General features: G+C 62.1%; 56 protein-coding genes and 1 tRNA gene (2 of these 57 running past the window's edge). 37 read left to right on the top strand and 20 right to left on the bottom strand.

All coding sequences use genetic code 11. The features are described 5' to 3' along the window. The 13 genes from hisC to tatC form a co-directional block, all read left to right on the top strand. Positions 1 to 190, top strand: partial view of a histidinol-phosphate transaminase gene (gene hisC / locus ACNQQL_RS12230; RefSeq protein ID WP_072443886.1) — the 3' end only. The gene continues 884 nt to the left of window position 1, outside the view; the window shows 190 of its 1074 coding nt (coding positions 885-1074); its start codon lies beyond the left edge, outside the window; the stop codon is at positions 188 to 190. 65 nt (positions 191 to 255) lie between these two features. Beyond that, positions 256 to 843, top strand: coding sequence for an imidazoleglycerol-phosphate dehydratase HisB (gene hisB, locus ACNQQL_RS12225; protein ID WP_011546606.1), 588 nt, complete (start codon positions 256 to 258; stop codon positions 841 to 843). Positions 844 to 905: 62 nt separating this feature from the next. After that, complete coding sequence (locus ACNQQL_RS12220; protein WP_072443888.1) at positions 906 to 1526, top strand: MarC family protein; 621 nt, start codon at positions 906 to 908, stop codon at positions 1524 to 1526. Next, positions 1523 to 2164 carry an imidazole glycerol phosphate synthase subunit HisH gene (gene hisH / locus ACNQQL_RS12215; RefSeq protein WP_347064275.1) on the top strand — a complete coding sequence of 214 codons (642 nt, stop codon included), beginning with the start codon at positions 1523 to 1525 and terminating at the stop codon, positions 2162 to 2164. The genes ACNQQL_RS12220 and hisH overlap by 4 nt, the downstream gene beginning before the upstream one ends. A gap of 163 nt (positions 2165 to 2327) precedes the next feature. After that, on the top strand, positions 2328 to 3083 hold the full coding sequence (hisA, locus tag ACNQQL_RS12210; RefSeq protein WP_034183653.1) for a 1-(5-phosphoribosyl)-5-[(5-phosphoribosylamino)methylideneamino]imidazole-4-carboxamide isomerase: 756 nt from the start codon (positions 2328 to 2330) through the stop codon (positions 3081 to 3083). 107 nt (positions 3084 to 3190) lie between these two features. Then, positions 3191 to 3964, top strand: coding sequence for an imidazole glycerol phosphate synthase subunit HisF (gene hisF / locus ACNQQL_RS12205; protein WP_034183654.1), 774 nt, complete (start codon positions 3191 to 3193; stop codon positions 3962 to 3964). Further along, a complete protein-coding gene (gene hisI, locus ACNQQL_RS12200; RefSeq protein WP_047899626.1) occupies positions 3964 to 4380 on the top strand; it encodes a phosphoribosyl-AMP cyclohydrolase in 417 nt (138 codons plus the stop codon). The genes hisF and hisI overlap by 1 nt, the downstream gene beginning before the upstream one ends. Beyond that, entirely contained in the window at positions 4377 to 4742 is a 366-nt protein-coding gene (locus ACNQQL_RS12195; protein WP_006485344.1) for a phosphoribosyl-ATP diphosphatase, read from the top strand. The genes hisI and ACNQQL_RS12195 overlap by 4 nt, the downstream gene beginning before the upstream one ends. A 71-nt stretch (positions 4743 to 4813) precedes the next feature. Then, complete coding sequence (locus ACNQQL_RS12190) at positions 4814 to 5206, top strand: DUF4870 family protein (protein WP_034183656.1); 393 nt, start codon at positions 4814 to 4816, stop codon at positions 5204 to 5206. Positions 5207 to 5237: 31 nt separating this feature from the next. Next, positions 5238 to 5603 carry a histidine triad nucleotide-binding protein gene (locus ACNQQL_RS12185; RefSeq protein WP_072443899.1) on the top strand — a complete coding sequence of 122 codons (366 nt, stop codon included), beginning with the start codon at positions 5238 to 5240 and terminating at the stop codon, positions 5601 to 5603. Positions 5604 to 5697: 94 nt separating this feature from the next. Then, positions 5698 to 5928 (top strand): Sec-independent protein translocase subunit TatA, encoded by a 231-nt coding sequence (gene tatA, locus ACNQQL_RS12180; RefSeq protein ID WP_034183658.1) that lies wholly within the window; start codon positions 5698 to 5700, stop codon positions 5926 to 5928. A 26-nt stretch (positions 5929 to 5954) separates the two neighbouring features. Further along, positions 5955 to 6485, top strand: coding sequence for a Sec-independent protein translocase protein TatB (tatB, locus tag ACNQQL_RS12175; RefSeq protein WP_072443901.1), 531 nt, complete (start codon positions 5955 to 5957; stop codon positions 6483 to 6485). A gap of 41 nt (positions 6486 to 6526) precedes the next feature. After that, positions 6527 to 7315, top strand: a complete 789-nt coding sequence (tatC, locus tag ACNQQL_RS12170; RefSeq protein WP_072443903.1) for a twin-arginine translocase subunit TatC — start codon at positions 6527 to 6529, stop codon at positions 7313 to 7315. A 204-nt stretch (positions 7316 to 7519) separates the two neighbouring features. On the opposite strand, the gene ACNQQL_RS12165 is transcribed toward tatC, so the two are convergent. Continuing rightward, on the bottom strand, positions 7520 to 8725 hold the full coding sequence (locus ACNQQL_RS12165; protein ID WP_152859185.1) for a Do family serine endopeptidase: 1206 nt from the start codon (positions 8723 to 8725) through the stop codon (positions 7520 to 7522). 21 nt (positions 8726 to 8746) lie between these two features. Between ACNQQL_RS12165 and ACNQQL_RS12160 the strand changes: the two genes are divergently transcribed. The 8 genes from ACNQQL_RS12160 to ACNQQL_RS12125 all read left to right on the top strand — a co-directional run bounded on the left by ACNQQL_RS12160 (position 8747) and on the right by ACNQQL_RS12125 (position 15280). Further along, positions 8747 to 9493 (top strand): Nif3-like dinuclear metal center hexameric protein, encoded by a 747-nt coding sequence (locus ACNQQL_RS12160; protein ID WP_174417389.1) that lies wholly within the window; start codon positions 8747 to 8749, stop codon positions 9491 to 9493. Positions 9494 to 9711: 218 nt separating this feature from the next. Next, a complete protein-coding gene (gene petA / locus ACNQQL_RS12155) occupies positions 9712 to 10332 on the top strand; it encodes a ubiquinol-cytochrome c reductase iron-sulfur subunit (protein WP_034183663.1) in 621 nt (206 codons plus the stop codon). Then, positions 10332 to 11714 carry a cytochrome bc complex cytochrome b subunit gene (locus ACNQQL_RS12150; RefSeq protein ID WP_347064274.1) on the top strand — a complete coding sequence of 461 codons (1383 nt, stop codon included), beginning with the start codon at positions 10332 to 10334 and terminating at the stop codon, positions 11712 to 11714. The genes petA and ACNQQL_RS12150 overlap by 1 nt, the downstream gene beginning before the upstream one ends. A 21-nt stretch (positions 11715 to 11735) precedes the next feature. After that, the gene (locus ACNQQL_RS12145) at positions 11736 to 12494 is read left to right on the top strand and encodes a cytochrome c1 (protein WP_072443911.1); all 759 of its coding nucleotides are present in this window, start codon (positions 11736 to 11738) and stop codon (positions 12492 to 12494) included. A 94-nt stretch (positions 12495 to 12588) separates the two neighbouring features. After that, entirely contained in the window at positions 12589 to 13200 is a 612-nt protein-coding gene (locus ACNQQL_RS12140; RefSeq protein WP_006400565.1) for a glutathione S-transferase N-terminal domain-containing protein, read from the top strand. Positions 13201 to 13271: 71 nt separating this feature from the next. Next, positions 13272 to 13793 (top strand): ClpXP protease specificity-enhancing factor, encoded by a 522-nt coding sequence (locus ACNQQL_RS12135; protein ID WP_204425565.1) that lies wholly within the window; start codon positions 13272 to 13274, stop codon positions 13791 to 13793. 19 nt (positions 13794 to 13812) lie between these two features. Then, positions 13813 to 13888, top strand: a tRNA-Thr gene (locus ACNQQL_RS12130). Between the two features lie 174 nt (positions 13889 to 14062). Beyond that, a complete protein-coding gene (locus ACNQQL_RS12125) occupies positions 14063 to 15280 on the top strand; it encodes a tyrosine-type recombinase/integrase (RefSeq protein ID WP_347064273.1) in 1218 nt (405 codons plus the stop codon). Between the two features lie 207 nt (positions 15281 to 15487). Here the strand turns inward: ACNQQL_RS12125 and ACNQQL_RS12120 are convergent, their stop codons facing one another. The 10 genes from ACNQQL_RS12120 to ACNQQL_RS12075 all read right to left on the bottom strand — a co-directional run bounded on the left by ACNQQL_RS12120 (position 15488) and on the right by ACNQQL_RS12075 (position 22768). Next, on the bottom strand, positions 15488 to 16123 hold the full coding sequence (locus ACNQQL_RS12120) for a hypothetical protein (protein WP_347064272.1): 636 nt from the start codon (positions 16121 to 16123) through the stop codon (positions 15488 to 15490). 766 nt (positions 16124 to 16889) lie between these two features. Further along, positions 16890 to 19751, bottom strand: a complete 2862-nt coding sequence (locus tag ACNQQL_RS12115; protein WP_347064271.1) for a DUF927 domain-containing protein — start codon at positions 19749 to 19751, stop codon at positions 16890 to 16892. Positions 19752 to 19878: 127 nt separating this feature from the next. Then, on the bottom strand, positions 19879 to 20205 hold the full coding sequence (locus ACNQQL_RS12110; RefSeq protein ID WP_347064270.1) for a hypothetical protein: 327 nt from the start codon (positions 20203 to 20205) through the stop codon (positions 19879 to 19881). Between the two features lie 10 nt (positions 20206 to 20215). Further along, positions 20216 to 20563, bottom strand: coding sequence for a hypothetical protein (locus ACNQQL_RS12105; RefSeq protein ID WP_347064269.1), 348 nt, complete (start codon positions 20561 to 20563; stop codon positions 20216 to 20218). Then, positions 20556 to 20768 carry a hypothetical protein gene (locus ACNQQL_RS12100; protein ID WP_006765346.1) on the bottom strand — a complete coding sequence of 71 codons (213 nt, stop codon included), beginning with the start codon at positions 20766 to 20768 and terminating at the stop codon, positions 20556 to 20558. Before ACNQQL_RS12100 ends, ACNQQL_RS12105 begins: the two co-directional genes overlap by 8 nt. Beyond that, positions 20761 to 21063, bottom strand: coding sequence for a hypothetical protein (locus tag ACNQQL_RS12095; RefSeq protein ID WP_347064268.1), 303 nt, complete (start codon positions 21061 to 21063; stop codon positions 20761 to 20763). The genes ACNQQL_RS12100 and ACNQQL_RS12095 overlap by 8 nt, the downstream gene beginning before the upstream one ends. Beyond that, entirely contained in the window at positions 21056 to 21232 is a 177-nt protein-coding gene (locus ACNQQL_RS12090) for a hypothetical protein (RefSeq protein WP_347064267.1), read from the bottom strand. Before ACNQQL_RS12090 ends, ACNQQL_RS12095 begins: the two co-directional genes overlap by 8 nt. Before the next feature lie 364 nt (positions 21233 to 21596). Continuing rightward, on the bottom strand, positions 21597 to 21893 hold the full coding sequence (locus ACNQQL_RS12085; protein WP_347064266.1) for a hypothetical protein: 297 nt from the start codon (positions 21891 to 21893) through the stop codon (positions 21597 to 21599). 8 nt (positions 21894 to 21901) lie between these two features. Beyond that, positions 21902 to 22069, bottom strand: a complete 168-nt coding sequence (locus ACNQQL_RS12080) for a helix-turn-helix transcriptional regulator (RefSeq protein ID WP_162465470.1) — start codon at positions 22067 to 22069, stop codon at positions 21902 to 21904. Positions 22070 to 22234: 165 nt separating this feature from the next. After that, the gene (locus ACNQQL_RS12075; RefSeq protein ID WP_347064265.1) at positions 22235 to 22768 is read right to left on the bottom strand and encodes a DNA-binding protein; all 534 of its coding nucleotides are present in this window, start codon (positions 22766 to 22768) and stop codon (positions 22235 to 22237) included. Between the two features lie 529 nt (positions 22769 to 23297). On the opposite strand from ACNQQL_RS12075, the gene ACNQQL_RS12070 reads away from it, so the two are divergent. From ACNQQL_RS12070 to ACNQQL_RS12060, 3 genes are all read left to right on the top strand, one after another. Further along, on the top strand, positions 23298 to 25256 hold the full coding sequence (locus tag ACNQQL_RS12070; protein WP_347064264.1) for an N-6 DNA methylase: 1959 nt from the start codon (positions 23298 to 23300) through the stop codon (positions 25254 to 25256). After that, a complete protein-coding gene (locus ACNQQL_RS12065; RefSeq protein ID WP_347064263.1) occupies positions 25257 to 25739 on the top strand; it encodes a hypothetical protein in 483 nt (160 codons plus the stop codon). Positions 25740 to 25983: 244 nt separating this feature from the next. After that, complete coding sequence (locus tag ACNQQL_RS12060) at positions 25984 to 26559, top strand: recombinase family protein (RefSeq protein ID WP_347064262.1); 576 nt, start codon at positions 25984 to 25986, stop codon at positions 26557 to 26559. Between the two features lie 82 nt (positions 26560 to 26641). Here ACNQQL_RS12060 and ACNQQL_RS12055 read toward each other — a convergent pair whose 3' ends face one another. The 5 genes from ACNQQL_RS12055 to ACNQQL_RS12035 form a co-directional block, all read right to left on the bottom strand. Next, positions 26642 to 29296 carry a TrlF family AAA-like ATPase gene (locus ACNQQL_RS12055; protein ID WP_347064261.1) on the bottom strand — a complete coding sequence of 885 codons (2655 nt, stop codon included), beginning with the start codon at positions 29294 to 29296 and terminating at the stop codon, positions 26642 to 26644. Between the two features lie 144 nt (positions 29297 to 29440). Continuing rightward, entirely contained in the window at positions 29441 to 30925 is a 1485-nt protein-coding gene (locus ACNQQL_RS12050) for a hypothetical protein (RefSeq protein WP_347064260.1), read from the bottom strand. Positions 30926 to 31177: 252 nt separating this feature from the next. After that, positions 31178 to 32296: a DUF3396 domain-containing protein gene (locus tag ACNQQL_RS12045; protein WP_347064259.1), complete on the bottom strand. Its 1119-nt coding sequence runs from the start codon at positions 32294 to 32296 to the stop codon at positions 31178 to 31180. 4 nt (positions 32297 to 32300) lie between these two features. Continuing rightward, positions 32301 to 33041, bottom strand: coding sequence for a VRR-NUC domain-containing protein (locus tag ACNQQL_RS12040; RefSeq protein ID WP_347064258.1), 741 nt, complete (start codon positions 33039 to 33041; stop codon positions 32301 to 32303). After that, entirely contained in the window at positions 33038 to 33565 is a 528-nt protein-coding gene (locus tag ACNQQL_RS12035) for a PAAR domain-containing protein (protein ID WP_347064257.1), read from the bottom strand. The genes ACNQQL_RS12040 and ACNQQL_RS12035 overlap by 4 nt, the downstream gene beginning before the upstream one ends. Positions 33566 to 34524: 959 nt before the next feature. On the opposite strand from ACNQQL_RS12035, the gene ACNQQL_RS12030 reads away from it, so the two are divergent. Further along, a complete protein-coding gene (locus ACNQQL_RS12030) occupies positions 34525 to 35067 on the top strand; it encodes a hypothetical protein (RefSeq protein WP_347064256.1) in 543 nt (180 codons plus the stop codon). 361 nt (positions 35068 to 35428) lie between these two features. Continuing rightward, positions 35429 to 35632 (top strand): hypothetical protein, encoded by a 204-nt coding sequence (locus tag ACNQQL_RS12025; RefSeq protein ID WP_347064255.1) that lies wholly within the window; start codon positions 35429 to 35431, stop codon positions 35630 to 35632. Between the two features lie 61 nt (positions 35633 to 35693). On the opposite strand, the gene ACNQQL_RS12020 is transcribed toward ACNQQL_RS12025, so the two are convergent. Further along, positions 35694 to 36494: a cystine ABC transporter substrate-binding protein gene (locus tag ACNQQL_RS12020; RefSeq protein ID WP_175963203.1), complete on the bottom strand. Its 801-nt coding sequence runs from the start codon at positions 36492 to 36494 to the stop codon at positions 35694 to 35696. Between the two features lie 368 nt (positions 36495 to 36862). On the opposite strand from ACNQQL_RS12020, the gene tssI reads away from it, so the two are divergent. The 4 genes from tssI to ACNQQL_RS12000 all read left to right on the top strand — a co-directional run bounded on the left by tssI (position 36863) and on the right by ACNQQL_RS12000 (position 45937). After that, positions 36863 to 40036, top strand: coding sequence for a type VI secretion system Vgr family protein (gene tssI, locus ACNQQL_RS12015; protein WP_347064254.1), 3174 nt, complete (start codon positions 36863 to 36865; stop codon positions 40034 to 40036). Positions 40037 to 40087: 51 nt separating this feature from the next. Beyond that, positions 40088 to 44734 (top strand): RHS repeat-associated core domain-containing protein, encoded by a 4647-nt coding sequence (locus tag ACNQQL_RS12010; protein ID WP_347064253.1) that lies wholly within the window; start codon positions 40088 to 40090, stop codon positions 44732 to 44734. Next, positions 44731 to 45165 carry an SMI1/KNR4 family protein gene (locus tag ACNQQL_RS12005; protein ID WP_143155772.1) on the top strand — a complete coding sequence of 145 codons (435 nt, stop codon included), beginning with the start codon at positions 44731 to 44733 and terminating at the stop codon, positions 45163 to 45165. The genes ACNQQL_RS12010 and ACNQQL_RS12005 overlap by 4 nt, the downstream gene beginning before the upstream one ends. Before the next feature lie 448 nt (positions 45166 to 45613). After that, the gene (locus tag ACNQQL_RS12000; RefSeq protein ID WP_347064252.1) at positions 45614 to 45937 is read left to right on the top strand and encodes a DUF7716 domain-containing protein; all 324 of its coding nucleotides are present in this window, start codon (positions 45614 to 45616) and stop codon (positions 45935 to 45937) included. Between the two features lie 84 nt (positions 45938 to 46021). Here the strand turns inward: ACNQQL_RS12000 and icmH are convergent, their stop codons facing one another. The 3 genes from icmH to tssJ form a co-directional block, all read right to left on the bottom strand. After that, positions 46022 to 46804, bottom strand: coding sequence for a type IVB secretion system protein IcmH/DotU (gene icmH, locus ACNQQL_RS11995; RefSeq protein ID WP_347064251.1), 783 nt, complete (start codon positions 46802 to 46804; stop codon positions 46022 to 46024). After that, entirely contained in the window at positions 46801 to 48147 is a 1347-nt protein-coding gene (tssK, locus tag ACNQQL_RS11990; protein ID WP_034183674.1) for a type VI secretion system baseplate subunit TssK, read from the bottom strand. Before tssK ends, icmH begins: the two co-directional genes overlap by 4 nt. A gap of 102 nt (positions 48148 to 48249) precedes the next feature. Further along, entirely contained in the window at positions 48250 to 48861 is a 612-nt protein-coding gene (gene tssJ / locus ACNQQL_RS11985; protein ID WP_072442950.1) for a type VI secretion system lipoprotein TssJ, read from the bottom strand. Between the two features lie 374 nt (positions 48862 to 49235). Here tssJ and ACNQQL_RS11980 point away from each other — a divergent pair, with 374 nt between their 5' ends. The 7 genes from ACNQQL_RS11980 to tssG form a co-directional block, all read left to right on the top strand. Next, positions 49236 to 49883, top strand: coding sequence for a tetratricopeptide repeat protein (locus ACNQQL_RS11980; RefSeq protein ID WP_072442952.1), 648 nt, complete (start codon positions 49236 to 49238; stop codon positions 49881 to 49883). A gap of 47 nt (positions 49884 to 49930) precedes the next feature. Then, a complete protein-coding gene (gene tssB / locus ACNQQL_RS11975; protein ID WP_006484395.1) occupies positions 49931 to 50446 on the top strand; it encodes a type VI secretion system contractile sheath small subunit in 516 nt (171 codons plus the stop codon). A gap of 15 nt (positions 50447 to 50461) precedes the next feature. Then, positions 50462 to 51952, top strand: coding sequence for a type VI secretion system contractile sheath large subunit (gene tssC, locus ACNQQL_RS11970; protein WP_039320274.1), 1491 nt, complete (start codon positions 50462 to 50464; stop codon positions 51950 to 51952). Positions 51953 to 52022: 70 nt separating this feature from the next. Then, complete coding sequence (locus ACNQQL_RS11965) at positions 52023 to 52526, top strand: Hcp family type VI secretion system effector (protein WP_006477093.1); 504 nt, start codon at positions 52023 to 52025, stop codon at positions 52524 to 52526. Positions 52527 to 52588: 62 nt separating this feature from the next. Then, positions 52589 to 53074, top strand: coding sequence for a type VI secretion system baseplate subunit TssE (tssE, locus tag ACNQQL_RS11960; RefSeq protein WP_034183677.1), 486 nt, complete (start codon positions 52589 to 52591; stop codon positions 53072 to 53074). Positions 53075 to 53150: 76 nt separating this feature from the next. Continuing rightward, positions 53151 to 54986 carry a type VI secretion system baseplate subunit TssF gene (gene tssF / locus ACNQQL_RS11955; RefSeq protein ID WP_072442956.1) on the top strand — a complete coding sequence of 612 codons (1836 nt, stop codon included), beginning with the start codon at positions 53151 to 53153 and terminating at the stop codon, positions 54984 to 54986. Further along, positions 54950 to 55943: the 5' portion of a type VI secretion system baseplate subunit TssG gene (tssG, locus tag ACNQQL_RS11950; protein ID WP_347064250.1), read on the top strand. It continues 107 nt past the right edge of the window; the window shows 994 of its 1101 coding nt (coding positions 1-994); the start codon lies at positions 54950 to 54952; its stop codon lies off the right edge, out of view. Before tssF ends, tssG begins: the two co-directional genes overlap by 37 nt.

Raw genomic sequence — 55943 nt, 5'->3', positions numbered from 1 at the left:
CGGCAATTTCCTGCTGGTGCGCGTGCCGGACGCGGCCGCCGTGTTCGACGCGCTGCTCACCGAGCGGGTGCTGGTCAAAAACGTGAGTAAAATGCATCCGTTACTGGCCGAATGCGTGCGGCTGACCGTCGGTTCTCCCGACGAAAACGCCCGCCTGCTGGCCGCTTTGAAACTCGCGCTGCCCGGTTGAGCCCAGGGCGCGGCGGCGCGCGACGATCAATCCCCATTTACATCAGACTCAATCAAGGAATTGCCATGCGTGTGGCGGAAGTCGTTCGCAATACCAGCGAAACGCAGATCCGTGTGAAGCTCGATCTCGACGGCACCGGTCGGCAGAAGCTGGCCACCGGCGTGCCGTTTCTCGACCATATGCTCGACCAGATCGCGCGACACGGTCTGGTCGATCTCGAGGTCGAAGCGCATGGCGACACGCATATCGACGACCACCACACGGTCGAGGATGTCGGCATCACGCTCGGGCAGGCCGTCGCGAAGGCGATCGGCGACCGCAAGGGCATTCGCCGCTACGGCCATTCGTATGTGCCGCTCGACGAGGCGCTGTCGCGCGTCGTGATCGACTTCTCGGGCCGGCCGGGCCTCGAATTCCACGTGCCGTTCACGCGTGCGCGGATCGGCACGTTCGACGTCGACCTGTCGATCGAGTTCTTCCGCGGTTTCGTAAACCACGCGGGCGTCACGCTGCACATCGACAACCTGCGCGGGATCAACGCGCACCATCAGCTCGAGACGGTGTTCAAGGCCTTCGGCCGTGCGCTGCGCGCGGCGGTGGAGCTGGACGAGCGTGCGGCGGGGCAGATCCCGTCGACGAAGGGCAGCCTCTGAACTTCCGAACGGACGGACGCTAAGGACAACCTCACGGCTTCGGCGCGCGGCGCCGGCTTGCGATGGATCTGCTCAAATCGTTCATTTCGCTGCTTGCGCTGATCAATCCGATCGGCGCGGTGCCGTTCTTCCTGAGCCTGACGGCGCAGCAGACGGACATCGAGCGGCGCCGCACGATCCGGATCGCGTCGGTGTCGGTGTTCTGCGTGATGACGGTGACGACGCTGCTCGGACAGCAGATCATCGACTTCTTCGGCATTTCGGTCGGCTCGCTCGAAGTGGGCGGCGGGATCATCATGCTGCTGATGGCGATCAACATGCTGAACGCGCAGATCGGCAACACGCGATCGACGCCGGAGGAGCGCCACGAGGCCGAGCTGAAGGACAACATCGCGGTCGTGCCGCTGGCGATTCCGCTGCTCACGGGCCCCGGCTCGATCAGCACGGTGATCATCTATGCGGCGAACTCGCGTCACTGGTATGAGCGGGCCGGGCTGGTCGCGATCGGCGCGGTCCTGGCTTTGCTGTGTTTCGTCGCGATGCGGCTCGCCGAGCCGATCGCGAACTGGATCGGCCGCACGGGCATCAACATCGCCACGCGGCTGATGGGTCTGATGCTGTCGGCGCTGGCGGTGGAATTCATCGTCAATGGACTGAGGGCGCTACTGCCTGCACTGAGATGAAAACTTCGATTGCGATTGTGGATTATGGGATGGGCAACCTGCGCTCGGTCGCGCAGGCGCTCAAGAAGGCCGAACCGGCCGCCGACGTGGCGATCGTCGACACGCCGGCCGCGATTCGCGCGGCCGACCGCGTCGTGCTGCCCGGCCAGGGCGCGATGCCCGACTGCATGCGCTGCCTCGGCGAATCGGGCCTGCAGGAGGCCGTGATCGAGGCGTCGCGCACGAAGCCGCTGCTCGGCGTGTGCGTCGGCGAGCAGATGCTGTTCGACTGGAGCGCGGAAGGCGACACGAACGGCCTCGGCCTGCTGCCGGGCAAGGTCGTGCGTTTCGAGCTCGACGGCCGGTTGCAGGACGACGGCTCGCGCTTCAAGGTGCCGCAGATGGGCTGGAACCGCGTGCGCCAGTCGCAGCCGCACCCGTTGTGGGACGGCGTACCCGACGACGCGTATTTCTACTTCGTGCACAGCTATTACGTGTGCCCGGACAACCCGGCGCATACGGTCGGCGAAACGGCCTACGGCGCGCCGTTTACGTCCGCGGTCGCGCGGGATAACCTCTTCGCGACCCAATTTCACCCAGAGAAAAGCGCGGAGGTCGGGTTGCGTCTGTATCGCAACTTCGTACACTGGAAACCGTGAACGTCGCGTGCGTGCCACAATCGGCGGGCCGGAGAGGCCCGTCTTGCGGGGCTCGCGCGCCAATGCGCCGAAAGAGTTGTACTAAACTAGCGAGACGGCGCGGTACCGGATTGGCCGGTACGCGCCGGATTCTTTTCTTCTTCCACGACGATACCCGATTGCTATGCTGCTGATTCCGGCCATCGATCTCAAAGACGGTCAGTGTGTGCGCCTCAAACAGGGCGATATGGACCAGGCCACGATTTTCTCCGAGGACCCGGCGGCGATGGCCCGCAAGTGGGTCGATCTCGGCGCCCGGCGGCTGCATCTGGTCGACCTGAACGGCGCGTTCGCCGGCAAGCCGAAGAATCTCGAGGCGATCGAAGCGATCCTCGACGAAGTCGGCGATGAAATCCCCGTACAGCTCGGCGGCGGCATCCGCAGCCTCGAGACGATCGAGAAGTATCTCGACGCGGGCCTGTCCTACGTGATCATCGGCACGGCGGCCGTGAAGGATCCGGGCTTCCTGCAGGATGCGTGCACCGCGTTCGCCGGCAACATCATCGTCGGGCTGGACGCGAAGGACGGCAAGGTCGCGACCGACGGCTGGAGCAAGCTGACGGGCCACGAAGTGATCGATCTCGCGCAGAAGTTCGAGGACTACGGCGTCGAATCGATCGTCTACACGGACATCGGCCGCGACGGGATGCTGCAGGGCATCAACATCGAGGCGACCGTGAAGCTCGCGCAGGCGGTCGGCATTCCGGTGATCGCGAGCGGCGGCCTGTCGAACCTCACGGACATCGAGAATCTGTGCGAAGTGGAAGAGCACGGCGTCGAAGGCGTGATCTGCGGCCGTGCGATCTACTCCGGCGATCTCGATTTCGCGGCCGCGCAAAAGCGCGCGGACGAACTGAACGGCGAGCTCGACAACGCGTAAGCGCGGTTGTCCCGTTCGCCGGGGCTGCCCGCAGGGCGGCCCCGACCGGAAGCCTCGCGCGAGGCTTCCGTAACCGGCCGTCCCATCGCGGCATTTGGCGCAACATCATGGCTCTAGCTAAACGCATCATCCCCTGCCTGGACGTGACCGCCGGGCGTGTCGTCAAGGGCGTCAATTTCGTCGAGCTGCGCGACGCGGGCGACCCCGTCGAAATCGCCCGCCGTTACGACGACCAGGGCGCCGACGAACTGACGTTCCTCGACATCACCGCGACGTCCGACCAGCGCGACCTGATCCTGCCGATCATCGAAGCGGTCGCGTCGCAGGTGTTCATTCCGCTGACCGTCGGCGGCGGCGTGCGCGCCGTCGAGGACGTACGGCGCCTGCTGAACGCGGGCGCGGACAAGGTCAGCATGAATTCGTCGGCGGTCGCGAACCCGCAGCTCGTGCGCGACGCGGCCGACAAGTACGGCTCGCAGTGCATCGTCGTCGCGATCGACGCGAAGCGCGTATCGGCCGATGGCGAGACGCCGCGCTGGGAAGTGTTCACGCACGGCGGCCGCAAGGGCACGGGCCTCGACGCGATCGAATGGGCGCGCAAGATGGCCGAGCTCGGCGCGGGCGAGATCCTGCTCACGAGCATGGACCGCGACGGCACGAAGTCGGGTTTCGACCTCGCGCTCACGCGCGGCGTGTCGGACGCGGTGCCGGTGCCGGTGATCGCGTCGGGCGGCGTCGGCTCGCTGCAGGATCTCGCGGACGGCATCAAGGACGGCCGCGCCGACGCGGTGCTGGCCGCGAGCATCTTCCACTACGGCGAGCACACGGTCGGCGAGGCGAAGCGCTTCATGGCCGACCAGGGCATTCCGGTGAGGCTGTGATGAATACGGAAACGAAATCCCTGCCCGCGTGGCTCGACAAGGTCCGCTGGGACGACAACGGCCTCGTGCCGGTGATCGCGCAGGAAGCGTCGACGAACGACGTGCTGATGTTCGCGTGGATGAACCGCGAGGCGCTGGCGAAGACGATCGAGACGCAGCGCGCGGTCTACTATTCGCGCTCGCGCAAGCGCCTGTGGTTCAAGGGCGAGGAGTCGGGCCACGTGCAGCACGTGCACGAGGTGCGGCTCGACTGCGACGAGGACGTCGTGCTGCTGAAGGTCGAGCAGGTGTCGGGCATCGCGTGCCACACCGGCCGGCATTCGTGCTTCTTCCAGAAATTCGAGGGCACCGTCGACGACGGCGACTGGGTCGCGGTCGAACCGGTGCTGAAAGATCCCGAACACATCTACAAATGACGCAATCGACCGAAGACACGCTGCTGCGCCTCGCGGCGGTGATCGATAGCCGCAAGGGCGGCGATCCCGATCAATCGTACGTATCGCGCCTGTTCCACAAGGGCGACGACGCGGTGCTGAAGAAAATCGGCGAAGAGGCGACGGAAGTCGTGCTGGCCGCGAAGGACGTGCGCCAAGGCGGCGCGCCGACCGCGCTCGTCGGCGAGGTGGCCGACCTGTGGTTCCACTGCCTCGTGATGCTGTCGCACTTCGACCTGAGCCCGGCCGACGTGATCGCCGAGCTCGAGCGTCGCGAAGGGTTGTCGGGCATCGAGGAGAAGGCGCTGCGCAAGCGCCGCGAGCGCGAGGAAAACGGCGGGTGACACGCATTGACCCGCCGCGGTGGCGACAGTGCGGTAAGCTGTAAGAATTGTCATCTAACGGGGGTAGCATCATGACCGATACGCCAAGCCAGTTTCCGCCGCCGTCGGTGCCGGGGGCCGCGGACGCCGAACGCCTGAACGGGTTGCGCACGCTGACTCACGTGCTCTATGGCCTCTATGCGTTTCATTGGCTGACGGGCGGCGTCACGGGCATCATCGCGATCATCATCAACTACGTGAAGCGCGGCGATGTGGCCGGCACGCCGTACGCCGATCACTTCGAGTGGCAGATCCGCACGTTCTGGCGCGCGCTGATCGCCTACGTGATCGGGTTCGCGCTGGCGTTCGTGGTGGTCGGATTCGCAGTGATGTTTGTCACATGGATCTGGACGCTGTACCGTATCATCAAGGGTTGGCTGTACCTGAACGACAACAAGACGCTCGATCCGCAGGCGTGGTTCTGACCGGCCGCGGCGGGCGTTTCGCAGGAGCAACATGAGTCACGATCCGAATTGCCTGTTCTGCAAGATCGCGGCAGGCGAGATCCCGAGCACTAAGGTGCATGAGGACGACGAATTCGTCGCGTTCCGCGACATCCGCCCGGCGGCCGAGACGCATGTGCTCGTGATTCCGCGTCGGCACCTGCCGACGCTATCGGCGGTGGGCGACGGCGATGCGCCGATGCTCGGCCGGCTGATGCTGCTCGTCGCGCGCCTCGCCGACCAGCTCGGCGTCGCGTATACAGGAGGCGAAACCGGTTTTCGCACGGTGATCAACACGGGCCCCGGCGGCGGGCAGGAGGTTTACCACCTGCACGCGCATATCCTGGCCGGCCCGCGTCCGTGGCATCGGATGGGTTGACGGCGCGGGGCGTTTTCCCCGCATCGATAGTCGAAGCCGGCGCGTCGCCGGCGATTTGCGCCGCGCAGCGGCGTGGTTGAGGAGAGGTTTCATCATGGGTGGATTGAGCATTTGGCACTGGCTGATCGTGCTGCTGATCGTCGCGCTGGTTTTCGGTACGAAGAAGCTGCGCAACATCGGCAACGATCTCGGCAGCGCGGTGAAGGGCTTCAAGGACGGCATGAAGGAAGGCGAAACGCCGGCCGACGCGCAGCAACTGCCGCGCTCTGGCTCGGTCGACGTCAACGCGAAGGAAACGACGCGTTCCGATTCGAACAAGGCGTAACGCCGGCACGCTGACAGGCATTCTCGATGCTGGATCTCGGTCTTTCGAAGATGGCGCTGATCGGCGTCGTCGCGCTCGTGGTGCTCGGCCCCGAGCGCCTGCCGCGCGTCGCGCGTACGGCAGGCGCGTTGTTCGGCCGCGCGCAGCGGTACATCAACGACGTGAAGGCCGAGGTCTCGCGCGAAATCGAACTCGACGCGCTGCGGACGATGAAGACCGATTTCGAGTCGGCCGCGCGCAATGTCGAGACGACGATTCACGACAACCTGCGCGAGCACGAGAAGGAACTGAACGACACGTGGCATTCCGCGGTCGGCGGTCTTAACGAGGCTTCCGGCGATGCCGGGTCGTACGGTTCCGACACGCCGGCGGCGCCGTCGTGGCGCGGCAGTACGGCCGCGCTCGCGCCGAAGCGCCGCAACTGGCGTGTCAAGCAGGCGGCGACGCCTGTCTGGTACAAGCGCGCGATTACCCGCCGCACGCACGTGCAGTCGGGCGCCGCGCGTGTCGCGCGCCACCAGCCGGCCAGCCTGCGCCGGCCGACGCGGTTCTTCTGAGTCGAGCGCATGCTCGCTCGTCAATCCTACCGAGGGCCGGTGTGAGCGACCCCCAGCAGAACCCGGGCGACGCCCCGGAAGAAACCTTCATTTCCCATCTCGTCGAGCTTCGCGATCGCATCATTCGCGCGGGGCTGGCCGTGATCGTCGTGTTCCTCGGGCTCGTCTACTGGGCGCCCGACATCTTCAAGCTGCTCGCGCGGCCGTTGATGCAGAACCTGCCGAAGGACGGCAAGATGATCGTCACGGACGTCACGGGCTCGTTCTTCGTGCCGATGAAGGTCACGATGCTCGTCGCGCTCGTGATCGCGCTGCCGGTCGTGCTGTACCAGATCTGGGCATTCGTCGCGCCGGGGCTGTACCAGCACGAGAAGAAGCTCGTCGTGCCGCTCGTCGGCAGCAGCTACTTCCTGTTCCTGTGCGGGATGGCGTTCGCGTACTTCTTCGTGTTCCCGACGATCTTCCGCGTGATGGCGCATTACAACGCGCCGCTCGGCGCCGAGATGACGACCGACATCGACAACTACCTGAGCTTCGTGCTCGGGATGTTCGTCGCGTTCGGGGTCACGTTCGAGGTGCCGATCGTCGTCGTGCTGCTCGTCCGGATGGGCGTGCTGACGGTGAAGAAGCTGAAGGAGATCCGGCCGTACGTGATCGTCGGCGCGTTCGTCGTCGCCGCGGTCGTCACGCCGCCGGACGTGTTCTCGCAGCTGATGCTCGCGCTGCCGCTGATCGTGCTGTACGAGGCGGGGATCCTGGCCGCGCGGTTCTTCGTACCGAAGAAGCCGGCCGAAGAGGGTGAGGCGGAGAACGGCGAAGCCGCGAGTTGACGACGGTACGCCGGGCGGGGCGCGGCGGGTGGCCTTCTTTCGGCCATGCCTGTGCGGCCCGGTGGCGTTTGCGGCCGCAAGGCGGGCGTTGAGGCCACGTCCTCGGCAACAAGGTCTTCGATGCAAAGCAAAAGGGCAGCCGCCGGCTGCCCTTTTTCATTTTCGCCCGCGGCCGGCACGCGTCGGCGCGCCGCCCGCCGAACGTCACTCGGTGTCGCTGTCCTGTTCGTCGAGCGTCTGCTTCGGCGGCGGCGGGCGCTTGCCGATCACGACGCTCATGTCGAACTCCTTGCCCTTGCGCACGACGTGCACCTTGGTCGGCGTGCCCGGCTTGATCTGCGCGACGACGTTCAGCAGCTTCGTCGTATCGGTGATTTCCTCGCCGTTGACCGTGACCAGGATGTCGCCCGGCTTGATGCCGGCCTTGTCGGCCGGGCCGCCCTGCAGCACGCCCGCAACGATCGCGCCCGATTTCTGCTGGAGCCCGAACGACTCGGCGATCTCCGGCGTGACGTCCTGCGGCTCGACACCGATCCAGCCGCGCGTGACCGAACCCGTCGTGATGATGCTTTCGAGCACGGTGCGCGCGGTCGATACCGGAATCGCGAAGCCGATGCCGAGCGAGCCGCCCGAGCGCGAGTAGATCGCCGTGTTGATGCCGAGCAGGTTGCCGTTCACGTCGACCAGCGCGCCGCCCGAGTTGCCGGGGTTGATCGGTGCGTCGGTCTGGATGAAGTTCTCGAACGTGTTGATGCCGAGGTGGTTGCGGCCGAGCGCGCTGATGATCCCCATCGTAACCGTCTGGCCGACCCCGAACGGGTTGCCGATCGCGAGCACGACGTCGCCGACCCGCGACTGGTCGGAGCGGCCGAGCGTGATCGTCGGCAGGTTCGTCATGTTGATCTTCAGCACGGCGAGGTCGGTCTCGGGATCGCTGCCGATCACCTTCGCGGTGGCCGTACGCCCGTCGGCGAGCGCGACCTCGATCTGGTCGGCACCGTCGACGACGTGCTGGTTCGTTAGAATGTAACCTTCAGGGCTCACGATAACGCCCGAGCCAAGGTTGGCTGCCGGTTCGTCCTGCTGCTTGCGGGCGTTGCGGTCGCCGAAGAAGTAGCGGAACAGCGGATCTTTCGCGCGCGGGTCGGGCGGCAGCGAGCCGTCCTTGCTGGAGAATACGTTGACGACGGCCGGCATCGCCTTCTGCGCGGCTTCCGCGTACGACGTGGTCGCCGGCGCGCCGCCGATGCCCGGCGCGACTTCCCGCAGCGCAACGATCGGCGTCGCGAGCTGCTTGCCGAGCTGTCCTTGCCGTTGCAGCCATTGCGGCTTGAGCGTCACGACGATGAACATCAGCGCGAGCAGCACGGTAACCGCCTGCGCGAAGAACAGCCAGAAGCGTCTAAGCATCTGAATGGATTAGAGGTTTATATGGATCGGATCGAACTTGAATTGTACTTGAACAATACCCTTGAAACCGCGCGCTTCAAGGACTATTGCCCGAACGGCCTCCAGGTCGAGGGGCGCCGCAAGATCGAGAAGATCGCCACCGGCGTGACGGCGTCGCTCGCGTTCCTCGAAGCCGCGCTCGAATGGGGGGCGGATGCCGTGCTCGTTCATCACGGCTATTTCTGGCGCAACGAGGCGCCGCAGATCACGGGCCGCAAGTATCAGCGCCTGAAGCTGCTGCTCGCGAACGACCTGAACCTGTTCGCGTTCCACCTGCCGCTCGACGCGCACCCCCGGTTCGGCAACAACGCGCAGCTCGGCGAAAAGCTTGGGCTGATCGGCGAGCAGCGTTTCGGCGACGGCGACCTCGGCTGGATGGCGACGCTGCCGATGCCCGTCACGCTCGAGCACTTCGTCGCGAAGGTCGAGCGCACGCTCGGCCGCACGCCGCTCGTGCTTGGCGATCCGGACCTGCAGCTGCGCCGCATCGCGTGGTGCACAGGCGCCGCACAGAGCTATTTCGACGCGGCGATCGACGCCGGCGCGGACGTATACCTGACGGGCGAGGTGTCCGAATACGTGACGCACACAGCCGCCGAAAGCGGTGTCGCGTTCGTTGCGGCAGGACACCATGCGACCGAACGCTACGGAATCCAGGCGCTTGGCGCCCACTTGTCGGAAGAATTCGATCTCGAACACCTTTTTATCGATATTCATAATCCGGTCTGAACGACGGATTTGCGGCAGCGCATCGAAATTCCGCAATGTAGCAAACGCTTAAAACAGAAATGATTTAATCGCTCCGATAGTGGGGGATAACCCTTAACTATCAATCACTTCGAAGGGATTTTCATCTCCGGGCCTTGTAAATGACGACTCCATTCGAGCAAACTAGCGGCGGAATGGAAAGTCGTGACGGAAAATCCAACTCAGAAGTGGGGCGTGTGATGCGAGACAAGGAAGAGAAACGCGTCGACAGCGGCCGCCGTACCTGGCTGATTGCGACATCCGTAGCAGGTGGCGTAGGAGGCGTAGCCACCGTCATACCTTTCGCGGCGTCGCTTGCGCCGTCCGCGAAAGCGAAAGCGGCCGGTGCACCGGTCGAGGTCGACATCAGCAGCCTGAAGCCCGGCGAGATGGTCACTGTGCCGTGGCGCGGCAAGCCCGTCTGGATCCTGAATCGCACCGATTCGATGCTGGCCGACGTAGTCAAGGCCGACAAGGAAGTGGCCGATCCGACCACGAAGTCCCCGTATTCGATGCCGTTGCCCGCGTATTGCGCGAACGAGTATCGCGCGCGGACCGATCGCAAGAACATTCTCGTCGTGATGGCCGTATGTACGCACCTCGGCTGCACGCCTAGCCAACGCTTCACGCCGGGTCCGCAGCCGAACCTGCCGGACGACTGGCCGGGTGGTTTCCTGTGCCCGTGCCACGGTTCGACCTACGACCTCGCCGGCCGTGTGTTCAAGAACAAGCCGGCGCCTCAGAATCTCGACATCCCGCCCTACATGTTCACGTCGGCGACGACCCTCGTGATCGGCAAGGACGAGAAAGGAGAAGCGTGATGGCCGCCGACAACAAGGAAGTCTCCACGACAGGTCTCACCGGCTGGATCGACCAGCGCTTCCCGCTCACGTCCACGTGGAAGAAGCACGTTTCCGAGTACTACGCGCCGAAGAACTTCAACTTCTGGTACTTCTTCGGCTCCCTCGCGCTGCTCGTGCTCGTCAACCAGATCGTCACGGGCATCTTCCTGACGATGAACTACAAGCCCGACTCGACGCTCGCGTTCACGTCGGTCGAGTACATCATGCGCGAGGTGCCGTGGGGCTGGCTGATCCGCTACATGCACTCGACCGGGGCATCGATGTTCTTCGTGGTCGTCTACCTGCACATGTTCCGCGGGCTGCTGTACGGGTCGTATCGCAAGCCGCGCGAACTCGTGTGGATCTTCGGCTGCGCGATCTTCCTGTGCCTGATGGCCGAGGCGTTCTTCGGCTATCTGCTGCCGTGGGGCCAGATGTCGTTCTGGGGTGCGCAGGTGATCGTGAACCTGTTCTCGGCGATCCCGTTCGTCGGCCCGGACCTGTCGCTGTGGATTCGCGGCGACTACGTCGTGTCCGACGTCACGCTGAACCGCTTCTTCGCGTTCCACGTGATCGCGATTCCGCTGGTGCTGGTCGGCCTCGTGATTGCGCACCTCGTCGCGCTGCACGAAGTGGGGTCGAATAACCCGGACGGCATCGAGATCAAGGCGAAGAAGGACGAGAACGGCATTCCGCTCGACGGCATCCCATTCCATCCGTACTACTCGGCGCACGATTTCCTCGGCGTGTGCGTGTTCCTGATGGTATTTGCGCTGATCGTGTTCTTCTCGCCGGAGATGGGCGGCTACTTCCTCGAGGCGAACAACTTCGTTCCGGCGAATCCGCTGCAGACGCCGCCCGAGATCGCGCCGGTCTGGTACTTCACCGCGTTCTACGCGATGCTGCGCGCGACCACCGACCCGTTCAAGATCGTGCTGATGATCGTGATCGCGGTGCTCGGCGTGCTTGCGCTGATCCGCGCACGCGGCAAGTGGAAGGCCGGGCTGCCCGTGCTGGCCGCGGCGATCGTCGTGTTCATGTACCTGACGGAGTCGAAGTTCTGGGGCGTCGTCGTGATGGGCTCGGCGGTGATCACGCTGTTCTTCCTGCCGTGGCTCGACCGCAGCCCGGTGAAGTCGATCCGCTACCGGCCGCTGTTTCACAAGGTGTTCCTCGGGATCTTCGTCGCGGCGTTCCTGACCCTCGCGTTCCTCGGCACGCGGCCGCCATCGCCGGCTGCGACGCTGATCGCGCAGGCCTGCGCGCTGATCTACTTCGCGTTCTTCCTCGGCATGCCCGTCTGGACGCCGCTTGGCACGTTCAAGCAGCCGCCGGAGCGGGTGCGCTTCAAGCCCCATTAACGTGAGCGAGGAGAGAACGACATGAAGAAACTGCTTTCGACACTCGCGCTGATCGGGGCGACCGCGTGTGCGCTGCTGGTGGCGCCGGCCGTGCGGGCGGAAGGTAATTTTCCGCTCGACCGGGCGCCCGATAACACGGAAAATCTCGTTTCGCTTCAGCACGGCGCGCAATTGTTTGTAAACTATTGCCTGAACTGCCACAGCGCGAACCTGATGCGCTACAACCGTCTGACGGATCTGGGCATATCCCAGAAGGAGATCGAAACGAATCTCCTGTTCACGACCGACAAGGTCGGAAACACGATGTCCGTCGCGATGCGGCCCGAAGACGCGAAGAATTGGCTCGGCACCTCGCCGCCCGACCTGTCGGTCGAGGAGCGCGCGCGCGGCCGCGATTGGCTGTACACGTATCTGCGGAGTTTCTACCGCGACGATACGCGGCCGTCCGGCTGGAACAACGCGGTGTTCGAGAACGTCGGCATGCCCCATGTGTTGTGGCAACTGCAGGGGCAGCGCATCGCCAAATTCGAAGACAAGACGGACGAGGAGACGGGCGAGAAGGTCCACACGCTCGTCGGCTTCCAGCAGGTCACGCCGGGGACGTTGTCGTCACCGGACTATGATGCTGCGGTTGCCGACCTGGTGGCCTATATGACATGGATGTCCGAGCCGGCCCAGCATACCCGCAAGCGCCTCGGCGTGTGGGTGCTGGTCTTTCTCGGTGTCCTGACTTTCCTGGCCTGGCGGCTCAATGCCGCGTACTGGAAAGACATCAAGTAAACACGCCTGACCGGCGTGGGGCCGGCGCAACGCGGAACCCGTGAAAGGGGTTTCGCCGCGTGCCGGCCCTCGGCTTTTTTGAGGAAACGCAAATATGATGGTTCTGTATTCCGGCACAACTTGCCCGTTCTCCCAGCGTTGCCGGCTGGTGCTGTTCGAGAAGGGCATGGACTTCGAAATCCGTGACGTCGACCTGTTCAACAAGCCGGAAGACATTTCGGTGATGAACCCGTATGGTCAGGTGCCGATCCTGGTCGAGCGTGACCTGATCCTGTACGAATCGAACATCATCAACGAGTACATCGACGAGCGCTTCCCGCATCCGCAACTGATGCCGGCCGACCCCGTGCAGCGCGCACGCGCGCGCCTGTTCCTGCTCAACTTCGAGAAGGAACTGTTCGTTCACGTCAGCACGCTCGAGAACGAGAAGGGCAAGGCAGCGGAGAAGAATCACGAGAAGGCACGCCTCGCGATCCGCGATCGCCTGACGCAACTTGCGCCGATCTTCGTGAAGAACAAGTACATGCTCGGCGAGGAGTTCTCGATGCTCGACGTCGCGATCGCACCGCTGCTGTGGCGCCTGGATCACTACGGCATCGAGCTGTCGAAGAACGCTGCGCCGCTGATGAAGTACGCCGAACGGATCTTCAGCCGTCCGGCCTATATCGAAGCACTGACGCCGTCCGAAAAGGTCATGCGTCGTTGATGATGCAATGAAGGCAAGACGGAGAGGGCGGCGCGGCGTGCCGCGCGCCCGCTCCGGGTTCGAGGATTGTGATGCAAGAGATTTCAACGAAGCCTTATCTGCTGCGCGCGTTGTACGAGTGGTGCACCGATAACGGTTACACGCCGCATATCGCGGTGAGGGTCGACAACTCGACGCGCGTGCCGCGTCAGTTCGTGCGTGACGGCGAGATCGTGCTCAACATCAGCTTCGAGGCGACGAGCCAGTTGCAGATGGGCAACGAGTGGATCGAGTTCACTGCCCGGTTCTCCGGGAAGGCGCACAAGATCGAGATTCCGGTTGCCAACGTGCTCGCGATCTATGCGCGCGAGAACGGGCAGGGGATGGCGTTCCAGGTCGATGCGGTCGCGGGCGAAGGTGAGGATTCGGGCACGTTCGACGATGAAGCCGCGCAGGCGGATGATGTGCAGCGCGACGAATCGCCTGCCGCACTGACGCCGGTCGCGGAGCGAGGCGCGAACGAGGAACCCTCCGAAGGTGCCGACGAACCGCCGAAAACCGACGGCGACGGCTCGAAAGGCGGCTCCAGACCTCGCCTCAAGATCGTGAAATGAGGTAGAATCTCGCGCTTACGCCGGCTTAGCTCATCTGGTAGAGCAGTTGATTTGTAATCATCAGGTGGCGGGTTCGAGTCCTGCAGCCGGCACCAAACACTAGTTTCAAGTAGTACCCGGAAGTCCCAAAACCCGCGTCCAGCCTAGCGCTGACGCGGGTTTTTTGTTTCAGGACGTCCCGTGAAAGGCCGGGGCATCCCCGAAATTTGGGGGTAAGATTTGGGGTATGACTTTGGCAATTTGGGGGTATGCCGTACCCCCGGCGCACAATGAAAACCAAACCTCTTACCGACGCCAAGTGCCGCAACGCGAAGTTTGATGCGGCCGGGGGAAACAAACTCTTCGACGGTGGCGGCCTGTTTCTTGATCTGCGTTCCAGCGGTTCGAAGAAGTGGCGGCTCAAATATCGGTTCAATAGCAAAGAAAATCTGCTGACGTTCGGTGACTATCCAGCGACGTCGCTCGCTGATGCTCGTTCGAGGCGTGACGAAGCAAAGCGGCTGTTAGCGGAAGGGAAGAACCCTGCGTTCGAGCGTGACGTCGAGAAACAGACTCGCACCATTGCCGCACAGAACACCTTCGAGGCCGTCGCGCTGGAGTGGTACGAGGCGCAGCAAGCGACATGGAGTGCTTCGCACGCGAGCCGAGTCAAGAAGCAGCTCGATCGCGAGGTGTTTCCCCTGATCGGCCAACGTCCGATTTCTTCGATCGGCGCACCGGATCTGCTCGCGGTCATTCGACGAATTGAAGGCCGAGAGGCGTTCGAGACGGCGCGGAAGACGTTGCAGACATGCGGCCAAGTGTTTCGCTATGCCGTCGCGACGAGCCGTGCCGAGCGAGATCCGTCGCCGGATCTGCGAGGCGCATTGAAGGCGGTGCCCGTCAAGCACATGGCGCGAGTCGGCGAAAACGAACTGCCGGAGTTGCTTCGCTCGATCGCTTCCTATGAGGGCGAGCCCGAGACCCGGCTCGCTCTGCGATTCCTGGCATTGACATTCGTTCGCACCATTGAGCTGCGGCAGGCCGAGTGGACCGAGATCGACTTGGAGCGCCGAGAGTGGCGCATTCCGGCCGAGAAGATGAAGATGCGCCGCGTGCATATCGTGCCGCTCGCCGAGCAGTCGATCGCGCTGCTTTCCGAGCTGCGCGCGCTAACGGGCCACCGTCGCTGGCTGTTCCCGAACAGCCGTAGACCGTTGCAGCAGATGAGCGAGAACACGATTCTGTACGCTCTGTACCGTATGGGCTATCGCAGTCGCATGACCGGGCATGGGTTCCGGGGGCTCGCGTCAACGATCTTGAACGAGAAGGGATTCAATTCCGACTGGATCGAGCGCCAGCTCGCGCACTCAGAGCAGGATGGTGTGCGGGCGGCATACAACCATGCCGAGTATCTGTCCGAGCGCCATCGCATGATGCAGTGGTGGGCGGACTATCTCGACAAACAAGGCGGGGCGCAGATCATCCCGATCGCGGCGGCAAGATAGACCGCTGCGCGTATGAGTCAGTGTCGGGTCCGAGATCGCTTGGCCGCCACTTCATCAAGGGCAGTGATCGACCTGAAGCAGCCACTCAACTTCCCGTTGTACTCGCCCGCTAACGGTCACTCGCAAAACGCAAAAAGGGCGGACCGCTGCCGCTGCTTTCTAGGCTCCGCCGAAGCCTTTACCAGACGATGGGGGCTGCATCGCGAGCTACGGAACGAGGGTGTTCGCTGCGTTCTCCAGGGTCGTCAAAGTGTGGCGCATCACGGTCGTTCCGGACCACTGAGTCGAGTAAATGAACCGTCCCGGCGTCACGCCTCTGCACTGTGGGCCCGTGAGGTTGAACGGTGCCGCTCGAATCATGGCCGAGAAGTCGGCCCAAGCTTTGTCGGACTTGTGCGCGATGGCGTTTCGGATCTTCTTTAGTTTAGTCAGGTTCTGCACTGTGGCTGGCGGTAGAGCGAACCGATGCCCGGTTCCGAGGTGAGCATTCGCACGATCGACGAACGTCTGGAAGCTCGACCACTCAACGAACTTCGCGGGATGGTCTGGATGGTTCAAGATCCGCTCGGCCAATCGATAGGGGGCGTTCTTTGTTCGGAACGTCTTCACTTCCGAGCAAAGAGCTCCGACAGTACTCGTCGCTAGGTCCGTCGTGATGAGGTCCTTACAGAACGCCTCCCAGTAGGTCAACGCGCTGATGAATAGCCCCTCGGACAACTTGTGCACGTCAGGGAACGTGAATAGGTGCCCCCTTCCGACCTCCCTGCACACTTTGTCGTAAGCGACGCGAATGTGAGCCAACGAGTCCAGGTATTCGTCGCGAATGGCAACGGGTGTTCGCATACAGTGGTGCTCCTCATTGATCTTCTTGGACAGCCTGCGGGCAACTGTTGAACAAGGCTAACACGGGCCCGTGTGGGTGACCCGAAAGCGGCCATTCATCTATAGCCGTTCATGGCCGAACCGAGTCAGACGATCTGACGCTAGCTGTTTAGTCTAGCCCAGCTTCATATGACCCCCTTGCCGCGCATTTCCCACCGATTTTTCAGAAATGCCGCGGCACTGCCGGCTCCCTGCATTTCGGTATGAATATGACCCCCCATGGCGTGTCGGGGGTAGAGAAAAGACGCGGGTGTGAGCCCCCGCGTCTTTGCCCTAGACGCAGGGTCCCCCGCTTTCCGGCCGCCTCGACACTTGCGGCCGGCGCAACAATGCCCGATCGGGGCGCATCGCGGACACCCCCCCTCCAAAACAGGTTGTCGACGCCCGTCAAATCCCGGAGAACCGCGCCCCGTCAGGCTTCGCGGTCAACGCGGACGGTCGACGTCTGTCCGCTCAGTGCAAAACGAGTTGGAGATTTGGAGATAAACGCCTGAATCGGCCGAAAAGCCTTGTGGGGTAAGGCATCGCGTGTCTCCAAACGATTTGGAGAACGCTGGAGATACTGGAGATAAACCAGTCCGGATTGTTACGGTAGCGGCAAGATTCGCGGCAGCCGCCCGCCCGGTTCCGTCTGGCGCGTATCGCTCAAAGTAACTTTGACGCACGGACCCAAAATGCCGCGCAAAGGAATGCCCGCCACCGCCCTCCCGGACGGCGGCGGCGTCTTTCACAGTTCGAGCGTGAAGATGGACGGCAACACGCGATAGACCATGAACTTGCCGTGACCGGGGATGTACTCCTGCCGGTACGGATAGCCGTCGCTACGTGGCATCAGCACGCCGCGCTTCATCAGTGCCTTGGCGACGATCTTGTGATCGAAGCCGGCGCACACGTCCTTGCGGAACACGGCCGCTTCGATCAGGTATTCCGTCTCGACGCTTTCCGCATCGTCGGCGCTCATCTTGCCGCCGAACTCGGCGTAATACTCGCGATCGGAGGCGATGGGCGTGCGCCGCTCGTCGCGCTTCACGTGCTGCTTGAAACCCGCTCGATGCGGCACGTTCGGCCGATGGTCGTCCTGCGCCCGGTTCATCCATACAAACCGGTTGTCGCCGTGCGCGGCAAGGAAATGCTGTACCTGCCGCACGGCTTCCGCCTCGTCCGAGTTGCCGGTGCCGCCGCGCAGTTCGAGCCAGCCTTCGAAGCAGCGACGCGCAGCCTCGACCGCTTCGCCCTGCGGCCAGCCGGTCAGCCCGTGCGCCGTCGCCAGCTCGCCGGCAACCGCAACGAGGCAGAACCGCTTAGCGACGCGAGCGACCTGCGAATGCGAGCCGTCCGGCACCCATTGCCCGACCAGCTCGTCGACGCGCATGCGCAGATGCTCGGCCAGCTCGCCGGCCTGCGACGACGCCCACTCGATGAACGCGGGGCCGGCCGTGCCGTAGTGCATGCCGGCGTGCCGCTCAAGATGCTCGATCAGCGCGGCCGGCGTCGGGAAACCGTGCAGCTTCTCCACGACGCCCATTTCGCCGACCTCGGCCGGGATCGCGGGCAAGCGCACCTCGATACCGCCTTTCATTGGCTTGTTGCCTTCGGCCATCAGCGCGGACACGCTCTTTTCGCCGTTCGACAGGAACAGCAACCGCCACGTGAGAACCGGCTTTGCCGAACCGCTGCGCGACGCGCGGGCCTTGCCCGACTCGTTCGCGAGCATGTAAATCACATCGCCGACCAAACGCGGCTCGACCTGCCCGATTTCGTCGAGGATCAGCAGCGCGTCGCTATGCTGCGTGGCGACCGCTTCGAGCGCGTTGTCGGTCGCCTTCCAGCTCCGCACGTAGTCCGGCGAGCCGAACACGGACGCGGCGATGACGCCGCCCGTCGACTTGCCCTTGGACGTCGTGCCGAGCAAGTGGAAGCCGCCCGACTGAAGCCCGGAGAAGTGCAGCAACGGACCAGCGAAGGCGGTAGCGACGCAGAACAGCAGCCGGCTATTGCCGACGCAGTAGGCCGCGACCTCTCGTTGCCAATCGTCCAGCGTGCCGCGCTCCTTGAACTGGCTCTGGATCGGCGTATCGGCCTGATAGATCAACGCCTCTTTGCCGGTGCCGATGACGCGATCGGGCAGCACGAACGCGCCGTGATGCCAGCCGACGCGCGGCACGCAGCGCACGCGCTCGTCCGGCTGCGCCATCTGCACATAGTTCGCGATCTGCGTGCGGGCGATCTGCGTCACGCCGAGCTTCACGCCCATATCGAGCAGCATGCGGCGCAGCTCCGTACCATCGCCGGCAAAGAGGCCGGCCGGCACCGCCCACCGTTTCAGGATGCCGTCGCGGTCCGTGAATTCGAGCAGGTAGCCCCACTCGCTGTTCATCTCGTTTCGCGTCTCCGCAATCACGTCGATACGTGTGCTGACCCAATGCGGCGGAAGCGGATCGCCTTGATTGTTGAAGCCGTGAAACCACACGCCCTTGTCGTCGACGACGAACCGTGACTTGCCGTCCTGCGCGCGGGCCGTTTTGGGGCGCTTGGCGGGTTTCGCAGCGGCTGGAGCGACTTTGCCCTTGCCGACGTCAGCCGAGCCGGCCGGCGCGAGCGCAGCGCGCACGGCAGCGGCCACCGCATCCGGGCCGACGTGCGCAGCCAGGTCGTTGAAGTCGGTACCGGCCGCCGGGCGGTTCGGACCGAAGTCGGGCATGGCGACGATGCCGGCGACGGCCTCGGCAGCCGCGCGGGCCTTCGTCACGCCCGGATTGCCCTTCGTCGTGTGGTCATCGTCGGCGCATACGACGATGCGGGCGTCCGGATACTGGCCGCGCAGGGCAATCGCAACCGCGTGCAGGTTGCCTGCGTCGAACGCAACGGCGGCCGGATAGCCGGTCGCGGCCGCAAGCGTCGCGCACGTGGCGTAACCCTCACCAATCAGCAGCGTGGACGGCGCAGAAGATAGCGGGCCGCCGATCAGCGAGAAGCAGCCCGCCTTGCGGCCATTCGGCAGATAGCGTTTCTGGCCGTCCGTCAGGACGAACTCCAGCGTCCACAGCTTGCCGTCCGCGTCACGCGCCGGGATGACGAGTGCGCCGTCGCATGCGGCCGTGCCGATGCACAAGCCGCCGCGATAGACGCGTAGCGCGTCGACCGGGATGCGCTTGCGAACGAGATACGGGTGATCGGCCGGCGCAGGCTCGGCCGCCGACCAGATCGATTCAGCCAGCGCCGACGCGGCTTGCTGTTTCTCGGTCAGTTCGGCCAGCTCGGCCGCTTCACGGGCCGCGCGCTCGGCTTTCTGCCGCTCGCGCTCCGCCGGATCGACAGGCTTCGCTCGGTGCGCACGCGGATCGAAGCCGCCTTGTTTGGCAAGGTGGAACAGCGTGTTGATGGTGATCTTGCCGCCCTTGAACGACTTCCACACATCGCGCGAGTCCTTGCCGTTGTAGTTCTGCGCGCCTTGGCTCCATTCGTTCCAGAGGGCGAAGCCCTCCTCGTCAAACTCGGCCTTGAGCGCCATCCCCACCTGACTCCACGTGTCGCGGTCGTCGGGCGGAATATAGCCGAGCGCGACTCTCGCCCGCTCGAATTCGGACATGGGTGCGTTACTCATAGGTTCCCACTGGACGCGCGTCGGTCGGCTTCCGATTAGTAATCCATATCGGGCAAGCAGCTACCCGACGCGCGAAGAATTGAATGATGCGACGATGCCTAGCGGCGGGGCTTCAGCCGGCCGCGCGAGACACCGACAGAACCGCACCGCCGGCCGTGACGTCGTTGCTGTACACGTAGCGGCCGAGCCGCGACTCGCCAAGGGCATCGTTGGCAGCCTCCAGCGCCGCGCCGATCGACGGCAGGGACGCGCGGAACAGGCTCAGCACAAGCCAGAAGTCGTCATCGGACATGGCCTTGTCGGCCGCCCAATGCAGGCTGTCCAGCAGCTCCATCGCATCACTGATCCGCGTGCCGATGCGGTTGCGGTCGGGACGGTTCACTTCGGCCACGAAGTGCGACGCGAGCGGTTGCACGGCGTTCTTGTTCGTCTTCGCCATGGCTGCCCCCTCAGTGCGTCGTGCGCGGTTCGCGCGTGACGAGGCCGAGCGCCGCGAACAGGTGCTGTTGCACGCGCCCCATCAGGCCGGCCGCGAACGCTTGCCGGCTGATCGTCACGCGGTGCGCGTCGACGTCGCCCGCGTCCTGCATGGCGGCTTCCATGCCGCGCGCGAACGCAGCGGCTTGATGCGCCGCATAGTCGTGCAGCCGCACATCGCCTTTCAGGTCGAGCCACGCGTCGGCGCAGATAGCGCCAAGGTCGACGGCGAATTGCAGCTCGATCGGAGCGCCGGTATCGAGTGGCGGTACGTTATCGAAGCCATTGATAACCGCGGTTCGAATGCGCTGGTCAGTCATGGCACACCTCCGGCTGCGCAGTACGGCGCATTTCGGCCGAATACCGGCTCGCGACGCTTTGCCCCATGTCGACGAGCGCGCGCTCGTAAGTGCCCTCCGCAAGATGCGAACGGACAGCATCGAACAGGGCTTCGAGCTGGGCGAACTGATGGGCCGCACACATGGCGATCATCGTGACTTCGTTCGGCAGGCGGTATTTAGACATGGCGCACCTCCAGAATCGACGCGAGGAGTTGCCCGACGTCGATCGTGCAATCCAGCTCCGCTTCGCCGCGAATCGGCGTGAGGTTCCAGTCCTGGACGGCTGCATGCGTGAACTCGCCGAATCGCCGGTCGTAGACGCTGCGCCCCGTGACGGGGCCGCCCAAGATCCGCACGCGCCAATCGTGATCGGGCGTCGGGCGAGCCGATGCCACCTCGACCAGCATGCCGATGCGCGCGCGAGCATCGCATTTCGTGACGATCGCCAGATCGCCAATCTTGCAGCGCAGGTCAGCCATGACGCACCTCCGCACGGACGAGCGAGGCAATTGCGGCCAGTGCCGCACCGGTTGCGTCGAGTGCGTCTTGATACGTGCTGGCGGTTGCTGCGTCGCGCAGCGCTGCGCGGACGATGGATTGAATGAGGTGGGATTGCTGCCCGGTATGGGCGTGCATGGACTGGCGCATTGGGTGCGACCTCCTTTGGGTTTGGCTACAACCCGCTCCCCGGTTCCAATCGGGGTGGGCGGGCACATGACGGGGTTGGAACACCGGACCAAAGGAAACCGGCACGGCCGAAGCCGTCCCCGCCAAGGCCCACCCATAGAAGAAGGCGCGCGAAGGCGTGCGGACGAAAAAATACCGCCTGAGCGGCGGTTGTCCGCCTTTGGATTCGGGGTTCCACGCCCGGCCGCTGTTGTCTCAGCGACGGTCACAGGATACTGCGCACCGCCGCAATGCGCAAATCGAGGAAGGGACAGACTAGAGGCAACGGCGTGACGCGGCCGACTCGCCGTGCCCTTCATCACGGCAAAGTGACTTTGGTGCGAAGTCATGCAGGGGCCTTCGGATCGAGGAGAAATACCGCGATCTTGATGACGTCGGCTGCCTTTTTTAATCTAGAAGGCATGCGCCGACCATCGATCTCGAAAATGGCGGCCGCAGCCATCATGCCGCGGGCCGCTTCCTTACGATCCGTATCAACACAATGCTCGTGCGCCAACGCGTAGCGCTCATGCTGATGCTCGACCAATGTCCAATAGTGCTGGGCTTCGGCGGCCTTTTGCGTCGCACGCGCGGACTCCAAATCAATGGCGGTTTGTTCCGCCAACTTGGTCGTGTCGCTCACGCTCACGCTCATGCCTCACCTCGCTTCGCGCGAGTCGCGAGCCACAACTCTACGTCCCGTTCGAGCCAGCCAACGGCACGAACGCCGAGTGCGATTGGCCGGGGAAACGTTCCTGCCTGAATTCGGCGATAGATTTCGCTCTTGCTCAAACCGACACGCTCAATAAGCGGTCGCATGCGGACGACTCGATTGCCGGACGTTGACGACAGATTTTCCATTCAAGCTCCTCATCTCTAGGAACCGTGCGGGACTGCACGGGCTAATACGGAGCTTGAAGCGAGATACGCGACTACCGTATCGATAATCGCGTTTCGGTTGCGTCAAACAAGACGATCGATACATCAGTCGCGTTTGTCATGCTTTAACCCACTGAGCCAGTTCCGCTTTACCTTGCGCACGTGATCTGCCGTAACACCAAGTCGCGCGGCGATCTCTGAGCAAACGTGACGACCTTGGATATCTTCGCCATTGCGCCTCCGTCGAGTCAGTTCAGCTGAGATCTTCGTATTTGTCGCCCCAGCAAGTCGGGCCGCTTGGGCTGGCTTGATAGCCTTGCGTCGTTTTTGCTTTGCTTGCTCTTGTCGCTCTCGTTGCTCCACCTGAAGCGTGGCAAAGCGGGCCTGCAATACGTCATGCTGCTCGGTAATCTCTGCAATCTGCATATGCAATGCATTGATTCGCCCTACGAGCGCGGTTTCGGTCTCACGTCGCGCGTAGTGCACAACAGCTTCCAACGCGCGCCCGTTGAAAAGCTCGTGTTTCATCAACTCTTGGGCCGCGCGCGGGTTACCCGAATCGACGCATTTGACCAGCAAGCCCGCGAGCAATCCTATGGCTTCACCTACCGGGACATTCGGCGGGATGAGGTCCCGCATTTGGCCGAACGGGCTTTCGCCCTGGGCGGCTGCAAACGGTTGTGATGCCCTGTGTTGTGCCGCCGCGGCTGCAAACGATCGGAGAGTGCGAGCGAGAGGACTTGCACGTCTGGCACGAAGCCCCGGACGTGCTGACTTCATTGAATTTGCGCGAGATTTGTTTGAACTAGTCAATGGTGCACCCTTCTGTGCCGCCACCTTCTGAAGAGCGCCAAGCCAGCCGGCGAAGGTGTCCGGTTTTCGGGGGGCCATCCTAGGCTCGGCAGCAATATTTTCTCACGAGCCGTCGGATGATCGGTCACCGGAACCGCAATTTGGTCGCCTACTAGTCTGACGACGTACCAAGGCCAGGTGCTCGTTTGTGGCACTGGACCGGGTGCGGATCGAACGATCTGCGCCCCCCAGTTGACCGCAATCGTATATCCTCCGGGCCTACAGATAGTCCAGCAAGGCGCTTCGGACCTGCGGCAGGACAGCCACCAATTGTTTTCGCCTCGTCCGGACGAGGTCTCTTTTCTATCAAGTGTCAATGGCGACCCAACAATCTAAGAGTGCTGGCCACTCCAAGAACGAGCGCAAAACAGAGATTCTGGTACGTGCCGCGCTCGCAGAAGCTGACTATTACAACGAGGAATTTTTGACGTTCGTTGAGGAGCAGCGTAGCGAGCTGGATAGCGTCAAAAAATTGCTGAAGGGCGCGAGCAAGTCGGGAAAAGGTGGTCCTGGTTTGTGCGAATTCATTATCAGCAATTCAGATGACCCCGATATTCTCGTGATCATCGAGTGCAAGGCTGACGCCAAGGATCACGCAAGCCCAATTGTCGTCGATTTTCTTGCGGGCAATCCGCCAACGGAAACTCCTGAGGCAGCAGCAAAAAGAATTCAAAGATTCGCGGCGGATGGTGTATTGCATTATGCGCGCTGTCTTTCAAAGGAGTTTATTGTCATTGCCGTTGCTGTGAGCGGTGAGACGAAAAGCGGATTAAAGGTATCGACCTATCTCCATGCGAAAGGAGCAGATCGACCGGCGATTCTGAAGACGAAGGCCGGGAAGGAGATATCAAAAATTCTTTCGTGGTCGGACTACGTCGAGCATGCTACGTTCGATCCGAAGATTCAGCGTCTACGTTTCGACGAACTCATGGAATTTGCGGCAGAGTTGCATGTATTCATGCGGGATCACGCAAAATTGACGGAAAGTGAGAAGCCGCTTCTTGTAAGCGGGACGTTGATAGCACTTAGAAATAAACCATTTGCGTTGTCATACAGTGTGCAGCCTCCCGAGAAGTTGCAAAAGGAATGGATGCGTGTGATTAAGGAAGAGATCTATTCGGCAGACATCCCGAAGGCGAAGAAAGATTCCATGACACAGCCATATTCCAGTATTGCTGTGCATCCGGAGTTGGGGCGTCCCACACGTCAGTTCCCCAAGGGCGTGCTGTTTGAGTTGGTCTCTCAATTGAATAAAAGGGTTTGGCCTTTTATTAGTGTCTACCATGACTTTGATGTTGTTGGGCAATTTTACGGTGAATTTCTCAAATACACTGCTGGGGATAAAAAAGGTCTCGGGATTGTTTTAACCCCGCGCCATATTACCGAGCTGTTTGCCTTGCTCGCGAATGTCAAAAAAACGAGTAAGGTATTGGATATATGTGCTGGCACAGGTGGTTTTCTTGTGTCGGCGATGCATCGCATGATGCGTGACGCGCAGACCGCGAAGGAGCGCGAGACTATAAAGTCGAAGGGCTTGGTTGGTGTGGAGCAGCAGCCAAATATGTTTGCCCTTGCTGCGAGTAACATGATATTGCGCGGTGATGGGAAGGCGAATTTATATCAAGGCTCTTGTTTTGATCCTAAAGTCACGGCGGAAATTAAGGCGCATGGGTGCACGGTAGGTCTGTTGAATCCGCCATTCTCGCAAAGCGACGCTAACTTGCACGAACTTCGATTCACGAAGCATATGCTTGATTGTCTTGTGCCTGGCAGCGTCGGGATTGCAATTATGCCGATGTCGTGTGCGATCAGCCCCAGTCCATTGAAGGCGGAAATCCTTAGGGATCACACGCTTGAGGCGGTAATGTCAATGCCGGATCAGCTCTTCTATCCGGTCGGAACTATCACGTGTGTAATGGTTCTTCGTGCTCACGTTCCACACGAAGAGGCGAATGTTAAAACATGGTTTGGGTTTTGGAAGTCAGATGGATATGAGGTAATTCGTCATCGAGGAAGAATTGACCCCGAGCACAGTTGGCCGGATATTCGTGATTCGTGGGTGGAAATGTATCGAAATAAAGAAACTCATCCGGGAAGAAGTGTCGCCAGATATGTGACGGCTGACGATGAGTGGTGTGCGGAAGCGTTTTTGGAGACGGACTATTCACATCTGGGGCGATCTGCGTACGAGCTGACAGTAAAGCGGTTTCTGCTAAGTCAGTTGCTCAATGAGGCCGCTGAAGGCGACGCGGATTGGGTCGAAGGAGGTGATTGAATGAAATTGGTCCCCATCTCTAGTATTTTTGATGTTAGGTATGGTGTTAATCTCGAATTGAATCGACTTCAGCGAGATCCGAATGGGATTAATTTCGTGTCTCGTTCGGCAAAGAATAATGGAGTAACGGGAAAGGTTCGGATTATAGAAGGTATTACCCCAATCGAGGCTGGAGTTCTCACGGTAGCCGGTGGTGGCTCAGTTCTTGAGACATTTGTTCAGACGGAAAAATTTTATTCTGGACGAGATCTCTATTTCTTGCGCCCTTTGGTGGAGTTGACGCTGGAACAAAAGCTTTACTATTGCATGTGTATCCGGGCGAATAAGTACAGATATAACTATGGCCGTCAGGCGAATCGAACATTGAGGGAAATTCCGATCCCGGCAGTCGACGAAATTCCCGACTGGGTTACAGAGGTGTTCAAAAACGTTGCTAAAGATTGGTCGCTACATCTCGGAGCCATGGCCCACAGTTCCAAGTAGCCGTGGCATCACAAGAGCCACCGTGCGCAGGACGCCGTGGCGATGCGAATAGAGGTTCGCGTATCGGTTTCCTGCCTTGATAACTAGCCGAAAACATCCCTCGGGGCGGATAGTTTAGATGGGGGAGTCCGAAACCGATCCCTTACGGACATAGGTGCTTAGGGATGTCCGAAAATAAGGCTTTCGTCTTTGCGGACATGGGGTATGATTCGGACATCCCTTTCGAACACACTGAGAGTGCAGCATGTCCCGGACCTTTGCATACGCCCGCGTCAGCACGACCGACCAGACGGCAACTAATCAACTTCGCGAGATCGAAGCGGCCGGGTTCTCCGTCGACAAGCGTCGGGTTATTACGGAAAGCATTTCCGGTAGTGTCAGCGCGGACCAGCGGCCGGGGTTTGCGGAACTGCTTCTCAAAATGGAAGAAGGTGACGTGCTGATCGTTACAAAGCTCGACCGACTTGGTCGGAACGCGATGGACGTGCGCGCAACCGTCGAAGCTTTGGCCCGTCGCGGCATCCGAATTCATTGCCTTGCCCTTGGCGGTGTGGACCTGACCAGTCCAGCTGGCCGGATGACGATGCAGGTCTTGAATGCCGTTGCCGAGTTTGAGCGCGACTTGTTGATCGAGCGGACGCAGGCTGGTATCGCGCGAGCAAGAGCGGAAGGGAAAGCGATGGGCCGCCCATCCGCACTTACCAAGCAACAGCAGAACGAGGTGCGACAACAACTGAGCGAAGGGACGAGCGTGGCGAGTCTCGCAAAGCGCTACAGCACAAGCCGTCAGACGATCATGCGGGTGCGTGACGCGGCGTAAGTCCCGCATCGCTCAAAGTCACTTTTCGGTAGCGGCGACAATCCGAGCCCGTAATTTGCACCAGATCGATGCTACTGTTTACCTAGAACTCATACTTCTCTTTGCGCTGGATGAAGGCATCGCGCCCGCCTTCCAGAATGCTGGCCACCTGATCTCGGATCACTGGCACGTCAATCGAGCCTTGCGCTTCCAGCCCGAGACGCCCATGGTTCTCAGCGGTCGTAAACACTCCGATCCATTCGGCGTCTCCAAACACGGGGATGTTCGCGTTGTGTGTCGCGAACAGGAACTGCCGACTGGTCTTGACCTCCCTCAGTTCGCTAACGATTCGATCCGCGATGAATGCGTTGTCCAGGTTGTCCTCCGGCTGGTCCATGAGAAGTGGATCGGCGTTCTCCAACAGCAGCATGTGCAGAATTGCTGTGCACTGCTGGCCTGTAGAGAGTTTGTTAAGCGGACGAAACACCGGATCGACTTGATCATGCGCGACATTCAAGAATATGTCCACGCGGTGCTCCAACTCCAACGCCTCCAGCTCCATGAGCTGGGAGGATTGGAGCTTGGTGAGAGCGTCGGCCACCATCTGCGTGACCCCCCAATCTAGTTGCACGTCGGCCGCCCCTTTTTGAATCGACTGGGCCAAAGACAACGGACTGATCGTTTCCGCTTCGTTAATAAACGCGAGCCGTTTTTCACCGACACCGTCCAGCTTGCATCCCAGAAGGAAAGTCATCAGCGGAGTGCGGTCAGCCTCCGCCACGATTTCCACCTTGAGCTTGCCCTCAAGCCGCTTGTTCAGCTTCTTCGCAGCCTTTCGTAAGGCCTGTATGCGTTGTTCCCGCAAATCGGACAACTCGGCCAACAGATTGCGTCGCTCCTGACGCAAGGTGTCGCGCTGGGACTCGTGGGTAGCCACCCGCGATTTCATCGGCTTGATGCGCTCGATCTCGGCCATAAGCCGCTGATAGGCAGCACCGACCTCCTGCCCGCTCTTTCCCGCAGTTGCAGGCAGCGTCCTAAGCACCCTTTCCAACTCGGCATCATGCTCCTTAACGGCCTGTTGCCAAGCCTCTTGCTGGGTGGTGAACTGTTCCGCACCGTCATCCAACAGGGCCTGCATAGCTGCTAGATGGGTGATAAAGCCCTGCTTGAGTCCATCCAGTGTCGTGCGCATGGCAAGCAACTGGGTTGCATCTGGCAACCCATCAAGGGCTTCATCGTCGATGAAGGCGAGGTCGGGCAAGCTGTCACGAAGGTTGGCAATCGCGTCGCGAAAGCTCTGTACACTCTCGCTCGAAGTCTTGGCAATCTCACGCTCACGAGCAAGCAATGAGGTATCGGCGAGCTTCTCTTTGATTCCCAGCTCGTCAAACCCGCGTAGCTGTTCTTCCAGCTTGGGCAAGCGCTCAACCTGCGCGGTCAGCTCGTCGAGATCGGTCAAGGATTTTGTGAGCTTCTGCTGGTTCTCCTTCAAGTGCCTATGCACATCTGCGCTCTTCGCCTCGTAGCCCCGATCTTGAGGAAGGAAGCGGTCCAGCAATTGCACCCGGCTTGTTTCATCTTGGGCCAACTCGTAAATCTCGTTCTGGCCATAGATGTCGATACCCGGCAGCAAATCGCGTGGTAGTAGGGCGGAGACTGTGCCGTCAATGTCCCGTACCATCGGCGGCTCGCCGTAACGGCGAGAGATAGCGTACTGCTTGCCGTTCTGTGCAGAGGACACCACCGTAAGCTCAACCCGACCGGCTGACTGGCCAAGGTTTTCCTTGATGATTTCTTGGTGGTTTTTTTGGGCCTGCTTGCCTTTGGGTGGAAAGTCCAAGGCGTAGCGCAGGCATTCGAGCAAGGTTGATTTCCCCGTTCCACGTCCACCGATGACCGTGTTGAGGTGATCGGAGAAGTCCACCCGGATGCCATCAAGGTAGCCACCGGCCACCGTCATGCGCATAACCTTTCCAATCGGACTTTTGGCCTGTTGGGAGTTGAGGCGGACTCGCGATTCCGGATCGAGGAATGCGACCTTGAACGCAGCGAAATTGGGCCGCGTCATCTTGATGAGACAAGTGGCGCCAGACTGCTGCAAGTCTTCCGGCTTGGCGATATCTTTGGCGTTGATGACAGCTACTGGCCGCTCGCGCCGGTAGGCACCATCCTTGTTCAGCAGTACCTTGTGGTAGAAGTTACTTTCCACCGTCGCCAAGTCATCTATCGGTCCCGGAATCTGGGCCGCGCGCAGCTTGGGGAATTTCCACACATGGTTGAGCCGGTTCTTCAGGAGGCCATTGTCGGACGTGCAATGCGCAGCATAGATGAAGCCTCCGAGTTGATCGACTTTCTCGATCAATTGCTCGGAACTTAATCGAGACGGGCGAACACCATCTCTTGGGTCAAGAAGGTCGAGACTGCCAAGGTATCGTTCGAGTTGTTGTCCTGTCGTTTGCTCGGAAAACAGGCAGACGTAATGCGTCTTGTCGTTCGAGGCGATCTCGAAGCCGGGGAACACCACAATCCCATGCGGCTGTAGCACCTGACGCAAGGCATCGACACTGGCCACACTACCATGATCGGCCAAACCCACAACCGTGATATGCAGCTCAAGGCACTTTTGGAGCAATGCTTGGTTGTATCCATCTTCGTCCAGTCCATGCTCGGCGCCCCTGTAAGTGCCGTTGTAGCCGACAGGATTGACCTGTAGTGCGCAGCGCCAAAATCTCGCGTAGGTGTATTGATCGCTCATATTCCCCCCAGAATCGCTTGGCCATGCGAGGACTGTAGTACGGATCAGCGGCTCTATGCTTTTTTTGGAAGTGCTCGATGGCGCTGGTTAGCGTTACCGTCGTCAGATGCTCCTCCGAAGATGAGTACCTTAGCGCGTTCACGACTACTTCGGTAGCGCTAGCTCTGACACATACAGAGCAGCAATTGCGACGCCAATCGAAATGAGCGTCAAGAGAACGATGAACCACTGAATTCGTAGATTTGTGATCGTCTGAGAAAGATCGCTGCTCAACGATAAAACGGACTTAAGCAGCTCGCTTTCGCGAGAAACTTGTTCCGCACGCTGGTGCTGCGTGTTTCGAAGGCTTTCGATGAGATCCGCTTCTTTACGATGACGGGAGTCCATCGGACGCATACTAGGGATGTGGATGCGGTACCACGGGTCCTTTGTGAATTGAGTAATTTCGTGGGCAGAAAGCTCCATATCGTAGAGCTGAGTGCGTACGAGCGAACGTAGTTCTTTTAGGTCCTGGACCGGACGGTACGAGCGAGTTCCTGCCGATCTGTCGCGAAGTCTTGATAGTAGCTCGTGGTAGCCATCCAACATACCGGAGAGGGCCCAGCGAGAAAGCAACTCGCGAATCATTTCGTTGGCGCGATACGCAATGGTTCCATTGGATGTCGGTTCGACATAGCCGGGCGCCTCGGGAAATGCATCTCCGCGCCTGCAGGCGAACGTAAGGCGCAAACCGTTGTTGTCGTGGATCCCCGGCAGTACAAGGCGTGCAGATGGCCACTGATCCGAGACCCATGCATCGAAGTCGCGGTTAATCGAGAGGCCGTCGAAAGCACGAATTGGTTGCAAGTTTTCAGCACCGGGATTTGCTGTCTCTGTAATCATGAGAGTTGCAGTCGGGAAGAGCCCTTGGTGCAAACCGGAAGAAAATACTCCCGGCAGATTTTGGCGAACCCAATCTGTACAGCTTTCCTCAATCTTGGAGATACAGGCGGCCACGGATCTGCGTCGCTGACTATACGGATCATGGATCGTCCGACTGAGTCGAATATTCCTTTTGAATAGTACGTGGGCGACCACGTTCCACCACTCTGATCCGCGTCCTTCCTCCGTTTGCGTCGAATACGACGCGCGTAAAGGCACATCTAGTGCATACGATGCCCGATCGTCTAAATAGAACGTCATCACGAGCGCCGTGATGCTTGGTGTCAACGACATCAGGATTGGAGCGGCAGACTGGATTCCGGACGGTAGTTTTGCAACACGCTCACTTCCTCGGCGCGGCGAGGAGGTCACCAAGCCGAGGCTTATCCAGCCAGCGGTCCGCCCCAGCCTGACGTTGTTTGTCCATGCCACGATGCTGTCATCACGACTTCGACCTCGTTCCCACCCAAGACGCGACAATCCTTCTAGCAGCCCCCCAATTTGAGACGGGGAGTACAACTCAGCGACCCACATTGCCGCCATGTGGACGCTTTCGTTCGGTGGTAGTCGGCAGGCGTCATTATGCGTAGAGTCACGGTCGTGCAATTTCGAATCAAATTGCTCGCGCACAAACGTTCGATAATGAGACCAACGCTTCCATGGTCCGCTGTTTTTGAGCGCTTTGAGCGCAGAGAATTGGCTAAACATTATTTATCGACGAAAGCGTTGATCGCACCCCGTGGATTTCGCCATGCGGGGATTGGGGGGCATTGTTCTGTACCCGCAACTTCGGCGATCCGTTGATCTACCCATGGTCGATCGCATTGCACATTAGGTCGGCAATCGCTCGCTCCACAAGCTGACAGAAGTCGGCGCGATATTGAATTGCTATCGAGATTACCTCAAGAGTCTATAAATGCGTGCGAGACTGGCGTGCAAGGCGGTGGGGCGCTCGCCGCTTTACGCAGTTCCGCCGGGCAGCTTCGGCGTCTTGTGCAGCTCAACCCAGAAACCGTTGAGTTGGTCATCTGGCACGTTGAACCGGTGCAGCCAAACCTCGGTCGCTACGGCCGTATTTAGCAGAGGCGCAGTACTGTCCAGTGTTCCGTCTTGCAGGGTATCGACGTCATCCGCGATGATCGGCCGCAGCGCGCGGTTCAGAATGACGTACGCGGCGGGTGGTGATACGGGAATGCCTGGTCCATTGGATACGCCGGACTGCGGCGCGACGCCGGACTGAATAATCAAGCCCCCGTTCCCCAGCGGAATACGGGCAAACCAATCTGGCGGGAGTCCGAGTGCCGATGCGCCGCCGACAGCCGCGACTAAGTCCGCATCGAGCGCGTTGAGCCAGTCAACGGTCTTGATCTTCGTGTAAAGCTTGCGAACGGTGGAACGCATTGGATCGCCGACGTCGATTCCCGGCCCGAAACGGCGCGCGTAGAAATACTCGCTGGCTTCGTTTGGTCGCCGCCCCATTGGAGGCACGTTCACGGCTAGCCCGCCATGGCCGCTAACCGTCGGCAGCGCTTCAGCGAACGCGCGGAACATCGCTTCGAATACGCCGGGGCGGTGTGCGATAAATGCTCGCGGCACCGTGAAGGCCAGTCCGTCGAGCCCGCGTTTCCGTGCAGCCTTCTTTTCGCTAAGCGCGAACACCGTGAATTCATAGAACCCGGTCGCGAGCTTGTGCTCGGCGCTGGTGATCGCGACCGCAAGGGTCTCGTCGGCGGGGACGCTCGTCGCAAGACTTTCGAATCCCGGAGACTTGTCGTACTGGATCGGTTCCTCTCCCTCGGAATAGAACCAGCGCAGCGGCCCGGACTTCGACGGCGTCTGGCCGGCCGCCACTTCGAGCGCGTGTTGGTACTCCTCGATCGCCGCGCTGTACTGCTTGAAGCAGCGCACCAGCGCTTGCCGAACCTCCGACGTGAAACCGTTGCGGAAGTAAAGCACGCCCCGCACAACAAGGGCGGCACCTGTGATCCCTTTTTGGTGCGCAGGCTCGTAAAGCCCGAAAGGCATCGTGTCCGCACGGCGCGGATCTTTGGCCCAAGCTTCAATTTCGTCGTTCGTCATGGCGTCAAAGCGGGAGCGGGAATGCAGGTGGCGGCAATGAGGGCGCGGTCGGGAGCGGTGGACCTCCGGGCGCGCTGCTATTGCCGCCGAACAAGTCGTCAAGCTCGGATTGTCGCGCGGATTGCTTCGAGCGCGAAGTTTCCTTCTGGCCGTCGTCGTCGCCGCATCCGCAATCAGCCGCGCCGAGGTGGACAAACTTCGACGGGCCGCCCGCGATTTCGATGTAGTCGTCTTCCTGATCAGGGCCGTATCGATCGCCGGGGAATTTCATTTCCACGACAGTCTTGATATTCGATTGCTCCGGAGGTTTCGACGAGTTGTTCACGATGACGACGTCAGGGCGGCGGACGTCGCCTTTCTCGTATTTCCTGCCCTTGCTGGGCCACACGTCCTTGATCCACTGGCGAATGCCCGAATTGGGCTCCAGCGGATCGTCGTAGTCCATGATCGGCTCGGGTGGATTCGTCGTCATATCGTACGGTTGTTCCGGCCGGTATTCCGTTGGAACGCCAGTCTGCATCTTCGACACCTCATTCGGCAGCCCGAGGCGCATTTCGACGCAGCGCTGCCGCTGGATTGTTCCGGCTTTCGTCGCGACGCCGATCCGACGGCACTCGCAGAACGTGTGACACAGAACTTTCCGATCCTTCGGGGAGAGTTTGGAGGCGCTTAATCCAACCTGCGTTGTCTGGCCACCGGTGCTCGAGCCCCCAGTTGACGACCCTGGGGAGTAGGGGCCGGTCATGTATCGCTCCCGGGCTGATGGAAGGACAGCGATGCAGCTTGGTGACTGCTGATCCAATCGGTGTGGCCGCTCGCGTCCGTCGTGCCTTGGATCGTTTGGCCGTCCGCCGACGTGACCGTGTATGGGTGATTCGGGATCGGCGCGCGTGTCTTGTCGTCGACGAGCTGGAAGCGGCCGCGATATGCGCCATCGTCTTGCGCGGTCGTCTGCGTGACTACGCTTTTGCCTGCGCCAACCGAGCCGCCTGCGCCGGAGGTTGGCTCTACCGTCGCCATGCCTTGCGATGCTATCAGCGTCGCACCGCATGCAGTCTTGTCGCCTTCGGTCGCCACAGCCCGGCCGCCGAACGTCATGCTGCGAACTCGGACGCCGATGATTGGATAGACGCCGCTGCACTTGGGACACGACACCATGTCGCCTTCGAGCGCGAGAGGCTTGCCGAAGACGATATTGGTAGAAGTGCAGGCGAGCACCCGGCCACCGTGCGAAGTCGTATCGCCTTCCCGAATGAACGCAGAACTCATGCGAATCCTCTGTTGATATTTTGCGAGGACTGTAGCACGCACCGAATAAGGGTAACTACCCTGTCAAAGTTGCCTGGAGGCTTCGCAGGTGAATGGCGCGGTGCAATTTTTGACCGTCCAAAGTCACTTTTCATTGAACACAAGGCCAGCTTTTGCCGTGGCATCGGGGAGGGCTGCGGCACGGGAGTTTCTTTGCGCGCAGCGTTCCAGACCGCAGGGTGCTTCTCGACACGGCTGGCGTCATGCGACGTATTTGCCGGCTATCTCCAACTTTGTCTCCAAGTAAATGAGTGTTTTGGAGATACACTTGGAGATAGACGGACCCTTGACCAGTAAGGCTTCCGGGGTGAAGTGAGCATATGTCTCCAAATCTCCAGAAGTTTTCTGTTCGGGCGGCCGACGACCGGAGACTTACGCCACAATTTTTCGCTCGATGGCCACATCCGCATGGGCTCAACCGATTGGGGGTATGTTTGGGGGTTCACGTTCCAATCGTCGATTCCATTTTCGTTTTGAATCAATGGATTGGATAAGGATTGTTGATCCTGCAGCCGCACCATATTGAACGAAGGGCCAGGAGATTTTCTGCTGGCCCTTCGTTGTTTCAGCGTTCGCTTTTTCCGGCGGACCGTCATTCTGCTGCGCGAGCCGCATGCAAACATCGCTCACATCTGCCTGAACAACCCCGCATACGTTTAGTGGAACGCGTTGCAGAAGGGCATCGGACGACACCGGTTTCGCGCCGCGCACGAAACGCCGATCGGTTGTCGAAGCGGGGCCTTTCGGATGTTGTCGACTGCCGGATTCGATGGCGCGTCAATCCTCCCGGTTCGCCGAACGACCGTCGCTACGACGTGCAATTCGTCCGCGAATTCCTGCCTCCCGTCGCAAACCGCGCCGCGCGAAGGGGCCGGGCAGTACGGTGTAGCCGTGACCATACCGATCAGGCGACTCCAACCATGTCCGCGCTCTTTCACCTGAAGCCTTACGTGTACGTGATGTTCTGCATGCTGCTCTACATCGGCATCAAACGCTGTTTCCCGCGCGAGGTGCCGGCGGCGCGACCGCTGATCTCGCCCGTCGCGTTCGGGATGCTCGGCATCGTCAGCCTGAACGGACTCTTTCCGCACGCGGGCATTGACGCGAATGCGATCGCGCTGGCGGCTACCCTGGCCGGCGCCGCGCTGGGCTGGCTGCATGCGAGCCGCTGGCGGCTCGCGTTCCGTGCGACGCCGTCGGGCTTGCGCGTGCGCCTGCCTAGCGATGCGAGCCTGCTCGTCACGCTGATGCTGACTTTCGTCGCCGAAACCTGCATGCATTACGCGGTTGCCGCACGCGCGCCGTGGGCGGCGGCGAGCGGCTTCGTGATGCTGTCGTTCGCGGTGTGGGGCGTGCTCGTCGGGATGCCGCTCGGGCGTGCGGTGAACGTGTTCGTGCGCTGCATGCGCGATGCTGACGAATCGGCACGCAGCGGCATTCCGTATTCGGTTGATCCGCGCTGACGGGCGCGAAAAGGAAAGCCGGAAAGCGCGCGGCTGGCGGCCACGAACGCGAGGCACTTCATCTTCGGCAACCGGATCGGTATCGGACCGAACGCGCGTGCGACGCGCGCCGTTGCTCCCCGTTTTACTGTCACGGTCGCGTCACGATGCGCCCATAAGGTTACGTTCCCGTCGCGGCGACATCGCCGGGGCCGGGGCGTGCGCAACCAGCTTCCGACGACGTGCCCGCGTCGCAGGCGGGCAACCGGGATCTCGCTCCCGGCGGCGCACCGTTCACGCATTCCACCATTTCATTCGAACATTCGAAAACACGATCGACGCCGATTCGACCCGGATCGCGAACGATCAGGAGACTGGGACCATGCTGAGTCCGCATGAATTTTCGATGCTGCTGCGCATTGCGCGTGCGCCTGACAGCGTCGATCAATCGAATCAGGCCTTCGCCGTGCTGGTCGAAAAGCGGCTGGTCGTCGATACGCAGGTGCGCATGAACACGGTGGCGGCGCGCCCGGCGCTGACGCCGATCGGCCAGATGCTGCTGGCGCGCTTCGACGAAGCGGCCTGAGAGGAAGCGTCACGCCTTCATCGAGACGAAGGGCGTGACGCGCCGAGACGCCGGAAACCGCTTACTGCGCGACCGGCACCGTCACGTCGCTACCGAACCAGTGCATCGAGATCTTCTTCAGCGTGCCGTCCTTTTGCAGCGACTCCAGCGCGTTGTTGATCGCCTTCTCGAACTTCGGGTTGCCCTTGCGGAACGGGATCGCCATTTCCTGCTTGCCGCCGTTCAGCACCGCGCCCGCGCGCAGCGGCAGGTTCGACGTCTTGATCATGTACGGCAGCATCAGGCGATCGTCGAGCGTCGCCTCGATCCGGCCCGCGGCGAGGTCGCGCAGCTTCTCCGGCGCGCCCGGATACGTCTGCACCTCGATGCCCGGCACTGTGCGCGCCATCTGGTCGTAGTTGGTGCCGAGCGTCACGCCGAGCTTCTTGCCCTTGAAATCGTCGAGCGACTTGAAGTTGCGCGTGTCGTCCTTGCGCTGGATCAGCTGCGCGGCCGAGTACGTGTACGGCTGGCTGAAGTCGAGCACTTCCTTGCGCTGCGGCGTGATCGTGACTTGGTTGACGATCACGTCGAACTTGCCGGCCTGCAGGCCCGCGATGATGCCGCTCCATTCGGTCGGGATGAACTGCGTCTTCACGCCTAGTTTGCCGGCGACCGCGTTCGCGACGTCGACGTCGAAGCCTTCGAGTTGACCCGACGTACCGCGCGAATTGAACGGCGGATACGTGCCTTCGAGGCCGACGCGCAGCACGCCGGCTTTCTTCACCGAATCGAGCAGGTCTTCCGCGTGCGCGGCGACGGCCGTGAAGCCGAGGGCCGATGCGAGCAGCAGGCCCGACAGCAGGAACTTCGAACGTTTCATCGCAGATCTCCAGTGTTCAGTACGGTGTTGTGGTGAGCGCCGGGCGCTGGCCGCGCCCGGTGGGCCGCAATACGGGCACGTAGACACTACTCGCAACCGCGCCGCACCGAAAGTCGAATTGGCCCTGATTGCAATCGATTTCATGGGGAGAGGCGACTGACTTCCTGTGGCATGGACAGGAATCGGTTCGGCTGGGGGCGAGCAATTCGGTGAGCAGTCCCGCCCGGATATTTTCCGATTGCACTCGAAATGTTCTTTTAAATCAGGTCATATCTCGGGTTCGTGCCGTAATTTATCTGTAAAATCGCGCGAGCGGAATCAAATGCCGGCGCCATCCGAGGGCGCGTCAAAAGAAGAAAAGGCCGTTCATGAACATGCAGAACACAATTGCCGCATTGCGCGGCGGGTTGCTTCAGCAGGACCGGCTGCTGAAGCTCGATACGCCGTTAGGAGCCAATGTCCTGACCGTGCATCGGGCAGTCGGCCGCTCGCGCATCGGGCGCGCGTACGAGTTCACGCTCGACGTGCTGTCGTCCGATAGCGATCTGGAACTTAAAAAGCTGATCGCGCAGCCCGTCACGTTGTGGATTCAGCAGGGCGACCGCAGCTACCGGCCGATCAACGGATACGTGCATACCGCGCGCCGGCTGGGCGCCGACGGCGGGCTCACGACATATCAGCTCGCGTTCGCCGATTTCACCCATTTCCTGAAGTTCCGCCGCGATCAGCGGCTCTGGAACGACACGACCGTCGACCAGATCATTTCCGACGTGCTGAACAAGCATCCGCAGGCGCAAGGCCATTTCCGCTTTGCGCTGTCGAAACCGCTGCCGAACCGGTCATACACGCGCCAGCACGATACCGACTGGCATTTCATGCATCGGCTGATGGAGAACGAAGGGCTCTACTGCGCGTGGCAGCAGGCTGACGACGGCAAATCGCATACGCTCGTTATCACCGACAACCTGCAGGCGTTCGCGCCGCTGTCGCCGGAGGCCGTGCGCTTCTATCACGGCGGCGCGGCAAGCGAAGCCGACGCGTTCACGCAATGGTCGGGCACGCGTACGCTGCAGAGCGTGACGCGCACGACGCGCACGTTCGACTACAAGAATCCTTCGCAGCCGTCGAACCCGAAAGGCACGTCGCTGCCGACGATGGGCGGCCAGGGCGAGTTGCCCGACCAGCTCGAAGTCTACGAGTACACGGGCGCTTATACATACCTGGACCAGACGCGCGGCGACCATCTGACAAAGGTCAAGATGGAGGAATGGGAGTCGCAGGCAAAGCGTTTTCATGGCGCGGGTGGCGTGCGCGCGATCGATGCGGGCAGACGCTTCACGCTGTCGGATCATCCCGAGCACGATCGCGATCCCGCCGATCAGCGCGAATTCGCCGCGATCGAGGTGGCGTGGTGGATCGAGAACAACCTGCCCGTCGCGAGCGACAGCGCGGACTTTCCATACAGTCTGCGCGAGGCATTGACGCAGGCGCAGGAGCGCTACGGCGCCGATCCCGCATTTCGCGTGCCGCACGATGATGGCTCGACCGGCTTCTATCTCGTCGAAGTCGAAGCGCAACGCGCGAGCGTGCCGTATCGCAGCCCGTTCGAGCATCACAAGCCGGAGATGCATCTCGAGACGGCGATCGTCGTCGGGCCGCAGGGCGAGGAAGTCTATACGGACGCGTTGAATCGGATTCGCGTGCAGTTCGTCTGGGACCGCCTGAACCCGGGCAACGAGAACGCGTCGTGCTGGGTGCGCGTCGTGCAGTCGGATACGGGGGGCGGCTACGGCGGCGTGCACGTGCCGCGCATCGGCGAGGAAGTGCTGATCGACTACGTCGGCGGCGACTGCGACCGGCCGCTTGCGGTCGGGCGCGTGTACAACGGCGCGAACCAGCCGCAGTGGCATACCGACGGGATCCTGTCCGGATATCGGTCGAAAGAGTATTCGGGCAGCGGCTACAACCAGCTCGTGATGGACGATGCGACCGGGCAGAACCGCGTGCAGCTGATGAGCAGCAGCGCGAACAGCCTGCTGCATCTCGGTTACATCATCGACCAGAGCGGCAATTCGCGCGGCGCGTATCTCGGCAGCGGGTTCGACCTGCGCTCGGATGCGTACGGTGCGGTGCGGGCGAGCCAGGGCCTGTACGTGACGACGCATCCGAAGGCGGCGAACAGCCAGCCGCTCGACGTGAAGGAGGCGCAGCAGCAGCTCGTGACGGGCGAGAGCCTGGTCGAGGCGATGTCGGGCGTGAGCGAACAGCATCAGGCGGAAAGCCTGAAGGACGCGCAGGACACGATGCGCGCGTTCACGGACGCGACGCAGGACAGCGCATCGGGCAGCGCGTCCGGCGGGCGCACGGCAGGTGGCGGCACGGGCAACGCGAACGCGTTCAAGGAACCGGTGATGCTGTTCGGCAGCCCTTCAGGGATCGGGATGTCGACGCAGCAGTCGGTGCACATGGTCGCGAACGATCACGTGAACGTCGCGAGTGGACAGAGCGTACACGTCGCGGCGGGCAAGTCGCTGATCGGCAGCATCGGGCAGAAGCTGAGCCTGTTCGTGCAGAACGCGGGGATGAAGCTGTTCGCGGGCAAGGGCAAGGTCGAGATCCAGGCGCAGTCGGACAACGTCGAGGTGACCGCGCAGAAGGCGGTGAAGATCGTGTCGGCGACCGACCGGATCGAGATCGCGGCCGATCAGGGGATTCTGCTGACGAGCGGCGGCGGGTATATCCGCATTCAAGGCGGGAACATCGAGATTCACACGCCGGGTGCGGTGGACGTGAAGGGCGCGTCGCATACGTTTGCGGGGCCGGCGAGCATGGGGTATCCGTTGCCGAGTCCGCGGCCGGATCAGCCGGGGCAGCTCGAGCTGTTTCACAAGTACGTGAACGGCGAGGCGGTGAAGGGCGGGTTGTTCACGGTGAAGGACGTGAACGGCGCCGTGCTGAAGAAGGGCGCGCTCGACAACAGCGGCTACACGGTCGTGAGCGGGCTGCCGCCCGGTGCGGTGCGTGTCGAGTTCGGCAAGGACCCACGCGAGTCGGATCAGCCGGCGAACTACTTCAAGCAGGCGAAGTGGCCGGCGGAGCCCGTCGAGCCATCGCCGGAAGCCGCGCAGGCAGCGGCGACAGGGCAGCTTGCCAGCCAGTTGCAGGGGATGACGCCTGCGGCGGCGACGGCTGCCATGGGGTTCGTGAGCGGCGGTGGCGCAGGCGCTGCGCTGGGCGGGCTGGCGAGTTCCGCGATGCCGGCTGCGGCGACTGCGCTCGGCGGCGCGGGCGTGGCGTCTGCGTTGCAGACGGCTTCGAGCCTGAGCGGTGCCGCGAAGCAGGTGGCCGGGATGGTGCAGGCTGCACGGCAAGGCGGACTCGCGGCGCTGGCGACGCCGGCGGCGAACATGGCGTCCGGCGCGGTGCAGGGTGCGCTGCCGGGCGTCGCCGGAATTGCCGGCAAGGGCACGACGACGATGGCGTCGGCCGCGGGCGGCATGAAGCTGCCGACGAGCGGGTTCGGCGGCCCACTGAAATCCTGAGAGGGCGGCTTGTCAGCTGTCTTGAAAAAAACGAACTGAACGAACAACGACATGGCACAACAACTTCCACCGGGCGCAGAGCAGGAACAGGCCGTTACCTGGCTCAGCGATGTTTCCGAGAAGGACGTCGCCGCGGTCGGCAACCGCTTCGATGCGTGGTTGCGGCGGATCAGCGGCGACCACATCACGTTCGAGGATGTGAAGACGTTTGCCGGCGCGGTGCCGATCGTCGGCAACATCATGGCGATGGTCGATGCGCTCGGCGATATCGCCGAAATCATCGAGAAGCGCGGCGGTCAGGTGCTCGACTACATGAGCCTCGCGATCAACCTGCTCGGCATCATTCCGATTCCGCCGACGCTCGCGCCGTTCCGGATGTCGGCGCGCCCGCTGCTTGCGCTCGTTCGCCATGAACTGATGGCGACGCGCAACAATCTCGGCGCGGCGATCATCTCCGTGCTGGTTACGCACATCAACGCGACCTGCGCGACCGAGATCGAGGATTTTCTCAACAAGCTGAAAGCTGGCCTCGTCGACCTGCTCGACGGATGCGCGTCGAAAGCCGAGGAGATCATGCTCGCGCTGGCGACCGGCATGGACAAGGCGCTGCACGGCCAGCTGTTCGATGCCAGCGCCAACCTGAAACGCCAGCAAGCGCTCGCGGACAAGATGGCGGACAACCGGCCGTGGTACAGCCCGAGTCGGGTCGGTGACGGCATCCAGTTCGCGTACGAGGGCACCAAGGCGCTCGGCAAGAAGGCCGTCAACAAAACCGCGGGCACCGTCGCGTCGTTGACGCCCGATGCCTGGCTCGAGCCGTTTCGCGGCACGGTGACATTCCTTCGGACCGAGGCACCGAAGATCGCGACATCGATCCGTTCGCTCGCCGGCAGCGAAGAAGGCAAGATGATGTGGCTGGTGTTGCAGCTTATCGAGGCGGTCGGGCGCGTCAAGGCACGCGCGAAGCTTCATGAGCAGAGCGCCGATGTGAAGGCCAGCGGAAAGAGTCAGGCGAAGAAGACGCGCGAGCAGGAAGGGCTGGAGAAAACCAACGGGCAGGCGCCGGCCGAAGGGCCGGGGAAGAGCGCGTGCAAGGCATGCGGACTCGGGTCGTCGCCGGCATCGATCGATTTCGCGTTCGGTGACGAGACGTTCTCGCATGTGGATTTCGACCTGCCGGGGGCGCTGCCGCTCGTTTGGGAGCGTACCTATCGTTCCCGACTGTCTGCGTATGACGACGGCGAACTCGGTGCGCGATGGATCACGCCCTATACGACGCGTATCGACATCAGGAATGGTCAGTGGATCTATCGCGATGCGGAGGGGCGCAGCATCGACTATCCCGCGCTCTCGGCGGGGGCTGTGCACGACGATCTGTCGGAGAACCTGACGCTGTCGCGACTCGACGATACGTGGGTGACGATCGCATACGGCCATGCCGTGCTGCATGTGTACGAGCGTCGCGGCGACGCATTCCGACTCGCGATGCAGAAAGATCGGGCCGGAAACACGATCACGCTGGACTACGATGCACTTGATCGCCTTGCGCGCCTGATCGACGCGAGCGGCAATGTGCTTGCGTTCGAGCACGACCGGCATGGGCGGATCGTGCAGATCGAGCACGTGTTGAAGGGCGGCGAGCGCCGCCTGCTGGCGAGCTACGAATACGATGCGAACGGCGATCTCGTGCGCGCGGTCGATCGTCACGGCAACGCGCGGACCTATCGGTATCACCGTCACCTTGTGACGCGCTATACCGATCGCACCGGCCGCGGAATGACGCTCGAATGGGAAGGTGCGGACGCCGACGACAATGCGGACGCGAAGTGCGTCCGCGAATATGCGGATGACGGCAGCCTCGACATCCGGCTCGCATGGAATCCCAACATCCGCCTGACTTACGTGACCGACGCGCTGGGTCAGATGACGCGGTACTACTTCAACATTCACGGCTATGTGTACCGGATCGTGTATCCGGACGGCAATCAGGAGTGGTTCCGGCGCGATGCGCATCACAATCTGGTGCTGCATATCCGTCAGGACGGCAGCATCGAACGCCGGGAATACGATGCGCGCGGTAACCTCGTTCGGCATGAGCGAGCGGACGGCAGCATTGTCGAGATGGCGTACGACGACAAGGATCAGATGGTGCGGCTCGTCGATCCGAACGGGCATGTGTGGCAGCGCAAATACGACGACGCGGGCAACCTCGTCGAGGAAATCGATCCGCTCGAGCATTCGACGAAGTACGAATACAACGACAACGGGTTGCCGACGCAGATTACCGATGCGAAGGACGGCTCGAAGACGCTCGAATACAACGACGCCGGGCAGATCGCAAGCTACACGGACTGCTCCGGGAAAAAGACGGAGTGGCGCTACGACGATACGGGCCGCGTGATCGAGACAAAAGATGCGGCGGGCGGCGTGGTTGCGTATCGGTACGGCCCGAACGGGCAGCTGACCGAAGTTCGCTCGCCTGCGGGTGTCGAGCAGGTGCAATACGATGCCGAAGGCCGCTTGTTGCGGCATACCGATCAACTCGATCGCTCGACGCGATACGGCTACGACGTGGCGGGTCGCATCGCGAGCCGCGCGGACGCGCTGGGCCAGACGATCGCGTATCGCTACGATCGCCTCGGCAGGCTGACTGCGCTGACCGATGCCAACTTTGCGATGTACCAGTTCCACTACGATCCGGCCGGGCGGCTGATCGAGGAAGTCGGCTTCGACGGCAAGTCGACGCGCTATCAATACGATCCGGACAGCGGCAGCCTTGTTTCTGTCGATGAGGCCGGTTGCGTGACGTCGATCGACGTCGATGCGAACGGCCGGCTGCTGAAGCGCGTCGCGGGGGAGAGCGAGGAGCGATTTGCGTACGACCCGAGCGGCCGGTTGATTGACGCGGTGAATCGGTACAGCCGCGTGCAGTTCTTCTTCGATCCGGTCGGCAATCTCGTGCGAGAACATCACGCATACGATCTGTTCGGCGAGCGACGCAGCTATGTGTGGCATCACGAATACGACGAACTCCGTAATCGGCGACGGACGGTGCGGCCGGACGGGCATGCGGTCGACTGGTTGATGTATGGCTCAGGGCATGTGCACGGGATGCTGCTTGATGGCGAGGAGCGTGTGCAGTTCGAGCGAGACGATCTTCATCGCGAGACGGTACGCGTGCTGTCGAGCAAGCTCGGGCAGCGCACGCGCTACGATCCGGCCGGACGCGTGCTGCAGCAGACGATCCAGCGATCGACGTCTCCGGCGCCGCTTGCCGAGCGGCGGTATCGCTATGACGCGGCGGGGCAGTTGTCGCGAATCGAGGATAGCCGCAAGGGTGGGACTGACTATCGGTACGACCCGGTCGGGCGGTTGATCGAGGCGATCAGTCCCATCGCGAAGGAGCGGTTCGCGTTCGATCCGGCGAGCAACATCATCGATCCGGTGCGGACTTCGGAGACGCCGGCATCTCGTCCGAGCCCGGTGCGGCCGGAAAGCACGTTGCCGGTTGAGGTGCCGAAGGTGCTGGGCAACCTGCTGAAGGCGTATGCGGGGATGCACTTCGAGTACGACGCACGCGGGAATCTGGTGCGCAAGCGTACGCCGGCGGGAGAGCAGGAATACGAGTGGGACGCGTTCAATCGGTTGCTGTCGGCACGGGTTGCGGAGACGTCGCGGCAGAGCCAGGCGCGGTATTTCTATGACGCGTTCGGTCGCCGGATTGCGAAGGAGGTGAACGGCGAGCGGACGGTGTTCGGGTGGGATGGCGATACGCTGGCGTATGAGAGCGATAGCGAGCGTGGTACGCACTATCTCTACGAGCCGGGGAAGTTCGTGCCGCTGGCGCAGTATGTGGCGGAACCGGTAGAGGGGATCGAGACGCCGGAGTGGAAGAGTACCGATCGCTATGTGCCGGAGGAAGATCCGCTGCAGAAGATGCCGGAGCGGCGGGGTGGCGCTGCGCTCTTCTACTACCACTGTGACCAGATCGGCACGCCTCAACTGCTGACTGATGACGACGGTGATGTGGTGTGGGAAGCGTCGTACAAGGCGTGGGGTGAAGCGCGGGAGGTGATCGCTCGGGCGTCGAAGGCGGCGGGGATCGTAGCGAAGAATTCGTTGCGGTTTCAGGGACAGCGGGTTGATGATGAGACGGGGCTGCACTATAACAGGCATCGGTACTATGATCCGGGCACCGGGCGCTTCATCAGCAGGGACCCGATCGGGCTACACGGCGGGATCAACGTCTATCAGTACGCGCCGAATCCGACCGAATGGGTTGATCCGCTGGGCCTGAGTCGATTCAAAAAGACGACTTGGGGGCCGTGTAAAAAGGGAACGGATCTTTCCTATACCGTATTCCAGCAGGACATTGATTGGGATATGGAGCATCGCGGGAAAACGAATTTGCAACGCGCGATGGAGGGTGGTGCGCCATTCATGATGAAGGATGGCGTGCCGCAACAGATTCAATTGCACCATTCGCGGCAGCAATCCGTTGGTCCTCTATTCGAGGTGACCACTAGCACTCATAGAGCGGCGAGTGGCGCAGGTCGAGAGGCGTTGCATCCGTTCGGGAACCAAAAGAATCCTGACTTCCCCGTTGATCGCGGTGCGTTTGATGTTGATCGAAGCCAATATTGGAAAGATCGTGGGGCTGCTGCCAGTGCAGCTAAAAACGGAGGATGTAGTTTATGATTCCATCGACAGTAGAGCATTACCTAGCCACGGCTAGCGGTGATGTGGCTCGCACCGATTCGAAGTCGGCAGAGAAAGTACTCCTTAACTTTGGGGTTTCTCCGACTTCGGAGTTTGGTGAGTTTTATCTACGGTATCAGGGGAGCTTTATAAGCCGTCGGTCCGTCGCTGAGCTTCTGGATATAGAGGGGCCCGCGATTCCTGCGATACCAGATCAAACGGAGTATGTCCGTGATCGCTATCATGTCCCTGAGCAATATCTTGCGCTGACGTCGGATGAGAGCGAGGGTATGTACCTGTATAACAAGACTGACCAAGCAGTTTATGACCTCGACATTGCAGTGCTGGATGATTTCCTGCAAGGAAAAGTGCCGGCTCGCTGGGCGACCTTTAATGATTTTTTAATTTGGTATTTCGAGGCAACACCTTAAGACGAATGGCCGCATTTGCGGCCATTCGTTGTTTAAGCGGCGGTGATGATGAGTGCGCCGTGTTCGACCGTGATGCAATCGCGCTACCCGAACAGGAATCCGGTATGTCCGGTCATCCAGGTTGGCCGGATAAAACCCGGTGGTAGCCTATCCGGCAGTAGACTGGAGTTTGCGTTAACGCAGAAATTTCTCTACCGCCGGATAGGCTTGCTCCGGTTTGCTGTCAACGTTCGGAACGTCGAGTGTCGAATTTCGCGGTTCATTGGCATAATCACGGCCTTTGACGATACGGCATCCGCTGGATGCCACGGTTTCGCGTTCCAGGTGCTGCAGGGCGATAGGACACATCCGACGAACCCGCAGGGATTCGTTGACGGCACCTGGGTGAAGCGTTCCCGTGCAGCGTGATTCGAATCGGCAGCCGCTTTTATCCGATGCCACGAACGTAATGCCTACCTCGACCGATACGGCGACTGCAGTCAGCCTGAAACAAGTCCTCGAAACCCCCGGCGATTTCTCCGGATGGCTCTACCTGCCGCCGATGCCGTGGACGCCCGACACCGAGGGCGCCTTCTCCGAAGACACGAACGATACCGACGAGGGCGCGCTCCCCATCATCGCAACCCAACCCGGCTGGCAGATCACATTGGGCAGCTCAACGATCGAGGACATCGTGATCAACGCGCATGACCAGATCGACGAACCTACGCTTGCGCAGTTGTTCGATGCGTTCGTGTTCTATGTCGAAAACGACGCATTCATTCTTTTCTGACGACACGCAACGAGCGCGCCGAAACAAAAAAGGACCGCTCGGCGGTCCTTTTCCTCATGAGGCGACGCTCTCGCGAAGCACCCCTCAAGGCAACGAAATCGTCAAATTAGCCGACTCCGGGCCTACCTTGATCACCTGCGAATAAGGCGCCAGCGCCTGCAGCGTCTTGTCCTTCAGATACGTATTGAGCCCAAGGAACCCCAGCAACGCCACCAGCGCAAACACCGCCCCGATCGCCCAAACCGGCACCTCGCGCTTCAACCGGTGCGCGATCTGATCCGGCAACGGCCAATGCGGCGCGAACGGCGCCCGCTTGCCCTTCATATGCGCGATCTCGTCCCCCAGCCGCGCCGTCAGATAAGCGAGCTTCTCCGGCCCCTCGAGCAGATACTTCCCCTGGAATCCGAGCAGCAGGCACATATGAAACACCTCGAGCGACTGCAGCCGCGCCGCGCCCTGCGCACGACATTCCTCGAGATACTGAAAGAACTTCTCGCCCGCCAACTGCTCGCCGAACAGCACGAGCTGCAGCGGCCGCCGCTCCCAGTCCGTGCGGATCTTGTACTGCGACGACAGCACCATCTCGTCGATGGCCGCGCAGAACGCGAACTTCGCGGCGTACACATCCTCGGCGGCGATATTCAGCTTCTTCGCGCCGCGCTCGAAATCCGACAGGAATTCCTGGATCCGCGTGCTGAACTCGCTCGCGCTGTCCGGCTCGCGGCCGTTCTTGAGCAGGAACAGCATGAAGAAGCCGTCGTACAGCAGGTCGAGCAGCGAACGGGCCTGGAACGCGGAGTCCGTCGACGCCGGGGTATGCATGGGTGCCGGCGCATTGTCGCCGAACAGGGAAGGCGCGTAGCTCATGATGTGACCGCGATCAGTTCGAACTTCAGGTCATTGATGCCAGTCGGCGCGTAGATCATCGCGGACTGGGCCTGCAGCATGCGCTCGTACAGCGCGCCGCGCGAATCGAGCGAGAAGTAGCACGCGCCTGGCCGCACCGGAATCGCGGGCGGCACCTGCGGCGTGTACGACAGCCGCACGCCGGGCATCGCCGACAGCACGAGCTTGTCGACGTCGTCGGGTGCGCCGACCTTGAAGCGGGCCGGCACGGCATCGACGAGCTCGACGCTCGGCATGTCCGCGGACACCGCCAGGTAGAACTCGGTCTTGTCGTCGATCTTGCCCGAATCGAGGCGGCCGAGGTGGAACGACGGACGCACCTCGTCGAGCGTGATCGCGAAGTAGCGCGTCGAGATCACGGTGTCGAGCAGCTCGCGCAGCATCAGGTCCAGACGCGCAAAACTCGGCCCCGGATCGTCGTGGCGGTACACGGGCAGATCGGCGAGCGTATAGCCCTTCGAGAACGTCATCAGCTGGCCCGCGAGGCGCAGCAGTTCCTGGAACAGCCGCTCCGGATGCAGTGCCGCGTGCTGGTGCAGGTGCGCAAGCGTCGCGAACGCGGCGTTCGCGGTATGCAGCAGCCAGAACGACGCGATGTCGCCCGAGCGGAATTCGATGATGTTCTTCGACGGCTCGCGGTGGAAGCCGTACAACGCGTTCACCTTCGCCTGCAGCGCGTCGACCAGCTGGCGCAGCCGCTGGTGCAGGATCGGCGACGCGTCGATCGCGAGGCACGGCGGCACGAAGCTGTCGTCGATCTCGAAACCGGACGTCGCGGTGCGGCGCACGCGCACGAGCGGCACGGACAGCAACTGATCGCGCGGTTCGCTGTGCGCGATCAGTTTGACCTGCGTCTTCAGGAACGTGATGTCGGCTTCGGCCGCGTCGGTGAAGTTGTCGGCGACGCTCGTCTGCTCGCTGACGAAGCGCGTCATGAAGCCGGCGGCCGGATCGTCGCTGTAGTTGGTGCCGTTCTCGCGCAGCGGGTGCAGCGCGAGATAGAACACGAATTCGTTGATGCCGTCGGGCAGCGTGTCCAGCGCGATCGGCGGCGGCAGGTCGTCGGCCTGCGGCGCGGCATACAGCGCGCCGTCCGGGAACACGAGCGCGAGATCGGCAACCCGCAGCACGTTGCTGCCGAGTGCGTCGCGGTCGATGCGCACGGAGCGCACGCCCCAGTTGTACGGCTGGATCGCCTGGATGGACTCGAACAGGCGCGCCTCGTGGTACGCGTCCTGTCGCTGAAAGTGTTGAGGCCGGAGGAACAGCCCTTCCCCCCACAGCACCTTGGCCGAATAACTCATGTCAAATCCGGTTAATGTGGCGTTGCGATGTAATCGATTTGTTCGTGCCCGAATTAAATCGCCAATTGTTAACTCTTGTTAATTGACATTCGTGCGTCATGTTTAACCGCAGGACACAGAGGAAAGCATATTCAGCGGTTGTGAAGGCGCACCCTGTTGCGGTGCGATGACGGTGCCGTCGGTGACCGTCATCGCGCAATTATGCAGGCCGATGATTATGCCGGATTTCTCCGACTTCGCCGGATCGAACGTCAGTTTCCATCGTTGCAGTGCGGGATCGCGGAACAGCGCGACGATGCCGAATGCCTGCGCTTCGCGCGAGACTTTCTCGGTCGCCGTATAGCGCTGGCCCGGAATCAGCGTGATTTCACGCACATTCAGCAGGTCGGCGCCGAGCGCGGCCTTTTCCTTGGTCGGATCGGTGAACGCGTCGAACGGCGCCTGCTGGAACGACGTCGGATCCTTCAGCGCGTAGAGCCGCACGACGAGCGCGAGCGGCTTGTGGTCGGTCGCGGCATTCAGGTTCGGCGCGGCAGCCAGCGTGATCCCGAGATTGCGCGGCGGCTTCTGTGCGTCCGGCAGCTCGGGCTTGCCGATGCCGGCGGCCGACATCACGGCGCTCGCGGCCGAGCCGAGCAGCGGGGCGGCCGCGCATCCGGCCAGAAGGGCGCAGGCAACCAGCGGCAGCGCGTAGCGAATCATGGACGATCTCATCGTGTTTCCGGCGTGCCGCCTTTATCCCTGTCAAAACTGCCGGGTATTTCCGCGTTCGCTGCGTATCCCCGACATTGCATCGCTCAATTATTAAGCACGCCTGCGTCGCGGCAAGCGCCCGGAAATTTTTTCCGCCACCCGGGCGGCGCGTCGTGCGGCCAGTAAAACTTGCGCGTCCCGGCCGAAGGAAAAACCGCCGCGAGCCCGCAGCGAGAGGTCATTCGAGGGGGGAGCGCCCGGTTTTAAAAGGAATTACTCTTCACACGACGATTGAATTATGAAAAATTGATCGGTACTATACCCGCGCGCTTCTTGCAAAGCAAAAGAACCAGATTCTCAACGATTTTAAAACTCACGCGCCGGTGGATATAACGATGAAAGACCGTCTCTTCGCAAAACTGTCTGGGGTAGTGCTGGCTTGCGGCGTGATCGCCGGCTGTGCGAGCCAGTCGACCACGCCGCCGAGCGCCGAGGTTTTCAACAAGTCGCTGGCCGATGCGGACGCCGTTGCGAAGTCGGGTGATCAGGACAAGGCTCTCGGCCTGTATCAGCAGCTCGCGAAGTCGGATCCGACGCGCGAGGAGCCGTGGTCGCGCATCGCGCAGATCCAGTTCGCACAGAACCACTACGGCCAGGCGATCGTCGCTGCCCAGGAAGCGCTGCAGCGCGATGCGACCGACCGGCAGGCGAAGAGCGTGCTGGCCGTCGCCGGCCTGCGGATCGCGACGCAGTCGCTCGGCGAATTGCGCCAGGATGCGTCGCTCGCGGGCGACGCGAAGTCGGACGCGCAGACGCTCGCGAAGCAACTGCGCGACACGCTGGGCGAATCGGCGCTGTTCCCGCCGGAGCAGAAATCGCAAACGAAGAAGATCCGCCGCCCGATTCACCGCCCGAAGGTGGCAGCCGGCGCGGCGGCACCAGCGGACAGCGGCGCCACGACGCCGCCTCCGCCCCCGCCGACGTCGAGCGGCAGCGCGCCGCAGAAAGGCGGCGCCGACCCGTTCAGCGCGCTGCGCAACTGACGCGAAAGCAACTGACGCGAAAACCACAACTAACCTGGGAGCCGTCGATGGCCAAGAAAGAAAGCATTCAGAAAAGCTTGCAGAAAATACGGCCGCCGCGCGTCCAGCTGACCTATGAGGTCGAGAAGGGCGACGCGATCGAGGTGAAGGAACTGCCGTTCGTCGTCGGGGTCGTCGGCGATCTGGCGGGCCAGTCCGAAATCGAGCAGCCGAAGCTGCGCGACCGCAAGTTCGTCAATATCGACCGCGACAACTTCGACGACGTGATGAAGGCGATCGAGCCGCGTGCCGCGTTCCAGGTGGAAAACCGCCTGAGCCCGGAAGGCGGCAAGTTCGCGGTCGACCTGAAGTTCCGCTCGCTGTCGGATTTCAGCCCGGACGAAGTCGTCGAACAGGTCGAGCCGCTGCGCCGCCTGCTCGAGGCGCGCTCGAAGCTCGCCGACCTGCGCAACAAGCTCGCCGGCAACGACAAGCTCGAGGATCTGCTGTCCGAGGTGCTGAAGAACACGCAGCAGCTGCAGGAGCTCGCGAAGGGCACCGGCGGCGACAAAGACGGCGAATGACGACGGAGTGTTGAGATGAACCAGCAAACGGCTGCGGCCCAAGCCAGCGGCGCGGAATACGCCGCCGGGACCTCGTTGCTCGACGACATCGTCGAGAAGAGCAAGGTCGCGAAATCCGATTCCGAACATGCGCGCGCGAAGGACCTGATCGGCGAACTCGTGCACCAGGTGCTCGACGGCACGGTGATCGTGTCGGACAACCTGTCGGCCACGATCGACGCGCGCGTCGCGGAACTCGACCGCCTGATTTCCACGCAGCTTTCCGCGGTGATGCACGCGCCGGAATTCCAGCGCCTCGAAAGCACGTGGCGCGGGATGGATTACCTGGTCAAGGAAAGCAATACGGGCCAGACGATCAAGATCAAGGCGCTGCACGCACCGAAGCGCGACCTCGTGCGCGACTTCAAGGGCGCGAGCGAGTTCGACCAGAGCGCGCTGTTCAAGAAGGTCTACGAAGAAGAATTCGGCACGTTCGGCGGCTCGCCGTTCGGTGCGCTGATCGGCGATTACGAGATCTCGCGCCAGCCGGAAGACATGTACTTCATCGAGCAGATGTCGCACGTCGCGGCGGCCGCGCACGCGCCGTTCATCGCGTCGGCATCGCCCGAGCTGCTCGGCCTCGAGTCGTTCTCCGACCTCGGCAAGCCGCGCGATCTCGGCAAGGTGTTCGATACCGTCGAATACGCGAAGTGGAAGTCGTTCCGCGACGCCGAGGATTCGCGCTATGTCGGCCTGACGCTGCCGCGCTTCCTCGGCCGCCTGCCGTTCAATCCGAAGGACGGCCAGACCGCGGAGAACTTCAACTTCGTCGAGGACGTCGACGGCACCGAGCACGACAAGTACCTGTGGTGCAACGCCGCGTGGGCGTTCGCTGCACGCCTGACGGCCGCGTTCGACGACTTCGGCTGGTGCGCGGCGATCCGCGGCGTCGAAGGCGGCGGCCTCGTCGAGGACCTGCCGACCCACACGTTCAAGACCGACGACGGCGAAGTCGCGCTGAAGTGCCCGACCGAGATCGCGATCACCGATCGCCGCGAGAAGGAGCTGAGCGACCTCGGCTTCATCCCGCTCGTCCATTGCAAGAACTCAGATTACGCCGCGTTCTTCGCTGCGCAGTCGGTGCAGAAGCCGAAGAAATACAGCACCGACAGCGCGAATGCGAACGCCGTCCTGTCCGCCCAGCTTCAGTACATCTTCTCGGTATCGCGCGTCGCGCACTACCTGAAGGCGATGATGCGGGACAAGATCGGCAGCTTCGCATCGGCGCAGAACGTGGAGACTTTCCTCAACCGGTGGATTTCGCAGTACGTCCTGCTCGACGACAATGCCTCGCAGGAACAGAAAGCGCAATTCCCGCTGCGCGAGGCATCCATACAAGTGTCGGAGATTCCGGGCAAGCCGGGCTCGTATCGTTCGGTCGCATTCCTGCGCCCGCACTTTCAGCTCGACGAACTCTCGATTTCTCTGCGACTTGTCGCTGATCTGCCCAAACCGGCAAATTCATAAGCGAGTAAATCGCCCGGGCGGGCCGCCTGGGTAGGACGTTAAAACCACCTCTTTGGGGAGTCGAAGGGCCATGTTACATATGCACTTGCAGTTTGGTAGTCCGGCGGTGAAGGGCGAATCCGCGGACAAAGACCATCAGGGCTGGATCGAACTGAAATCGTGGGATCACTCGATCGTTCAGCCGCGTTCGGCAACCGCATCGACCGCTGGCGGTCACACGATGACGCGTTGCGAGCACGGCGACATGATTTTCACGAAGGAAATCGATTCGTCGAGCCCGCTGCTGTACCAGCACGCCTCGGGCGGCACCACGTTCGACGAGGTGACGGTCCATTTCTCGCGCGCAGACGGTGAAGGCAAGCGCGTGCAGTATCTGGAAGTCAAGCTCAAGTACGTGATCATCTCGAGCATCGCCCCGAGCGTTCGCGAAGAAGGTCTGCCGCTCGAGACGTTCTCGCTGAAGTACGCGGCCGTGCAGTGGAAGCAAACCCAGCAGAAGATCGGCGGCAACCAGGGCGGCAACACGCAGGGCGCCTGGAGTCTGACGAAGAACGACAAGACCTACGCGGTCTAAGGTCGGTTGCGGCAACGGGGCGCACGGCGTCCCGTTGCCGTTTTCGTAGTTCATACCGGCCGATGAAACGATTCGAACCCAGTTTTCTCGACAAGCTGTTCGACGACGAACCGCACCTGCCGGCCTCGGCGGCGATGCGGCAATTGTCGCTGGACGAGCTCAAGACCACGGTCGCCCGCGACGTCGAGGCGATCCTCAACACCCGTATCGCGCACACCGAGAACGAGCTGGCCGCGTTGCCGGAATGCCAGAAATCGGTGCTGACCTACGGGCTGAACGATTTCGCGGGGCTGAGCCTCGCGAGTCACTACGACCGCGCGTTCATCTGCAAGTCGATCCAGCAGGCCATCGCGCGCCATGAGCCGCGCCTGCAGCAGGTACAGGTGACGTTCGAGCTGAACGAGCAGGCGACCAACGCTCTCTACTTCGCGATCCAGGCGCTGCTCGTCGTGCACCCGGCCGAGGAGCCGGTGAATTTCGACGCGATGCTGCAGCCGTCGACGCTGCAGTATTCGGTCACGCGCGCACGCGCCGCGAGAATGCAGTAAATCAAGCCGCCGAGCGGGCCGGACCGCCCGGTGGTCGATCAGGTCCGGCAGGAAATATTGAGGTTCGGGGTCGTCGATGGAAGAATTGCTGCCGTATTACGAGCGCGAATTATCGTTTTTGCGGCGCTATTCGCGAGATTTCGCCGAACGCTATCCGAAGATCGCGGCGCGGCTCGCGTTGTCCGGCGAGCATTGCGAGGATCCGCACGTCGAGCGGATGATCGAGTCGTTCGCGCTGCTCGGCGCGCGCATCAACAAGAAGCTCGACGACGACTACCCCGAATTCACCGAAGCGCTGCTGGAAGTGCTGTATCCGCACTACCTGCGGCCGTTCCCGTCGTGCTCGATCGCGCAGTTCACGCCGGCTTCGCCCGGCCAGCAGACCGAACCGGTCGTGATCGATCGCGGCACCGAGCTGAAGAGCCGCCCGATCCGCGGCGTGCAGTGCCGGTTCCGCACCGCCTACGACGTGACGCTCGCACCGGTCCGCATCTCGGAAGCGCGCTACACGCCGGTCGCGCTCGCGCCGAGCGCGACGGTGCTGCCGTCCAACGCGACGGGCGTGATCTCGATCACGTTCGAGTCGCTCGCCGCGCAGCTCGATCTCGGCGCGCTGAAGGTGCCGACGCTGCGCGCGCATCTGCACGGCGAGCAGTCGTTCGTCGCCGCGCTGACCGACTGCCTGTTCGTCAACGTGCTTGGCGCGTATGTCGAGCCCGAACGCAACGGCCGCTGGACCGCGCTGCGCAAGCTGCCGATCGAGCAGGCCGGCTTCGACGAGGACGGCGCGCTGATCGATTACCCGGCGAAATCGCATCCCGCGTATCGCCTGCTCACCGAATACTTCGCGTTCCCCGACAAGTTCGATTTCGTCGATTTCGACCTCGCGGCGATCGCGCGTGCGTCGGGCCGCTGCCAGCGCGCGACGCTGCATCTGGTGCTGCAGGACGTGCGCAGCGATTCGCACGTCGCACGGCTGCTCGAGCTGCTGACGGCAAGCCACTTCCGGCTGTTCTGCACGCCGATCGTCAACCTGTTCCGCCAGCACGGCGAGCCGATCCGCATCACGCACCGCGCGGTGTCCTACCCGGTGATCGCCGAGGCGCGCCGCGCGTTCGCGTACGAGGTGTACTCGATCGACTCGGTGAAGCTCGTCAGACAGCAGGCGCATGAAGAATCGGTGATCGAGTTCCGGCCGTTCTATTCGCTGCATCACGGCGAAGCGGCGCGGATCGGTCACTACTGGTTCGCGCGCCGCAACGACTGGGTCGCGCAGAAGAGCCCCGGCTACGAAACCGAGATCTCGATCGTCGACATCGACTTCGAGCCGACGTCGCCGCAGACCGACACGCTGAGCCTCGACCTCACCTGCACGAACCGCGACCTGCCGGCAATGCTCGCGTTCGGCCTCGAAGGCGGTGACCTGTTCCAGGAAGGCGGCGCGCAGACCAGCGGCATCTCGATGCTGCGCCGCCCGACGCAGAGCGTGCGCTTCGAGCGCGGCCGCGCCGCGCACTGGCGGCTCGTGTCGCACCTCGCGCTCAATCACGTGTCGCTGGTCGCGCACGGCCTCGCGCCGCTGAAGGAAATGCTGACGCTGTACGACCTGCGGCGTACCGCCGTGTCGATGCGCCAGATCGACGGCCTCGCCGGCATCGAGCAGCGCGGCGCGGTGCAGTGGCTGCCCGGCAAGCCGTTCGCGACCTTCGTGCGCGGCATCGAGATCCGCCTGACGATCGACGAGGAGCACTTCGTCGGCGCGAGCCTCGCGTCGTTCGTGCGCGTGCTCGACAGCTTCTTCGGGCTTTACGTCCACCTCAACAGTTTCGTTCAACTAGTCGTCGTGTCGAAACGCACCGGCGAGGAGATCATCCGATGCAAGCCCCGGACCGGCGAATCGATCCTGGCGTAGTCGACGCGCTGCTCGACGAGCCGCACCGCTTCGAATTCTTCCAGGCGGTGCGCGTGCTCGAAGGGCTGTTCGCGCGGCAGGCGTCGGATGCCCCCGGCGCATGGCGGCAGGGCGATGTGGTCGCGCAACGCATCGAATTCCGCAACACGCTGTCGCTCGGCTTTCCGCCGAGCGAGATCGAGGGCGCTCGCTCGTTTGACGACGACGGCACGCTGCTCGATTCGGGCGAGCAGCGCGGCGCCGCGCTCGCGGCCGGCGAGCTCGGCCACGTCGAGCTGACGCCCGCGTTCTTCGGGCTGCTCGGCGGGCAGGGCGCGCTGCCGCTGCACTACACCGAGCAGATCGTCGCGCGCGAGCACCTGAAGCGCGACCACGCGGCGCGCGCGTTCTTCGACGTGTTCTCGAACCGTGCGACCGCGCTGTTCTATGCGGCGTGGAAGAAATACCGGCTGCCGTTCCATTACGAGCTCGACCGCGACGAGCGCTACCTGCCGCTGCTGCTCGCGATCGCGGGCGTGCCGAGCGACGAGGTGCGCGACAGCCTCGCGGCCGGCGCCGGCGGCGTGCTCGACGAAGCCGTTGCCGGCTACGCGCTGGCCGCGCGGCACCGGCCGATGTCGGCCGCGTACCTGCAGCGCACGCTGTCCGACTATTTCCGCGTGCCGGTGAAGATCGACCAGTTCGTCGGCAAGTGGTACGACGTGCCGCCCGACCAGTTGAGCGTGCTCGGCGAAGTCAACGCGGTGCTCGGCGCGACGGCGCTCGTCGGCGAACGCGTGTGGCAGCGCGACATGCGCGCGCGGATCGTCGTCGGCCCGCTGTCCAAGCGCGACTACGAGGCGTTCCTGCCCGGCGGCCCGCAGGCCGTCGCGCTCGAACGGATGCTGACGCTGCTCGCCGGCGTCACGCTCGAATACGAGGTGAAGCTGGTGCTCAAGCGCACCGAGGTCGGCGCGA

Origin of the sequence: Burkholderia sp. LFS061 (assembly GCF_047978125.1) — a bacterium.
In the GTDB taxonomy this organism is placed as follows: Bacteria; Pseudomonadota; Gammaproteobacteria; order Burkholderiales; family Burkholderiaceae; genus Burkholderia; species Burkholderia pyrrocinia_C.
Note: the sequence above shows the minus strand (reverse complement) of the source record. Positions and strands in the feature narration are given on the sequence as shown.

Coding starts and splice junctions, on each gene's coding strand:
- hisB (WP_011546606.1), top strand. CDS start 256: ATGCGTGTGGCGGAAGTCGTTCGCAATACCAGCGAAACGCAGATCCGT.
- ACNQQL_RS12220 (WP_072443888.1), top strand. CDS start 906: ATGGATCTGCTCAAATCGTTCATTTCGCTGCTTGCGCTGATCAATCCG.
- hisH (WP_347064275.1), top strand. CDS start 1,523: ATGAAAACTTCGATTGCGATTGTGGATTATGGGATGGGCAACCTGCGC.
- hisA (WP_034183653.1), top strand. CDS start 2,328: ATGCTGCTGATTCCGGCCATCGATCTCAAAGACGGTCAGTGTGTGCGC.
- hisF (WP_034183654.1), top strand. CDS start 3,191: ATGGCTCTAGCTAAACGCATCATCCCCTGCCTGGACGTGACCGCCGGG.
- hisI (WP_047899626.1), top strand. CDS start 3,964: ATGAATACGGAAACGAAATCCCTGCCCGCGTGGCTCGACAAGGTCCGC.
- ACNQQL_RS12195 (WP_006485344.1), top strand. CDS start 4,377: ATGACGCAATCGACCGAAGACACGCTGCTGCGCCTCGCGGCGGTGATC.
- ACNQQL_RS12190 (WP_034183656.1), top strand. CDS start 4,814: ATGACCGATACGCCAAGCCAGTTTCCGCCGCCGTCGGTGCCGGGGGCC.
- ACNQQL_RS12185 (WP_072443899.1), top strand. CDS start 5,238: ATGAGTCACGATCCGAATTGCCTGTTCTGCAAGATCGCGGCAGGCGAG.
- tatA (WP_034183658.1), top strand. CDS start 5,698: ATGGGTGGATTGAGCATTTGGCACTGGCTGATCGTGCTGCTGATCGTC.
- tatB (WP_072443901.1), top strand. CDS start 5,955: ATGCTGGATCTCGGTCTTTCGAAGATGGCGCTGATCGGCGTCGTCGCG.
- ACNQQL_RS12165 (WP_152859185.1), bottom strand. CDS start 8,725: ATGCTTAGACGCTTCTGGCTGTTCTTCGCGCAGGCGGTTACCGTGCTG.
- ACNQQL_RS12160 (WP_174417389.1), top strand. CDS start 8,747: ATGGATCGGATCGAACTTGAATTGTACTTGAACAATACCCTTGAAACC.
- petA (WP_034183663.1), top strand. CDS start 9,712: ATGCGAGACAAGGAAGAGAAACGCGTCGACAGCGGCCGCCGTACCTGG.
- ACNQQL_RS12150 (WP_347064274.1), top strand. CDS start 10,332: ATGGCCGCCGACAACAAGGAAGTCTCCACGACAGGTCTCACCGGCTGG.
- ACNQQL_RS12145 (WP_072443911.1), top strand. CDS start 11,736: ATGAAGAAACTGCTTTCGACACTCGCGCTGATCGGGGCGACCGCGTGT.
- ACNQQL_RS12140 (WP_006400565.1), top strand. CDS start 12,589: ATGATGGTTCTGTATTCCGGCACAACTTGCCCGTTCTCCCAGCGTTGC.
- ACNQQL_RS12135 (WP_204425565.1), top strand. CDS start 13,272: ATGCAAGAGATTTCAACGAAGCCTTATCTGCTGCGCGCGTTGTACGAG.
- ACNQQL_RS12125 (WP_347064273.1), top strand. CDS start 14,063: ATGAAAACCAAACCTCTTACCGACGCCAAGTGCCGCAACGCGAAGTTT.
- ACNQQL_RS12120 (WP_347064272.1), bottom strand. CDS start 16,123: ATGCGAACACCCGTTGCCATTCGCGACGAATACCTGGACTCGTTGGCT.
- ACNQQL_RS12115 (WP_347064271.1), bottom strand. CDS start 19,751: ATGTCCGAATTCGAGCGGGCGAGAGTCGCGCTCGGCTATATTCCGCCC.
- ACNQQL_RS12110 (WP_347064270.1), bottom strand. CDS start 20,205: ATGGCGAAGACGAACAAGAACGCCGTGCAACCGCTCGCGTCGCACTTC.
- ACNQQL_RS12105 (WP_347064269.1), bottom strand. CDS start 20,563: ATGACTGACCAGCGCATTCGAACCGCGGTTATCAATGGCTTCGATAAC.
- ACNQQL_RS12100 (WP_006765346.1), bottom strand. CDS start 20,768: ATGTCTAAATACCGCCTGCCGAACGAAGTCACGATGATCGCCATGTGT.
- ACNQQL_RS12095 (WP_347064268.1), bottom strand. CDS start 21,063: ATGGCTGACCTGCGCTGCAAGATTGGCGATCTGGCGATCGTCACGAAA.
- ACNQQL_RS12090 (WP_347064267.1), bottom strand. CDS start 21,232: ATGCGCCAGTCCATGCACGCCCATACCGGGCAGCAATCCCACCTCATT.
- ACNQQL_RS12080 (WP_162465470.1), bottom strand. CDS start 22,069: ATGCGACCGCTTATTGAGCGTGTCGGTTTGAGCAAGAGCGAAATCTAT.
- ACNQQL_RS12075 (WP_347064265.1), bottom strand. CDS start 22,768: ATGCGGGACCTCATCCCGCCGAATGTCCCGGTAGGTGAAGCCATAGGA.
- ACNQQL_RS12070 (WP_347064264.1), top strand. CDS start 23,298: ATGGCGACCCAACAATCTAAGAGTGCTGGCCACTCCAAGAACGAGCGC.
- ACNQQL_RS12065 (WP_347064263.1), top strand. CDS start 25,257: ATGAAATTGGTCCCCATCTCTAGTATTTTTGATGTTAGGTATGGTGTT.
- ACNQQL_RS12060 (WP_347064262.1), top strand. CDS start 25,984: ATGTCCCGGACCTTTGCATACGCCCGCGTCAGCACGACCGACCAGACG.
- ACNQQL_RS12055 (WP_347064261.1), bottom strand. CDS start 29,296: ATGAGCGATCAATACACCTACGCGAGATTTTGGCGCTGCGCACTACAG.
- ACNQQL_RS12050 (WP_347064260.1), bottom strand. CDS start 30,925: ATGTTTAGCCAATTCTCTGCGCTCAAAGCGCTCAAAAACAGCGGACCA.
- ACNQQL_RS12045 (WP_347064259.1), bottom strand. CDS start 32,296: ATGACGAACGACGAAATTGAAGCTTGGGCCAAAGATCCGCGCCGTGCG.
- ACNQQL_RS12040 (WP_347064258.1), bottom strand. CDS start 33,041: ATGACCGGCCCCTACTCCCCAGGGTCGTCAACTGGGGGCTCGAGCACC.
- ACNQQL_RS12035 (WP_347064257.1), bottom strand. CDS start 33,565: ATGAGTTCTGCGTTCATTCGGGAAGGCGATACGACTTCGCACGGTGGC.
- ACNQQL_RS12030 (WP_347064256.1), top strand. CDS start 34,525: ATGTCCGCGCTCTTTCACCTGAAGCCTTACGTGTACGTGATGTTCTGC.
- ACNQQL_RS12025 (WP_347064255.1), top strand. CDS start 35,429: ATGCTGAGTCCGCATGAATTTTCGATGCTGCTGCGCATTGCGCGTGCG.
- ACNQQL_RS12020 (WP_175963203.1), bottom strand. CDS start 36,494: ATGAAACGTTCGAAGTTCCTGCTGTCGGGCCTGCTGCTCGCATCGGCC.
- tssI (WP_347064254.1), top strand. CDS start 36,863: ATGAACATGCAGAACACAATTGCCGCATTGCGCGGCGGGTTGCTTCAG.
- ACNQQL_RS12010 (WP_347064253.1), top strand. CDS start 40,088: ATGGCACAACAACTTCCACCGGGCGCAGAGCAGGAACAGGCCGTTACC.
- ACNQQL_RS12005 (WP_143155772.1), top strand. CDS start 44,731: ATGATTCCATCGACAGTAGAGCATTACCTAGCCACGGCTAGCGGTGAT.
- ACNQQL_RS12000 (WP_347064252.1), top strand. CDS start 45,614: ATGCCTACCTCGACCGATACGGCGACTGCAGTCAGCCTGAAACAAGTC.
- icmH (WP_347064251.1), bottom strand. CDS start 46,804: ATGAGCTACGCGCCTTCCCTGTTCGGCGACAATGCGCCGGCACCCATG.
- tssK (WP_034183674.1), bottom strand. CDS start 48,147: ATGAGTTATTCGGCCAAGGTGCTGTGGGGGGAAGGGCTGTTCCTCCGG.
- tssJ (WP_072442950.1), bottom strand. CDS start 48,861: ATGAGATCGTCCATGATTCGCTACGCGCTGCCGCTGGTTGCCTGCGCC.
- ACNQQL_RS11980 (WP_072442952.1), top strand. CDS start 49,236: ATGAAAGACCGTCTCTTCGCAAAACTGTCTGGGGTAGTGCTGGCTTGC.
- tssB (WP_006484395.1), top strand. CDS start 49,931: ATGGCCAAGAAAGAAAGCATTCAGAAAAGCTTGCAGAAAATACGGCCG.
- tssC (WP_039320274.1), top strand. CDS start 50,462: ATGAACCAGCAAACGGCTGCGGCCCAAGCCAGCGGCGCGGAATACGCC.
- ACNQQL_RS11965 (WP_006477093.1), top strand. CDS start 52,023: ATGTTACATATGCACTTGCAGTTTGGTAGTCCGGCGGTGAAGGGCGAA.
- tssE (WP_034183677.1), top strand. CDS start 52,589: ATGAAACGATTCGAACCCAGTTTTCTCGACAAGCTGTTCGACGACGAA.
- tssF (WP_072442956.1), top strand. CDS start 53,151: ATGGAAGAATTGCTGCCGTATTACGAGCGCGAATTATCGTTTTTGCGG.